Origin of the sequence: Candidatus Hinthialibacter antarcticus (assembly GCA_030765645.1) — a bacterium.
GTDB lineage: Bacteria > Hinthialibacterota > Hinthialibacteria > Hinthialibacterales > Hinthialibacteraceae > Hinthialibacter > Hinthialibacter antarcticus.
In genome coordinates, this window is sequence record JAVCCE010000040.1 from 57,672 (window position 1) to 109,866 (window position 52,195).

41 protein-coding genes (1 of these 41 running past the window's edge) are annotated in these 52,195 nt (G+C 51.7%); 12 read left to right on the forward strand and 29 right to left on the reverse strand.

Going from position 1 to position 52,195, the window contains the following annotated elements:
- The 4 genes from P9L94_10000 to P9L94_10015 form a co-directional block, all read right to left on the reverse strand.
- Nucleotides 1–2,525, reverse strand: partial view of a CotH kinase family protein gene (locus P9L94_10000; GenBank protein MDP8244401.1) — the 5' portion only. It extends 157 nt beyond the left edge of the window; 2,525 of the gene's 2,682 nt are visible here — the first part of the coding sequence; the start codon lies at nucleotides 2,523–2,525; the stop codon falls past the left edge of the window.
- A 651-nt stretch (nucleotides 2,526–3,176) separates the two neighbouring features.
- Complete coding sequence (gene pbpC, locus P9L94_10005; GenBank protein MDP8244402.1) at nucleotides 3,177–5,483, reverse strand: penicillin-binding protein 1C; 2,307 nt, start codon at nucleotides 5,481–5,483, stop codon at nucleotides 3,177–3,179.
- 4 nt (nucleotides 5,484–5,487) lie between these two features.
- On the reverse strand, nucleotides 5,488–11,163 hold the full coding sequence (locus P9L94_10010; protein MDP8244403.1) for an MG2 domain-containing protein: 5,676 nt from the start codon (nucleotides 11,161–11,163) through the stop codon (nucleotides 5,488–5,490).
- Between the two features lie 229 nt (nucleotides 11,164–11,392).
- Nucleotides 11,393–12,358, reverse strand: coding sequence for an NADPH:quinone reductase (locus P9L94_10015; GenBank protein ID MDP8244404.1), 966 nt, complete (start codon nucleotides 12,356–12,358; stop codon nucleotides 11,393–11,395).
- 187 nt (nucleotides 12,359–12,545) lie between these two features.
- On the opposite strand from P9L94_10015, the gene P9L94_10020 reads away from it, so the two are divergent.
- The 4 genes from P9L94_10020 to P9L94_10035 all read left to right on the forward strand — a co-directional run bounded on the left by P9L94_10020 (nucleotide 12,546) and on the right by P9L94_10035 (nucleotide 17,844).
- On the forward strand, nucleotides 12,546–13,658 hold the full coding sequence (locus tag P9L94_10020) for a hypothetical protein (GenBank protein MDP8244405.1): 1,113 nt from the start codon (nucleotides 12,546–12,548) through the stop codon (nucleotides 13,656–13,658).
- 139 nt (nucleotides 13,659–13,797) lie between these two features.
- Nucleotides 13,798–14,913: a tetratricopeptide repeat protein gene (locus tag P9L94_10025; GenBank protein ID MDP8244406.1), complete on the forward strand. Its 1,116-nt coding sequence runs from the start codon at nucleotides 13,798–13,800 to the stop codon at nucleotides 14,911–14,913.
- Nucleotides 14,910–16,577: a CRTAC1 family protein gene (locus P9L94_10030; protein MDP8244407.1), complete on the forward strand. Its 1,668-nt coding sequence runs from the start codon at nucleotides 14,910–14,912 to the stop codon at nucleotides 16,575–16,577. Before P9L94_10025 ends, P9L94_10030 begins: the two co-directional genes overlap by 4 nt.
- Before the next feature lie 202 nt (nucleotides 16,578–16,779).
- On the forward strand, nucleotides 16,780–17,844 hold the full coding sequence (locus P9L94_10035) for a hypothetical protein (GenBank protein MDP8244408.1): 1,065 nt from the start codon (nucleotides 16,780–16,782) through the stop codon (nucleotides 17,842–17,844).
- Here P9L94_10035 and P9L94_10040 read toward each other — a convergent pair.
- A complete protein-coding gene (locus P9L94_10040; GenBank protein ID MDP8244409.1) occupies nucleotides 17,841–19,787 on the reverse strand; it encodes an ABC-F family ATP-binding cassette domain-containing protein in 1,947 nt (648 codons plus the stop codon). The genes P9L94_10035 and P9L94_10040 overlap by 4 nt on opposite strands.
- 95 nt (nucleotides 19,788–19,882) lie before the next feature.
- On the opposite strand from P9L94_10040, the gene P9L94_10045 reads away from it, so the two are divergent.
- Nucleotides 19,883–20,875: a TIGR00341 family protein gene (locus tag P9L94_10045; protein ID MDP8244410.1), complete on the forward strand. Its 993-nt coding sequence runs from the start codon at nucleotides 19,883–19,885 to the stop codon at nucleotides 20,873–20,875.
- Nucleotides 20,876–20,878: 3 nt separating this feature from the next.
- Here the strand turns inward: P9L94_10045 and P9L94_10050 are convergent, their stop codons facing one another.
- The 6 genes from P9L94_10050 to P9L94_10075 all read right to left on the reverse strand — a co-directional run bounded on the left by P9L94_10050 (nucleotide 20,879) and on the right by P9L94_10075 (nucleotide 27,993).
- Nucleotides 20,879–22,027 (reverse strand): ABC transporter permease, encoded by a 1,149-nt coding sequence (locus tag P9L94_10050; GenBank protein MDP8244411.1) that lies wholly within the window; start codon nucleotides 22,025–22,027, stop codon nucleotides 20,879–20,881.
- On the reverse strand, nucleotides 22,027–22,635 hold the full coding sequence (locus tag P9L94_10055; protein ID MDP8244412.1) for an ABC transporter permease: 609 nt from the start codon (nucleotides 22,633–22,635) through the stop codon (nucleotides 22,027–22,029). The genes P9L94_10050 and P9L94_10055 overlap by 1 nt, the downstream gene beginning before the upstream one ends.
- A complete protein-coding gene (locus P9L94_10060; GenBank protein ID MDP8244413.1) occupies nucleotides 22,628–23,305 on the reverse strand; it encodes an ABC transporter permease in 678 nt (225 codons plus the stop codon). The genes P9L94_10055 and P9L94_10060 overlap by 8 nt, the downstream gene beginning before the upstream one ends.
- A gap of 2 nt (nucleotides 23,306–23,307) precedes the next feature.
- Nucleotides 23,308–24,234, reverse strand: a complete 927-nt coding sequence (locus tag P9L94_10065; GenBank protein MDP8244414.1) for an ABC transporter ATP-binding protein — start codon at nucleotides 24,232–24,234, stop codon at nucleotides 23,308–23,310.
- A gap of 458 nt (nucleotides 24,235–24,692) precedes the next feature.
- Complete coding sequence (locus P9L94_10070; protein ID MDP8244415.1) at nucleotides 24,693–26,609, reverse strand: FAD-dependent oxidoreductase; 1,917 nt, start codon at nucleotides 26,607–26,609, stop codon at nucleotides 24,693–24,695.
- 91 nt (nucleotides 26,610–26,700) lie between these two features.
- Nucleotides 26,701–27,993, reverse strand: a complete 1,293-nt coding sequence (locus tag P9L94_10075; protein ID MDP8244416.1) for an iron-containing alcohol dehydrogenase — start codon at nucleotides 27,991–27,993, stop codon at nucleotides 26,701–26,703.
- A gap of 65 nt (nucleotides 27,994–28,058) precedes the next feature.
- Here P9L94_10075 and P9L94_10080 point away from each other — a divergent pair, with 65 nt between their 5' ends.
- On the forward strand, nucleotides 28,059–28,196 hold the full coding sequence (locus P9L94_10080) for a hypothetical protein (GenBank protein ID MDP8244417.1): 138 nt from the start codon (nucleotides 28,059–28,061) through the stop codon (nucleotides 28,194–28,196).
- Nucleotides 28,197–28,319: 123 nt separating this feature from the next.
- Here the strand turns inward: P9L94_10080 and P9L94_10085 are convergent, their stop codons facing one another.
- From P9L94_10085 to P9L94_10120, 8 genes are all read right to left on the reverse strand, one after another.
- The gene (locus tag P9L94_10085; GenBank protein MDP8244418.1) at nucleotides 28,320–29,402 is read right to left on the reverse strand and encodes a succinylglutamate desuccinylase/aspartoacylase family protein; all 1,083 of its coding nucleotides are present in this window, start codon (nucleotides 29,400–29,402) and stop codon (nucleotides 28,320–28,322) included.
- Nucleotides 29,380–30,579: a 30S ribosomal protein S6--L-glutamate ligase gene (rimK, locus tag P9L94_10090; protein ID MDP8244419.1), complete on the reverse strand. Its 1,200-nt coding sequence runs from the start codon at nucleotides 30,577–30,579 to the stop codon at nucleotides 29,380–29,382. The genes P9L94_10085 and rimK overlap by 23 nt, the downstream gene beginning before the upstream one ends.
- Nucleotides 30,579–31,022 (reverse strand): RimK/LysX family protein, encoded by a 444-nt coding sequence (locus P9L94_10095; GenBank protein ID MDP8244420.1) that lies wholly within the window; start codon nucleotides 31,020–31,022, stop codon nucleotides 30,579–30,581. The genes rimK and P9L94_10095 overlap by 1 nt, the downstream gene beginning before the upstream one ends.
- A gap of 135 nt (nucleotides 31,023–31,157) precedes the next feature.
- Nucleotides 31,158–31,796, reverse strand: coding sequence for a cobalamin-dependent protein (locus P9L94_10100; protein MDP8244421.1), 639 nt, complete (start codon nucleotides 31,794–31,796; stop codon nucleotides 31,158–31,160).
- 14 nt (nucleotides 31,797–31,810) lie between these two features.
- Complete coding sequence (locus tag P9L94_10105; GenBank protein ID MDP8244422.1) at nucleotides 31,811–31,981, reverse strand: hypothetical protein; 171 nt, start codon at nucleotides 31,979–31,981, stop codon at nucleotides 31,811–31,813.
- A 14-nt stretch (nucleotides 31,982–31,995) separates the two neighbouring features.
- Nucleotides 31,996–33,195: a uroporphyrinogen decarboxylase family protein gene (locus P9L94_10110; protein MDP8244423.1), complete on the reverse strand. Its 1,200-nt coding sequence runs from the start codon at nucleotides 33,193–33,195 to the stop codon at nucleotides 31,996–31,998.
- Nucleotides 33,196–33,317: 122 nt separating this feature from the next.
- Nucleotides 33,318–33,881, reverse strand: coding sequence for a prepilin-type N-terminal cleavage/methylation domain-containing protein (locus P9L94_10115; GenBank protein MDP8244424.1), 564 nt, complete (start codon nucleotides 33,879–33,881; stop codon nucleotides 33,318–33,320).
- Nucleotides 33,882–34,019: 138 nt separating this feature from the next.
- Nucleotides 34,020–34,664 (reverse strand): polymer-forming cytoskeletal protein, encoded by a 645-nt coding sequence (locus P9L94_10120; protein ID MDP8244425.1) that lies wholly within the window; start codon nucleotides 34,662–34,664, stop codon nucleotides 34,020–34,022.
- A 203-nt stretch (nucleotides 34,665–34,867) separates the two neighbouring features.
- Between P9L94_10120 and P9L94_10125 the strand changes: the two genes are divergently transcribed.
- A complete protein-coding gene (locus P9L94_10125) occupies nucleotides 34,868–35,332 on the forward strand; it encodes a MarR family transcriptional regulator (protein MDP8244426.1) in 465 nt (154 codons plus the stop codon).
- 126 nt (nucleotides 35,333–35,458) lie between these two features.
- Here the strand turns inward: P9L94_10125 and P9L94_10130 are convergent, their stop codons facing one another.
- The 4 genes from P9L94_10130 to P9L94_10145 are packed head-to-tail and all read right to left on the reverse strand — an operon-like array spanning nucleotide 35,459 to nucleotide 39,378.
- The gene (locus P9L94_10130; protein ID MDP8244427.1) at nucleotides 35,459–36,901 is read right to left on the reverse strand and encodes a sulfatase; all 1,443 of its coding nucleotides are present in this window, start codon (nucleotides 36,899–36,901) and stop codon (nucleotides 35,459–35,461) included.
- A 55-nt stretch (nucleotides 36,902–36,956) separates the two neighbouring features.
- On the reverse strand, nucleotides 36,957–38,819 hold the full coding sequence (locus tag P9L94_10135) for a carbamoyltransferase (GenBank protein MDP8244428.1): 1,863 nt from the start codon (nucleotides 38,817–38,819) through the stop codon (nucleotides 36,957–36,959).
- A 1-nt stretch (nucleotide 38,820) separates the two neighbouring features.
- Nucleotides 38,821–38,970 carry a DUF5989 family protein gene (locus tag P9L94_10140; GenBank protein ID MDP8244429.1) on the reverse strand — a complete coding sequence of 50 codons (150 nt, stop codon included), beginning with the start codon at nucleotides 38,968–38,970 and terminating at the stop codon, nucleotides 38,821–38,823.
- Nucleotides 38,971–38,982: 12 nt separating this feature from the next.
- Nucleotides 38,983–39,378 (reverse strand): SxtJ family membrane protein, encoded by a 396-nt coding sequence (locus tag P9L94_10145; GenBank protein ID MDP8244430.1) that lies wholly within the window; start codon nucleotides 39,376–39,378, stop codon nucleotides 38,983–38,985.
- Nucleotides 39,379–39,540: 162 nt separating this feature from the next.
- On the opposite strand from P9L94_10145, the gene P9L94_10150 reads away from it, so the two are divergent.
- Complete coding sequence (locus P9L94_10150; GenBank protein ID MDP8244431.1) at nucleotides 39,541–40,392, forward strand: hypothetical protein; 852 nt, start codon at nucleotides 39,541–39,543, stop codon at nucleotides 40,390–40,392.
- Here P9L94_10150 and P9L94_10155 read toward each other — a convergent pair.
- From P9L94_10155 to P9L94_10175, 5 genes are all read right to left on the reverse strand, one after another.
- The gene (locus P9L94_10155) at nucleotides 40,372–41,739 is read right to left on the reverse strand and encodes an MFS transporter (protein ID MDP8244432.1); all 1,368 of its coding nucleotides are present in this window, start codon (nucleotides 41,737–41,739) and stop codon (nucleotides 40,372–40,374) included. The two genes, P9L94_10150 and P9L94_10155, sit on opposite strands and share 21 nt — an antisense overlap.
- Before the next feature lies 1 nt (nucleotide 41,740).
- Nucleotides 41,741–43,015, reverse strand: coding sequence for an aspartate aminotransferase family protein (locus P9L94_10160; GenBank protein MDP8244433.1), 1,275 nt, complete (start codon nucleotides 43,013–43,015; stop codon nucleotides 41,741–41,743).
- A gap of 47 nt (nucleotides 43,016–43,062) precedes the next feature.
- The gene (locus tag P9L94_10165; GenBank protein ID MDP8244434.1) at nucleotides 43,063–43,260 is read right to left on the reverse strand and encodes a hypothetical protein; all 198 of its coding nucleotides are present in this window, start codon (nucleotides 43,258–43,260) and stop codon (nucleotides 43,063–43,065) included.
- Nucleotides 43,261–43,446: 186 nt separating this feature from the next.
- The gene (locus tag P9L94_10170) at nucleotides 43,447–44,592 is read right to left on the reverse strand and encodes a DUF2961 domain-containing protein (protein MDP8244435.1); all 1,146 of its coding nucleotides are present in this window, start codon (nucleotides 44,590–44,592) and stop codon (nucleotides 43,447–43,449) included.
- Between the two features lie 65 nt (nucleotides 44,593–44,657).
- The gene (locus tag P9L94_10175; protein ID MDP8244436.1) at nucleotides 44,658–46,250 is read right to left on the reverse strand and encodes a hypothetical protein; all 1,593 of its coding nucleotides are present in this window, start codon (nucleotides 46,248–46,250) and stop codon (nucleotides 44,658–44,660) included.
- 435 nt (nucleotides 46,251–46,685) lie between these two features.
- Between P9L94_10175 and P9L94_10180 the strand changes: the two genes are divergently transcribed.
- The 4 genes from P9L94_10180 (at nucleotide 46,686) to P9L94_10195 (ending at nucleotide 50,362) form a co-directional block, all read left to right on the forward strand.
- Nucleotides 46,686–47,261, forward strand: a complete 576-nt coding sequence (locus P9L94_10180; GenBank protein MDP8244437.1) for a prepilin-type N-terminal cleavage/methylation domain-containing protein — start codon at nucleotides 46,686–46,688, stop codon at nucleotides 47,259–47,261.
- 112 nt (nucleotides 47,262–47,373) lie between these two features.
- Nucleotides 47,374–48,045 (forward strand): YkgJ family cysteine cluster protein, encoded by a 672-nt coding sequence (locus P9L94_10185; protein MDP8244438.1) that lies wholly within the window; start codon nucleotides 47,374–47,376, stop codon nucleotides 48,043–48,045.
- A gap of 92 nt (nucleotides 48,046–48,137) precedes the next feature.
- Nucleotides 48,138–48,974, forward strand: a complete 837-nt coding sequence (locus P9L94_10190) for an ATP-binding protein (protein ID MDP8244439.1) — start codon at nucleotides 48,138–48,140, stop codon at nucleotides 48,972–48,974.
- The gene (locus P9L94_10195) at nucleotides 48,974–50,362 is read left to right on the forward strand and encodes a sigma-54 dependent transcriptional regulator (GenBank protein MDP8244440.1); all 1,389 of its coding nucleotides are present in this window, start codon (nucleotides 48,974–48,976) and stop codon (nucleotides 50,360–50,362) included. Before P9L94_10190 ends, P9L94_10195 begins: the two co-directional genes overlap by 1 nt.
- An 84-nt stretch (nucleotides 50,363–50,446) precedes the next feature.
- On the opposite strand, the gene P9L94_10200 is transcribed toward P9L94_10195, so the two are convergent.
- A complete protein-coding gene (locus tag P9L94_10200) occupies nucleotides 50,447–51,898 on the reverse strand; it encodes a sugar-binding protein (protein ID MDP8244441.1) in 1,452 nt (483 codons plus the stop codon).
- Nucleotides 51,899–52,195 lie beyond the last annotated feature (297 nt).

Consider the following 52,195-nt stretch of genomic DNA (forward strand, 5'->3'; position numbering starts at 1 on the left):
ACCCAGTCGGATTGTGCGGTATCAAAATAAAACGATTGAAAGATATCATTTTCACGAACAATGCGAATGCGGCCATCGTGACGGTCGCTAGGAACGCGAGCGGCGCTTGATGTGCTGAACGAAGTTTCGCCCTGCGCAAGGCGCCACTGGGAACTGATTTCCATGATTGATTCACGGATACGCACCGCAAAATTTTCAGCGTCTGAGGCGAGCGACTCCCGCGCCATTAGCATGACTTTGGCCCAGTCGCTTGTCCCATGATTTATAGCGTCGGCTTGAGCGTCGAAAACGAACGGCCCTTCAACCTGTTTGTATACGAAATGGAACTCATCCTCCACGCCCCACACATCAACTCCACTGCCTGAGACGCGATATTCATTTATATCTTGACGATAGTTTGCTTGCCCAGCGGCCTCGACGTTGCCGATGTCGAGATTGCCTTCAAAGATACCAAGTTGAGCAGTCACAGGGATTGTTGGCGTCGGCGTGGGCGTTGGCGGCACAGTCGGAATTCGTGTGGGAGTCGCGGTCGGGGCGCCTCCCGGCGTTGGCGTTGGCAGCGGGACATCCGGCATCGGGGTCGGCGTCGGCGCATTCAAATACCCATAAATATGCTGACGGACCGTATCGGTGCGGCGATCAATAAATCGTTTGCCTGCTGCGATGGCTGAGTCAAACGTCTCGAGTGAACGGGTCGGGTCCCACCGTTCGCTCTCACGCGGCATGAAGGCACGCACCCGTTCGAGCAGTTCATCAAAGCGTTGATTGACATGCGAATTGCTTAATACAGTTGCAATATTATGCTCTAAGCGATCAAGAAAATATTGTTGGTATTCATCGCGGCGAAGCAATTTATCCAGCATCGTTCCTAACGTGCCGTTGTTGCTGCGCGCATTTTGAAATGCATTGGCGTTGATGGTCCCCATCAGTCCTCCGGCGCCAAACGACCATTCAATATCCCAAATGATAAAACGCCAGCGTCCATTTTCGCTGCTTTCACGCGCTGCATAGAAATTTTTTGTTGGCCAGTCGGTGTTGCTGACCCAGATATTAAGAATGTAATAGTCGGTCAATTGTTGGAGATCAACCATTTGTTGAATGGCCTGATAGTCGTCGTCATTGGTGAAGTTTGCGCGTTGAAGAAATGAACGCAACGATGACCATTCGCGAGGATCGCCCTCGGCGGTTTGTTCGTCTTTCACAACAATCCATTCGTCCGTCCCGTAGAAGGGTTCCAGCATGTCGCCTTCGACCCGCTCGCTAATGTTATAAAAGCCCCAGTATTCGCCATTGAGATAGAGGTCGGCAAAATCGCCGCGCGAATACGGCGCCCCCATATCGCCGGAAAGATTGCGACACAACTGGTCGTATACGTAGGTTGTCAGGTCGCGCTCGACCGGGCTCCAGTGTATCCAACTGTCGTTATAACCCGCCCGCAATACCAATTTGTCGAAGGGCTTGGCGTCGAGCGCATCAGAAATCACCGGCGCATCCAGACGAGCGGGGCCATAGTCTGACCGGAAATATAATCGAAACGATTTCTTCTCCGCCCGGTTTCGCGATGCGCCGCCGTGCATACGAATGCCTGCGTCTTCCGACGACAATAGCGTCCCCATTGGCGCGAAATATTCCATGTGAACGGGACGTTCCCATGCGTCGCCGCTGGCGGTCGCGTTAGCATAGATGCCGATGTTTCTGTCCCACAAATTTTCTGGATTGGTTGAGAGAGAGAGAATGGGGCGGTCAATATTGTCACGGATTATATAGGTTTGGGTTGAAGTATGGCTCGGCAAAAATCCATCCAAATAGGTACGCGATCGCAAGACGATTGTCTGGTTGATTGCAATCGGAGCGCTATAGAGTTGGCTTGTCTGCGTCGGCTCAGAGCCATCAACCGTGTAGCGAATTTCAGCATCGGGTTGAGGCGAGAGAAATTGTATCGTAACGGGAGCGTCATAGCGTCCTGCGGGAAGCGTTGCATCAGCAGGTTCTACGAACCCCATCGCCCCATTGTTCGAATTTCCTTGCCCGGGCGATGGGGGACTGAAATATCGCCATTGGGCCGGAACAGCGGGGTCGCGTCCATAGGAGACGTCGCGTTCTTGCAGTGGAAACGAAACGCGGTCGAGTAACACGCCGTTAGGCGCTGTCAGGCTGATGGTTTCACCGTCACGGTTTAAGCGAAAATTGGCGTGGAATTCATCTGCGCTATATGTGTTCAACCCTGTCGTATAGATCAATAAATAATCATCCGGCTGTAGAGTGAGAGAAGGCAACAGCCATTGAAACGGGATCAGCAAATCGTCCGACAGCGCATACCCAGTCAGATCAAGCGCCGCATCGCCTGCATTATGCAGTTCGAGCCATTCCAACGGCGCGCCGTCTTGCGTTGTTGCGCTGGTTGACGCCAGCAGTTCGTTGATTTGTATCTGCGAATACGACGCAGGAACGCTCGAGAATAATACTAAAAAAGCAATAACAAACACCCATCGACTGGAAGCCAGCCGTAATACGTTAAAATTCATACCAAAACTCCCCTTATACTTAAACAGAAGTATAACAAAAAATCAGAGAACCATCATATAGACAGACTTATTATTTACATGATTGTAATGCAGAACTGAATATCCGACAAAGCGAGCGCTTTTTATAGTGGTTGCCAGAATTATGCGCATAATATTTTATCAAGCGCTCTAACCACCGACAATCATGGCTGCGTTGCTGCGCTCGCGAAGGCAATGTCATTAACTTAAGGGGTGGCGAGCCAAGGCTGAATAAAATGAAGTCAGCCCTTGAAATATTGTTTGAATGTATCGCTTTATTTGTGCTGTTTTGAAATCCCCCCTGGCGCTTTCAGCGCCGTCCCCCCTTTTTAAGGGGGGCTAAAAGTCTAAAGTCAATAACATTGCTTGCGAAGACGCGTATGTAAATTCATTTGTAAATGATGAGCCAAACAAAGCGTGGATTTGACTCTCTTCGCTTCAGTGCGGGCTTTCAGGCTCTTACGCACAGGCGCTCCCAGAGTTGCACCCATGCCTCATTTGGGTTGTCATTTTTTGATATGCCGAAATACGTTTTCGTAATCAAAATCATGGCATCCATCAATGTAGTCAATTACCGGATGAATCATTTTTATTGTAATTACGCTAACAAAACGGTTGCTGGATCGCGTCGGATTATCGCGGCGCGGGCGTTGGGACGGAGACAGTAAAGATGACGGATTGCACGATGCCGTCGGCTGACATGCAGGCAAGGCGGTGTTCGCCGTCGGTCAATGAAAGTAACATCGGGCGCTGCGGCGCCGAGCGCCCAAGATAGCGGTCGTTGAGATACCAATCCAAATTGGTTTGCGCGTCTACTGAGGTTCGCAAGCGAATACGGTCGCCATTGTCTTCGCCGGTGAATACATATTCCGCGCCAGCCGCAGGCTCCAAAATACGCAGGTCTTCCCGGCGGTCGCTTCGAGTCGCCGCAAGTTCAGGAACCACAGGCGAACTGATTGACGCCAAGTCCCAGCCATGCGGCGATCCAGGCCAATGTTCGACGATTTGGCCCGGCTCTCCTGGATAGTGCATGTCGCACAAGCGGTTCAAATACTGTTCTCGCGGGAAGGTTTCGCTGCGCGTGTGCGGACACCAGCGCGTCATCGGCAACCCACTTAAGGCGCAGACTTCCACCGTACGCACATCGCCCGCCGCATCCGGCCAGGCGGGTTTTGATTGAATCGGCAATGAGCGAAACAATTGCGCCGCCAACGGCAAAGCGCTTTCGGCGCCCACCAGTTTTTTTGAAGGACGCGAATCGTTATTGCCCATCCATACGCCAACCAAATATTGCTGATTGAAAACAAAACACCAGGCGTCGCGGCGTCCGGGCGAGGTGCCCGTCTTGAAACACACTCGCGGCGCCGCATGGACGGTTTTCGCCATCAGACCGAACAACTCGCGGGGCAAGGGCTGCTCGAGCATTTCATATAATTTTACGCACACGCCGCGCGGCAGTAGGCGCTGCGCAGGCTCCGTCGGGCTGTCAACCCGCACCTTCAACGGGCGCGACGCGCCCAGCGACGCCAACATACAATACGCAGACGCCAGTTCATCCAGCCGCGCTTCACAGCCGCCCAACACCAAACTTAAACCATAATGCTCTGGCGACCGCGTAAACGTGGTCACTCCAGCGGTGCGCATAAACTCATACGCAGGCGCAACGCCGATGCGCTGCAACAGCGTAACTGCGGGGATGTTGAGTGAATCCCTCAAGGCGTCGCTGGCGGAAATTAATCCCCGGTGTTCGAAATCAAAATTCTCGGGATGATAGCGCCCTTGGTCCCAAACGCCGTCGAACAAGGTTTCATTGGGATAGAGCAGATGTTCGCGCATGGCTAGCGCATACACGAACGGCTTCAAGGTCGAGCCGGGCGAACGCGCTGCGCGGGCGGCGTCGTACTGACCGTCGTAGCGCTTGTCCCAAAAATCGGCGGACCCTGCGCGGGCGAGAATTTCAGCGCTGGATACATCAATCACAATCGCCGCCGCGTTGGTAATTTCTCCCTGCGTTGAACGCACCACGCTTTGTAATGTACGCTCGACCTCACGTTGAATGTCACCGTCAAGCGTCGTTTGAATTGTCTCGCCCTGCGACAACTCGTTCTCCATACGCATGGCAAGATGAGGCGCGCGTTTGGGGAACGAATGGTTGCGCGCACCCAACGGTTCCGCAGCGTACCATTGGTATTCCGCCTCGGACAGATAGCCTTCTTCTTTCATGCGGTGCAAGACGAAATTGCGTCGCTGCCTGGCTTTTTTAACATTGCCAAAGGGCGAATACACCGCGGGCGATTTTGGAATCGCCGCCAACAACGCCGCTTCGGAAACAGTCAGTTCTAAAGCGGGTTTACCAAAATAGCGCCGGGATGCGGCTTCGCATCCAACCAAATTTCCACCGTACGGCGCCCAGTTCAAATAGGCAGCAAGAATGTCATCGCGTTTGGAATGCGCCTGCAGCCGAAGCGCCAGCAAGGCTTGCGAGATTTTTCCATTCGGTCGTCCCTGACGGCGATTGCCGAGTTTGACAACCTGCATCGCCAAGGTGGATGCACCGGAAACCACCCGCCTCTGGGTCATGTTTTGCCAAGCGGCGCGCAATACGGAGATTGGATCAACGCCGGGATGATAGCCAAAACGCTGGTCTTCCACTGCGATGGTAGCCTGCGCCAAGTAAGGGCTGATTTGATCGAGAGAGCGTTCGATGCGCCATTCATCTTGCGGCGTCAAAAACGCATAGAGCAAGGCGCCGTTGCGATCAAGCATCTCACCGGAGGCGTCGCCCGCGATGAAGCGTTCGACGTTCATCGGCCAGAGAAACACCCACATCAAACATGAAATCGCGAACAGGCAGAGGCCTTGTACGGCGCGGCGGCGGCGCGACTCAAAAGCGGCGGCGCGATAAAATGTCCGGGCGATTTCTTGACCGAGTCTCGCCATGATGTTATTTCACCTCGACCCGGGACCCCTTGGAGCGACCATTCACCGCAGGGTCGTACATACACTCCGCCTGCGCGGGCGGTAGTTGATATACGCCCGGCGTGACGGCGCGAACGGCGTAATAAAAATGGTGCGTCCCTTTCGGCAATTGATTGAACGCCATCACGACGCGGTCGTCGCGAATGTCGAGATAGGACGGCGAGACGGCGCTCTCAAATTGCGCATTGCTAACGGTATTGGGGTCTAAGCGGGGGTTCTCTACTTCAAACCCGGCGGGCAGACGGTCGACCGCGATCACATTCTTCGCCTCTTGTTCGCACTCAATCGTAAAGGCGATGACGTAACTCCCACCGTGGTTGAATAACACCGCATCAAAGGGGTCGCCTTCGCTGGTATAAAATTGGCGGCTTACGGTCAAGCCTTCGCTAACGGGTTCATTCGAGATTTGTTGGGGAACGCCGCGCGTCGTACTATTCAAAAACAATTCGCTCTGCCCCGTATTGATAATGGTGTATGAAGCGCCAGCGCCTTCGAGTTTTCCCTGATAGACTGCGTCGCCGCGAATCTCAGCAAACGCTCCGTTGGATGGTTCGATGCGCGCGGAGGCTCGATCCAAATCGCCCGAGCGTTCGCCGATGTATTCAGCCAATGCGGTAACGATAAACGCGGTTTCCTGGGTGGTGCCGTAGCGGTTGTTTTTTAAAAATTGGGTCAATCGTTGCGCGAGTTGAGCGCAGCGTTCGGGTTCGGCGCCGATTTGCTGCAACGCCATCAATTCGATGGCGCGATTGCGAATATCAGAATTAAGGTTGCCGTCTTGTTCAGAAACCAGGTACGGCTCAGCGGGCGCTTCAGATAGATATAACGCAACCCGTTCGCGATCCTGCGTGTTCTTCGCCAGGGCCGCCGCCAATAAATAACGCGCCGCCGTCGGCAACTTCACATCGTCAAAACGCGGAATCTGTCGTAACGCCCACGCGTCGCCGCCCAGCGCGAGAGTAAAGAGCGCGTATGCGCGACGGTATAAATCCTGTTGCGAATTTTGCGCCCAATCCGCTGCGAGTTCGCGCACATATTGTTTGAGTGAATCCAGATTGCCTTTGGGCAGTTGCAGCTCGCGGTCATTCTCAACCAGCGTCAAAAAATGCAGCGCATAAATCGAACCATAGGGATACGGCTGGTTGTCGCCGGGCCAATAGCTCAAGCCGCCGGACGGCGTCTGCATCGAGAATAAACGGTCGATCCCCGCCTGAATGTAATGTTTCACCATCATCTGTTGTTGGTTGGCGGTTTTCATCAATGCCGAATTTTTTCGCAATAAATACATGGGCATCAAACGCGAGGTAGTTTGCTCTACGCAGCCGTAGGGATATTGAATAACATAAGACAGCGCATCGTATAATTGCAGCGCGGGGTTCGCGCCGACGGACAGTTCAATCTCCGTTCGCGCATCGTCTATAAAAAACTGATTGCGCACGTCGATGCGTTCGCCTGCGGGGAGGATGCGCAACTCGTGACGCGATTGAAACGACGCAGACGGGCGGACGGGCAATAAAGCAGAATCTTCCAAGCGCTCAATCTCGACGCCCTGTTCGTCTTCAACGATGGCAACCCAGCGCAGTTCTCCCTGACCAACGGCGGCGCCCGCCTGCACGGGCGCTTGAAATGATTTCTCGTTGTGCGCATTCAACATAAATTCATATTCATTTTTCACATGTTGCAATGCGCCGAGCGTTTGCCATTGCAGACGAATGCGGCGTGTTTCGTCACTGTGATTAAAGACAACCATGCGAGCTTGAGCAGCGTCATCCGGCAGCAAAAAACGCGGCAGGCTTGCGCGCAACATGTACGGTTGGCGCACAAGGATATTTTTCGCCGCTGCGCCGGTCGCCGTCTCGTTGCAGGCGATGACGACTAAACGCAAACTTCCGTTAAACTGCGGCACGTCGAATTCGACCGAGGCTCGTCCGTCCGCATCCGTGGTTACGGTCCCCGACCATAAGGCAAGCGGCTTGATCCAATTGTCTAAATCCGATGAAACGCGTTTTGCTAATGCAGAGCGCATACTGCCGCCGCCCGGGTCAATGCGGTCAGGATTAAAGGTGATGCGGTCGTAATAATGGGCGCGATTAAATTCCGGTTTTCGCGGACGCCCCAGCCAAGACAACGGGTCTGGCGTTTGATAATTGGTGATTGTATGAATGCCCTCATCAACCAACGCAACCGTTACTTCGGCTTGCGCTGGCTCGGCGTCTGCGCTGCGCGTTTCGAGGTCGAGACTGATCGTCGTATTCGGGCGAATTTCATCAGGCGCATTTAGGATATCGACGCGTAATTTTCGTTGGGGGTCATCCACGCGCAACGAGGCCATCGCAAAACTGGAATACGGATGCGATAAGGGCGCGTCGTTCTCGACGTGATGAATCACGGTCGCTTCGACCCATAGGTTGGGATATTCATTCTTACCCAATGGAACGTCGAGCGTCCCAACGCCGTTTTCAATTGGAACGGGAAGCATCTTGTGGATCGAATCACTTTGCAGCGTGACTAACGCCAAGCCGTCAAACGGCGCTTCAATGCGGACCGAGGCAACGTCGCCGGTCTGATAGCGCTCTTTGTCGGGAAGCAAGCGCACCAAACTTGGTTGCGACGAATCGACAACATTCACGCCGCGCCAAGAACGATACACTGAGGTCGAACTATACATTGGCGTGGAAGCGGAATGGACACGCACCCGGTAGTATCCATGTTGGTCTAAATTGAATGCGGTTTGTCCACGGCCTTCGTTCAAGTCGATTTCGATGGATTGGATTTCAGTAAACGAGCGCGTCCAGTTGGGTTCGTTGCGGCCATAGTAGCGCCGCACGTAGTAACTCCACATTTCACGCTCAAGCGTAACGGTTACGCGCTCAAGCGACGCAGGCGTCTCGTCGGATTGAATCGCAGCGGCGTGGACAACAATCTCTGAATCGCCCCTGTCTTGAATGCTCATCCCCAACATCGTTTCGCTGGGAAGCAGCAACGCAGACTTGCGGTCTTGCACCGCGCGCCCGCCGAGTTCAAACACGCGCCCGACTACATCAACTGTTAACGGGAAGGTGACCTCCGCGTCGGGTTCATACGAAAAGACGAATTTGGCGAAGCCGTCCGGGTCGGTCTTGATCCGGCCCAATGATTTGGATTCAGGCGTGTAGTTCGAGTCATTGTCAAAGCGATAATCCGTCCAGCGCTCGCTCTGAAAACCGCCCTTGCGAAAGTATAATGCGGCTTCACTGTCGCGGCCCGCTGCAGGAGCGCCAAACAGGTGCATGGCCTTGACGGTCACTTCGTTCTCTTCCCCGCCGCGCCAATGAGTTTTCGACAACTGCACTTCCGCTTTCATACGGTTCGGGACAAATTCTTCGAGACTGAATGAATAAGCGCCCGCCAAGCGATTGCCGCCGGGGATGCGGAGTTCGGCGCGATAGTTCCCCGTTGGATAGGACGGTTGCGTTTCGAGATCAATCTCACCGCCGCCGAAATCAGACAAGGTCACCGCCTGTGTGAGCAACTCTTTGCCATTCGGTTTTAGAATGACCAATTGCAGCGGCACTTTGGCCAGCGCATCGCCGTAGTTGGCGCGGGCGATCCAACGCAGATGGACGGTTTCGCCGGGGCGATACAATTCGCGGTCCGCATAGAGAAACGCATCATAAGCCTCGCGATCAAACAGCGGGGCGGATTGGTCGATAGCGCGAGTTCCTTCTTGTTGTTGATCGAGTTTTAAAAAGGTGAAGTCGCGATTATTTTCGGCGACAATCATTGCGGGCTGCCCGTAGGCTTGGTTCCAATCCGACAAACGAACAATGCCCTGGCGGTCGGTGCGGCCTTCAGCCAGCACTTGATGTTTGTTGGAATAAAGCGTCACGCGGGTTGAGGCCAGCGGCGCCAGCGACTCGAGGTCATGTACAAATGCAATCAACTCATTCTGCGTCCAATGGGCCAAGACGCCTAAATTTGAATACAAAATGATTTTGGTTTGTGAGCCGTAATCTTTGGCGGAGACCTGAAAACCAAATACGCCGCGCCTGTCGTCGGGCATGAGTTCATCTAGGCCAACCAACGTCTTCGCAACGCCTTCCGTTTGTGAGACGGCGACATGTTTTGTCGTGATAAATTCCGATAATTGATTGTTGAATTGATAGCTGCCCTGCCCGTTGTTAATTTCAGACATGGCCATGGGCAAGTTCGTCGGGAACAAGCGAAACAACGAAACCTCAAGTGACTCAACATTGCGCGTTTCAATGGGCAAGGCCGCATTGTCACGACGCAACAAATAATATTCATTGTCATAGCCAATACCCAACCACTTCGACAGGTCTTGAACGATGGCGTACACGCTGACGGGCTGCGTCAAAGTCACGCCTTCGTCATGGGGCAGGCCTTCGAGAAAGCGGATTTCGTAACTCTCGTTTAATTTCCACTCACCGAGAACCCGAATTTCGTTGGTATCCCAAGTATCGTAACTGATCCGCAAATTGGGCAGTTCGGGCGTCACGTTGATCCATTGCATCAGTTCTTCCGGCTTGCTGTATTGCATGAGCGGTTTGTTAAAGCGAATGCCAAACGCCTGCCCGTCCTTGCCCATATTGCGCCAGTCATTTGATTGGATGCGAAGCGGGTCTGTACTGCGTCGCAGCCGTGACTGGTAGTCTTCATGCAGCGTGACGCCGCGCTCAGTATGAAGTTCTTTCGCAATGCGGACGTTCAAGGTTACGTCCGCCAAAAACGGCATTGAGACATCGACCCAACGGTCGCGGCCAGAGCCAGAATATTTCACCTCGGCCTCATATTGCTCGTTCGTTTGCTCATTATTAATTTGCAGATTCTCTTGAAGAACCGTCGAATCAATTGGCTGGCTGAATCGAAGATGAATGCGCTGTTTCTCGCCAACATAATCCGCCCACTCTAACGCCGTCACCCGCAACGTATGCTGTTGTGGATAGACAAACTCGAACGGCGTAGCGGTTTCAACCTGATGATCAACGTCTTGCAACCCCTTGTCGATCCGAAGGGTAATGGGCCATTCGGGGCCCTGGGGCGCAGTCAATATAAATGTTTGTTTATCTTGCCCCTGGCGAAAACGGACGGGGAGCGATTGACCCGAAGGTGTAAGAACTTTGAGTTTCTCGCGCAAACTGTCCTGGTCAGGCGCCAAGGTCAACGAAAGGCCGAAACGGTTTTGTTTTTGTGATTCAGACAAATGCCAAACCCGTTTGACGCGGAAGTCGGTATTACGGAGCCAAAATTCGCGATGACTGGGGTTGAGTATTTTTCCATCGCTGGAGCGCAGCGTTTCCGGCAAGACGACGCGCAACGCCGTTTCCGCATCCACCCGATGGGCGTAGAACGCAATATAGTTTGGGCCGATACGATAATCGCCGCTCAACTCTGGATAAAACGAAATGGGAGACGCATCTTGAATTTCAGGAATAGACGCTGGATCAAGCGCCCGGTCAAAAAACACGACAACCGTATCGAGTAATGACTCTGCTTGCAGCGGGACCCGCCCGACAACGTTTAGATAGTCATCCGAACGGGTTTCAATGAATGATTGCGTATCGGCGTTGGTAAACGGCGCAAACACGCCAAAGACGATCAAGACCCAAGACAGCCATTGAATTGACTTTAGACATTGCATGAGGTTCTCCTACATCGCTTGGCATGTAAATACAAAAAAAACGTAAACTATGCGTGACGGGCGTCATTAGTAAAAACGGTCAGTCGATCAAAAAACAACGCTTGTTTTTGATTCGATGAGAAAAATGAGATTCCGCTTTATCCGACAAAAGAAAGCTCAGCCCGGACAGGATCAGAGTTTGGCCTTCCTGTCCGGGACGCTGGTATTGCGGCATTTCAAAGGGGCAAAATCAATCCGTCTGTAAAACAATTTTTCCATAAGCGCCGGGTTTTAATACAGCCTCATGCGCTTGGGCGGCGTCGGCGAGCGGAAAGGTTTGACCGACGACGGGACGCAAGACGCCGCTCTCCAATCCGGCTACCAAGGCGCAATGGGCCACGCTGAGTTCTTGTTCGGTGGATAGCATCAACACCATACCATTGATTTGCGCTTCTTTGCCCATAATCAGGCGGGGATTGATTTGCACATCGCCCCGGCAACCGATCACGACGATACGACCGCGCTGCGCGAGAATCTCTAAATCGTTTTGTAAGTTCACATTCGATAGCATTTCAAGAATGATGTTCGGCCCCTTGCCGTCCGTCAGCGCTCGAATTTCATCCAGGTAGCCGTCTTGATTGTGGTCGACAACATGGTCAGCGCCTTGTTCGGCAGCCAGTTGCTTGCCTTTTTCCGTCCCCGCCGTGCCAATCACGCGGACGCCAGACGACTTGGCGAATTGGATGGCGGCAATGCCCACGCCGCCGCTGGCGCCGTGAACCAGCAAGGTTTCGCCGGGGCGCATGCGGGCCAACATCCATAAGGCGCGATAAGCAGTCGCGTAAGGAACATAGACGCCCGCGCCCTGCTCAAACGAAACACCGTCCGCCAATGGGTGAACTTGAGACTCCGTGCAGAGCGCTTGTTCGGCATAAGTCCCGCTTAATGATCCCGCAACATACACCCGGTCGCCGGGCTTCAGGCGAGAGACGCCCTCTCCAACCGAGGCGACTATTCCGGCGGCGTCCATTCCAGGCGTGTAAGGAAGTTCCGGTTTGCTTGGGTACACGCCTGATCGAATATATGTATCAACGGGGTTGATTCCAGCAGCTTTGACTTGGACGACGACTTGGCCCGCAGAAGGCGTTAAGTCAGAAACGTCCTCCATTTTCATTACGTTAGCGTCGCCGAATTCCCGAACACGAATGGCTTTCATGGGTTATCTCCAACATCGTGATTTTGATAAGACCTCTAATTCCAGGCTTATTGTAGGCCAGACAGCCCCCAGAACAAACTCATAACCATCTGGGCCAAATCCCGCTTGCAACTATCGAGAACATACTTTATCATTTTACTTAGGGAGTGAGTTCTATTTTTTGTTACTGATTCGAAAGGGGAAAGATATGAAACGATTCACTTTTATTATTGCCTTAGTTCTTTGCTTCACGCCCATCAGTTTTGCTCAAGATGAGATCGTACCCATTACCAGTTTTGAAAACCTGGATGAAGATTGGACCTTCAGCGGCGGCAGCATTCTTCTCTCACTTGTTGAAGAACAACCCGGAGACATAGCCGCCTCAGACGGCAACGCCGCCTTGGTTGTTAACTATGACAACGCGGGAAGCGCCTGGCAATATGCCGGCATGTCGTTTCCAGTCGGCGAGATTGACCTGACCGGAATGCGCGAAATTCGCATGGACGTCTACTTCACGCCAGACACGGTCGGCGACTTGAGCGTACGCCTCGATCTGGCAAGCGGGAACATTCTGGGATTCGCCTACGCATCAGCAGTGGGTGAATGGCAAACGGTTTCGTTCCCAATCGACCGAAAGTTATCGGCAAGCGATTTCATGCAAACCGTTAATTGGATCGGCGGCTTCTTTGGCCCTGAAGACGGCGCCAATGTTGGTGAAATGTATATTGATAACATTCGCGGCGTTCGCCCCGAAGGCACGGTCGATGTAGAAGAAGTGGTCTTATATAGTTTTGACGAAGCGACGGCAAGCGGCGAACCGACCGGCTGGGCCGCTGATGAAGGCATCGTACCCGAACTGGGAGACGGTGAATTCACGCCCAAAGAAGGCAACAACTATATGTTGATGTTCACCGGCGAAGGTTATATCTGGAGCGTTATGACCGCCGATGCGATCAACGATTTCAACCGGTGGGGCGAAGTGCAAGAAGTATTGTTCGACGTGATTGCGGGCGATAGCTACAGTTGGTTGCAAACTCGCATCTCAATCGTCTCGGGTATAGGCGACGACGTAGATACTGAAGTCGCAACAGAGACAAAAGAACTCGGTTACAGCGACAATACGACCGATTGGAGAGAGTTGCTCTTCGGCGTCGACATGACCGACCATCAGGGCAACATCAATGATCCAAACGGGTGGGTGCGCGTTCGCATCAGCACAAACAACGACGCCGCCGACGCAGGGAAATTTGTCTTCGTTGATAACTTCCGCGTGGCAGTGCCTGTGGGCGGTTCTGATGTATCCGAATGGAACCTGTACTAAACTCTGAGCCACTCACTTCCTGAAAGACGATCAACGCCCATGGTTAACATGGGCGTTTTCTTTTCACTCTATCGCTCTTTCGCTTATTTCGTTCCCCGTTGTTTTTTGATAGAATGGCTCCAATGGAGAGCCTAACAAGATGCGCCTAACTTACTTGTTCTGTACAGCCGTACTGTTTCTGGTGATGGCCTGCGCGCTACATTCTCACGCGCAAAGCGGGCCGTCTCTCGATGAAATAGTCGCGCGCGGCCGTCAGGCGGCGTCGCAGTATCATTATGAAGAAGCCGCCAAATGGTATGCGCTCGCTCTCCAACAATCACCCGGTGACGCCGACCTGCATTTTGCGCTTGCCATGCAGTACATCGGGCTGGAGCGCATCGCAGACGCCGAGCAGTCGTTGTTGCGCTCGGTTGAATTAGACCCGCAATTCGCGCTGGCCCATACCAATTTAGGAATTCTGTATCAACAATTTCAAAACGACTTCACGCTCGCAGAAACCTACTACCGCCATGCCATTCACGCCGGCCCCAAGGCGCCAGCAGCCCGGCGACTGCTAGGCGAAATGTATCTTTCAATGGGAAAGCACAACCAGGCATTAGAAGAATTCCAAGCGCTCATCCAAGCGGCGCCCAATTCTCACTTTGGCTATTTAGGGGCGGCTCAGTCGCAGCTGCGCAACGGAGAGACCGACGCCGCCATTCGCAATCTCCTGCAAGCGGCGAAACTTGCGCCCAAAGAACCGGACCCATTTCGGTTTCTCGCTCAAGCGCTCGCGAAGAAAGGCGACCGGGAAAAAGCGAAGGAAATACGTGCGCGATTCCAGGCGTTGCATGAAGCAAAAATACGGCTGGATGACTTACAGCGGCTGGTGCGGCGCGAACCCGACAACGCGCAACGCTGGTTCGCCTACGGCAAAGAGTACGTCATACAAAAAGACGCGGACGAAGCCATTCATGCGTTTGAAATTGGGCTAAAACTTGATCCCGGGTCGGACTCCGTCCACGCCCTGCTCGGCGCCTTATATTTGATGAAACAAAAACCGCTCGAAGCGCTAGACCATCTTGAACCCGCAGCCAAGGCGCTGCCCAACGACGTCAATGCGCAAAACCATCTGGGCGTTTGTTATTTGATGTTAAATGATTACGCCCGCGCAGTAACACAGTTTGAAAAAGCGATCACATTAGGCGGCGCAAACCCCGGCATTCAAAAAAACCTCGACATCGCGATACGAAAAGCAAAACAGGTTAAGCCATGAACGCCGTCACAAGAAACCGCCGCGCGATCCTCTGTTTCATATTGCTGGTATGTGCGAGCGCCGCTTCGGAAGCGAACGAAATCCGTTTCATCGAAAATGCGCAACAACGCGGCATCGACTTTGTTCAAACCAATGGAAGCCCCCAAAAAGATTACATCGTCGAAGCCAAAGGCGCAGGCGTCGCAATCGCTGACGTCAACCACGACGGATGGGACGACATCTATTTCGTCAACGGCGCACTGCTTCAACCAACCAGCAACCAACGTCCCAAAAATACGTTGTATCTGAATAACGGCGACGGAACATTTCGCGACGCGACCGCAAGCAGCGGGTTAGGCGATGCGGGATTTGGCTGCGGCGCATACTTCGCCGATGTGGACAACGACGGCGACCTTGATTGCTATTTAACAAATTTTGGCCCCAACCAGTTGTATCTCAACAACGGCGACGGAACCTTCGTTCGACAAGATAACGCAGGCGGCGCCCAAAATAACGGGTGGAGCACAGGGGCGGCTTTCGCTGACCTGAACCACGACGGCTATCTTGATTTGTTTGTGGGACAGTATGCCGAATTCAGCGTTACACTCGCCGACAAAAAAGGCAAACTCGCGCCCTATCGAGGCGAAATGATGTTCATCGGCCCCAGCGGTTACGTCCCCGCGAATGACAATTTGTTTTTCAATAACGGCGACGGTACCTTCAGAGACGTCACCCGGCAATGGGGCGTCAACGAGTTTGGCGCGGGCCGCGCCTTCACCTCCATCTTTAGCGACCTCGACGATGACGGCGACCTCGACCTCTACGTCTCGAATGACACCACCACCAATTTGCTCTATGAAAATACCGGTGCGCGTTTTGAAGAAATTTCGATCCTCGCCGGAGCGGGACTCAGCGAAAGCGGCGATGAACAAGGCGGGATGGGCCTCGCCATCCGTGACGTCAATGGAAACGGACGCTTTGATCTCGCCATCGCCAATTATCAAGACGAATATAATATCCTGTATGAAAATCAGGGCGGATTGCAATTCGCCGACGCGGCGTTTTCGTCAGGCATCGGAACCGGCACCCGCGACTTGGTCTCGTTTGGCATGTTGCTCGAAGATTTTGACAACGACGGTTGGCCTGATATGCACATTTCATGCGGACATGTTTATCCAAAGGCAGATACCATCAAACACTTGTTTGGCTATGCGCAAGCGAATCTATTTTTTCACAATCAAGGCGGCGGGCGTTTTTCTGAAATCACGCAACAAACGGGGCCGGCATCAACGCTCACTGGCGTATCGCGCGGCAGCGCCGCCGCCGATTTTGACCACGACGGCGATTTGGATATCGTCATCAATAACCTCGACGGTCGCCCCTTCTTTTTTGAGAACCAAAGTGAATGCGGCAATTGGATTCAAGTCGCGCTTCAAGACAAGCGCGGGATGCCTGCGTACGGCGCAAAAATCCTGATTGAAACAGAAGGGCGCGAGCAAGTTGCCGAGTTGTATTCCAGCGCCAGTTTTCTTTCGCAAAGCAGCGCCACGCTGCACATAGGACTCGGCGAATCCCTAATCATTGACCGCATGACTGTCCGCTGGCCGGATGGGACGCAAGAGAAAAAAGAACACATCTCAACGAATCAAATTTTGATCTGGAAGCAATCAGACGACAAGCCATAGTTTTATTTCAGAATCGACACTCTTTTTATTTCGTTTCTTCATTGTATTTTTCTCCAGATGAGCAACAATATAGCGGCGCAATAATGTATTTCATTTATTTTGATTGCTGATTCGCTGGTTTGCCCGTTCCCAATACAACTTGTTTTTATTTACCGAATAGTGATTTGTCGTCTAACGGAGTTGAGTGGAAAAGGATGGAGCCATGCGTCTGCGTTGTTTGATTATTGATACCGATTTAGATTTCATTGCCCGCATACGGACGCTGTTAGATGCAGTCCCCTCTCTTGGCATTGAAACCGTCAACAATGTGCATGACACAGCGCAAAGCATCAATTCACAAAGCCCAAATTTGGTGATTGCCCGCCGCGACCTGCTAGGCGAGGAGTTTGGCAGAGTGATCCATGCGCTGAGTCGGATCAACATCCGCTGTTATGTCATCATTGTCGTTCAAAGCGCAACAGCCGAGCAACTAAAAGCCGCCGCACAAAGCAAAGTCATCCAAGACATCATCACCCACGATGTTGATGACAAACGGCTCAGCAGTGCGCTGAATAAAGGCGTCGATGTAATTCTTGGCCAAAACCGCCCGGGCAAACACTATCGCGGCTTTATGGGCTTTGTTGGAATTACGCCCTCCTTACGTGAGCGCAAAATTTTAACCGAAGTCAACATGGGGATTTTACATAACCGCTCCGCCCGCCTTGCGATTGACTATTGGCGCAACCATCCCAGTTCACAAATGATCTCGGTCGCGTTGAATGTAAACGAATCGCTTTCTTCCCGCTCAGAAGAACAGATTGAAAACTGGGAAAACCATGATCTCAAACCGTGGGAAATCGCCCTGTATGAAGCGCAGAACCATTACGTGGAATATTGGCAGGAACCTATTCGAGGAGGGTTGTTGCCCAGTATCATCCCATCCGTATTACAATATGACAATGGCAGTATTGCTCCGATGGATTCGCAAAAACAAGCAAACATTCTCGTTAAAATTAACCGCATGACGCAACGAGGAGAGTTGCACGAAATTTTAAAGTCGATGGGGATCGCGTTCCACGTTGAATCAACGGAGGCGGAGAAAAAAGATTTTGAACAATATATTTCCCGATTGAAAGACCGCATTGACGTCGTTGATAAAAAACATCCAAACCTGATGCGGCCGCCGGAAGAATTAGAGCGAGAAAAATTCACACCCGATAAAGCGGCGCCGATCAGCGACGATTCGCGGCGCATGGCGTTTGTTCAAAAAACAGGCGGACGACGCTAACCCCGGTCTAACTGTTCGATCAAGTCTTCCCATTGGGCGTACAGAATATCTTTACGTTCCAGCAAGTGGTCATAGCGAAGTTTGGCGGAACGCATTTCGTCCGCTTTGCGAACGATTTCGCCTGACGCCATTTTTTCTTCCAGCGTTTGCATTTCATTTTCGACTTCGTGAATTTCCGTCTCGACGGCTTCGTACTGTTTTCGCTGTTCACGACGGACGGCGGACAATTTGTTTCGTTCTTGGGCCTCGCGGCGCTTTTGCTCTTTGCGTTGCTGACGCTGCCCTTGTTCATCTTTGCTCGCAGCGTTTGCGGTTTTTGTTTGCGGTTCATTATCTTGTTGAAGCCGCTTGGCGTATTGATAGTCGCTGAAGTCGCCGCGATAAACAACCAGGCGTCCAGCTTCCATCTCCCAAATTTGTTGGGCGAGGCGGTCGGCGAAAAAGCGATCATGCGAAACGAACACAATCGCGCCAGGAAAATTCTTCAGCGTTGCTTCCAAGGTTTCGACCGTACGAATATCGAGGTGATTGAGCGGTTCGTCTAGCAGCAATACGTTGCAAGGATGCACCAGCAATTTCGCCAGCGCCAAGCGGCTTTTCTCGCCGCCGCTTAACACCGACACCGGTTTAAAGACGTCTTCGCCGCGAAACAGAAACGGCGCCAGTACGTCGCGCAAACTTGCCTGCATCTCAGGCGGCGCGGCGGCGGACAGCTCATCCAAGACGCTGCGAGTCGATTCTTGCAATTCCGCCTGTTGCTGTGAAAAATACGCGATGCGCGAGTTCGCCCCCCACTCGACCTTCCCATCAGTGGGCGCAAGCGTCTTGGCAAGCAAACCCACCAGCGTACTCTTGCCCGCGCCGTTCGGCCCCCATAGGCAAATACGGTCTTCGCGAAAAACGACTGCGTCGACCGGATGCAATGCGCGAAAATCGCCGTAACAATGCCCCACGCCCTCTAACCGGATCGCATCTTTGCTGCCGCGCGGCGTTTGCGGCATGGGGATCGACACCACCGGCGTATCTTCTGCAATTTCGATTCGCTCAATTTTTTCTAATTGCTTAATGCGCGACTGCGCTTGGGCCGCTTTGGTATTTTTTGCGCGGAAGCGGCGCACAAAATCTTCCATGTGGGCGATTTCTTTGTCTTGCTGCTTTTTTTGGGCAATCAGTTGTTCGCGCATAAACGCTTTCTGTTCACGATATTTTGTATAATTGCCCGTGTACAGATAAAAACGTCCCCGTTCGATTTCCGCGATTTCGTTGGTCATGCGGTCGAGAAAAAAGCGGTCGTGACTGACAATCGCTAAACCGCATTCCATTGATTGCAAATATTGTTCGAGCCATTCAAGCGTTGCAGGGTCTAAGTGATTGGTGGGTTCATCCAGCAGCATGATGTCATGCTGTTCGAGCAGTATTTTTCCTAACAAGACGCGCATCCGCCAACCGCCGCTAAACTCTGCAACCTGGCGGTCCCAATCCGCATGTTGAAACCCAAGGCCCAGCAAGATTTTTTTTGCGTCGGACTCGCGTTGGTAGCCGCCGCGATGTTGAAAGTCTTCTTGCAATTCACCGTAGCGTTTTACGGCGCGGGCGTGCGCAGGCGTTGAATCGTCCAAATGTTCAATCTCATCCAAGAGCGATTTGATGTCTCGCTCCATTTGGTTCAATGGTTCGAACGCTTGCCATAGGGCTTCGCCCACCGTCATGCGCGGCAGTTCGGTGCTGTCTTGAGGTAGATAGCCCAGCCGCAAATTTTTTGACGTCTCGATATTGCCGGCTTCGAGAGTGTACTCACCCGTCAATACGCGCAGCAGCGACGATTTGCCGGAACCATTATCACCGACCAACCCTACCCGCTTGGTCGAATCAATGCGCCACGACAAATTGGAAAATATGATGTTTCCGCCTAACCGGAGTTGGGCGTCTGTAATCGAGATCATGTCAAATACACTTTAAGCCTAAAGAATTCGTCGAACCCACAGTATCCTAATCGGAGTTTCGTATTCAGCCAATCCAACGAGCCGAGTTAAACACGATGTCGCTTCGATTAATTGAACTCTATGTTTCGATGAACGCCGCAAAATGGGTGCAACAAAGCCTGGACGAACACCCCGCATTCGTCGTTGAAACGCGCAATATGGAAGATGAGCGCTGTTGCCTGCACATCATTTCGCATTCGCAAAAACTCGAACCCTTACTCGATGCGCTCGAGCAAAAATTAAGCGGGACGGAATTTCGCATCGTGCTGTACCCGCTGGTAGCGTCGCTGCCCCGTTTGGAAGAACCCGACAATGGAGATGATGAGGCGGAAGAACAGAAATCACCGGAACGAATCCACCGCGAAGAATTGTATAACGGCTTATTCGAGTCAGCGCAGGTTAACCGGGCATATATTTGGATGGTTATTCTGTCTGCGATCGTCGCTTCGGGCGGGCTGATACGCGATAACGCCGCCGTGATTATTGGCGCGATGGTCATTGCGCCGTTGCTAGGGCCGAATATGGCGCTGGCGTTGTCATTCACCTTGGCGGATTTCAAACTGGCAAAAAAAGCGCTGCACACCATCAGCGTCGGCTTTTTTATCTCGCTCGGGCTGGCCCTGTTGCTTGGTTTGCTCTACCACCCCATTACCCCCGAGACGCATGAATTTGCGGCCCGTACGGACATCGCGCTATGGGACATCATGTTGGCGTTGTGCTCTGGCGCAGCGGCGGCTCTTTCGCTCACCACCGGTACCGCCAGCGCTATGGTCGGCGTCATGGTCGCAGTCGCGTTGATGCCCCCATTGGTCGCCTTTGGCATGTTGTTAGGCGCGGGGCATTTCGAATTGGCTCTACGCGCGTTCATCCTGGTGTTTTCCAATGTGATTTGCGTCAACCTGGCGGGCGTTGCCATGTTTCGATTTCAGGGGATTCGCCCACGGACGTGGTGGGATGAAGACCGCGCCCGGCGACACTCCAGACAAGCGCTGATGATTTGGACGCTTCTTTTGTTCTGTTTGATTTTTATTATCGTTAATTATCTTTAATGGCTAAGCCGTCTTTCTCTTTAAAAAGAACAATGCAATACCAAGAAACGAGAGCGCAAACAACCACAAAATCGCACATTCAAGCATGACCGCATCCCATGATTTGCCAAACGACATGACGTCATGCAGCCCCTGAACGCCCCAATAGGTTGGGAAAAATTTCGCAACGGTTTTCATCGCATCCGGCATAACTTCAATCGGCCACCAACAGCCGCCCAAAGCAGAAGCGATCATCGTAACTGCCATACCGAAACCAGTCACCTGTTGTTCGTGAGTACAAACCGAACCGAAAAAGACCCCAATGGCCCCGCAGCATACCGCCAAACTAACAACGACAGGAACCAGTGCGATAGGATGGTCGCCGATGCTCACGCCGAATATGAAGTTGCCCAAAATGATCAGTGAAGTCGCTTGAAGGATGGGGATGAGCGAACGTCCCGCCATTTTTCCGAGAAAAATCTCACCGTTCGAGGTTGGCGTTGATGAAAGACGAACGTCACTACGTTGGTTTTTCTCTTGCAATAGCGAGATGCCGCCAAACATAATGGTGTTCATCAATACGAACATAACAATGTAACCGGGCAACAATAACGCCTGACCAAACGGAGGCGGCTTGAGGTTGTTAATCATCTTTTTCTCAACGATGAATTGAGGCGTCTTGTTAAGTTCGGCGTCGAGTTTTTCTTGCGTCTTTTGGGTCCAACGATTGTTGACCACATCCACCGCCGCCAATGCCCCCGTGAATTTCACAATCGCGTTCGCAAGGCGCACCTGCGCGTTTAAAGTGTGTTCTTGATTGCCTTTGCCCTTGGCGAAGATGACATCAACATGTTCGCCTTCGAGAATACTCGCTGAAAACGTCGCCGGCAGAATAATCGTTCTCGCCCAATATTGCACATATTGCTCATCAGTCGCCGAACGCACGTCAACACTCACTTTGTCTGCTTTCAGTTGATCAATGAATTTTGTAGAGAGTTCGTGCTGGTCTAAATTGATGACAGGCAGCCAAGTGGTTTGATCTGACGGGTCGCCCATCATTCCGCCAAATAAATAGACGAATCCCAATGGCATGATGACCATCCAAAAGATCGCCAGGCGGTCTTTCATCATGCGTTTTAAGTCGCAGAGCGCAATACGCAGCCAATTAGGCATTACAGTTCTCCCGACTCGATGCGGCGCTTGAATCTCCAAGCCCCCAAGCCCAGCGTTACAATTCCAATGGTGAACAAAATGGTCATCGGTTGAATCAGGGCCGTCATGCTTTGCCCTTCAACAACAGCGTCGATACCGATGACGCCCCAACGAATAAACGAATAGACAGACAACTGTTTCATCAATTGCGGCATGGCTTCATAGGGCATCATCCCTCCGCCGATAGCAGCCATCGCCAAAATCAAAATCACCGACAACGCGCCCGCGCTTTCAATTGTTTTAGATATAGAATAGACCAACGTCATCACGCCAACGTAGGCGATGTTGCAAACAGAGAGATGAATGAGCAACAAAAACACATTGCCCCAGTTCATGCCAAACAATAACCAAGCGCCGATTATCATAAGAATTTCGGCGATCAGGCAAAGCATGAAGCAATAGATCATCTTTGAAATGAGAATTTGAGTGATCGTTAATGTAGAAGAATACATACGCCGCAAAGTGGTTTTTTGCTGTTCGGCAAAAATATCATTCATGCCGTTTTGCGCGATAAACACCACCCACATCAACATCATGCCGGGAAGTATAATACTGACCATCTCACTCATCAGACGCCTCCCTGGCTGCGTTGGCGCGGGACGCGCTGACGATGTATTCGCTGGCATTAACCTGGTCGATCTGAATGATAGGCGGGAAAACATACGTCCGTATTTGTTCGACTTTCTGAAATGCCTGATAAAACAACATCGCGGCGGCCCAGCTGCCGGGAAACTCATCCTGATCGATCATTTCGGTAAATTGTTCTAATTCGTCCCCGATTAGATTCAGCGTCTCTGAAACTCCAATCGCCAGAATGTCCGTGCCGTGTTCAATCACGCGAGGCAGCATGACTTCGGCGGGATTGGGATAGAACTCCATTATTGCCTCATTGCCTTCTAACAAATCACGGCTGAGATTTTCAGGAAGCACCAATAAAGCAGACGCCTTGCGGTCTTCTAACATACGGACGCCGTCTTCAAATGTTTCGACAATGTGCATTTGCAGGCGAGAGTCCATATCACGCTGGTTTTCTAATGACCGGATAAAGTTTCCTATCATCTCTTCATCATGGTCTAACACGGCGATATGAAGCGTAATGTCGATGCTGTCATCATTTTGCCCGCCGAATGACATTGAGACCAAAAATGTGACCAGCAATGGAATCAACACCATCACCAACAGGCCGATGGGGTTTTTCCATGCGCGAATTAAATCTTTTTTAACAAGATGTAGAATCACGTTCAATCTCTCAGCTCGCGTCCCGTTAGTTTTAAAAACACGCTCTCTAAACTGGGTTTCTGAATCGACATATCAGCGATTGACAAGCCCGCGCCAGTCATGGTTTGAACCAATTGCCCGATGCCGAATCCATTCTCTTTCAATGACAAGGTCACCGAATTTTCCGCCGCTGTGAGAATTTTAATTTGCTCTACGTTCAAGGTTTCTTGAATCTTGGCAGCGGAAAACTCACCGCGAATGCTGACCACTTCCCCATCGCCGACGACTTGAGCGAGTTCATCAATGGTTCCCATTTCGAGAATTTTTCCGTGGTCGATAATGGCGATGCGCTGGCAGAGCGCTTCGGCTTCTTCGAGGTGATGAGTGGTGAATAATATGGTTGCCCCTTCACTGGCGATCTCGCGAATGATATCAAGAATGGCGTTACGCGCTTGGGGGTCGATGCCCACCGTCGGTTCATCCAACAACACAAATTTTGGTTTATGAACCAGGCCGATGGCAAGATTCAGGCGGCGTTTCATGCCGCCGGAGAATTGCTTAACGGGCTCTTTAGCGCGGTCGCTGAGGCCAACGCGTTCCAACACCTCTTGAATATTCTTCTTCAACTCACTGCCGGGGAGATGATACAATCCGCCCCAAAATTTTAGATTTTCAATTGCAGTCAGTTCTTCATAAATGGCTAGGTCTTGTGGAACCAGACCGATATTTCGTTTGGCTCGTTTGGGCGATTGCCAAACATCAACACCGTCAATGATCGACGTCCCGCCGTCCGGCTTCAGCAAACCGCACAGCATATTCAACGTGGTTGTTTTCCCTGCGCCGTTTGGTCCTAAAAAACCAAACAATTCACCGTCCGCAACCTCGAACGAGATGCGGTCAACCGCTTTCAGACTGCCGAAACTTTTTTCGATTTCATGTACGGATATCATCTTCCCCGCCCTAGCCAGAATGCTTTTATAGTGTTGCCAAATCAACGCACGGATTAAATTTACTTATCACTTTCTATCGCTGAACCCTTCGAGCGCGCTTAACAAGCATCTATGTAAATCGTCTTAGGTTCTCATGCACAACATTCCCACACAAGGATTACGAGATGAGTATAAAAAACATTTAATGGAAATTGAAAAAAAATGGAGCATGACTGAAACCAGGCGTAGGGCGAGTTCTTACCCCACCGTTGAAGACTGTTAAAATATTGCTTGGTGGGCTGCTAGCGCGAGCCCACCCTACTGGGTCACAGTGACTACGTTTGGTTCGTGTCATCGCGAGCGCAGCGAAGCGATCTCGCTTTTCGATTTGTGAGATTGCCGCGTCGGCCTTCGGCCTCCTCGCAATGACACTGGCCTTGAATTTCAAGACAGTCCCTACCTCGGCTAAATGTAAAGATTCAGTTATTTTCATTCGATTTCAGCGCGTCGCCTACAATGCGGTCGCGCTCGTAGGGCGGCAACGTCTGGACGAAAGTATACAGGCCTGTCAACAGTTCGCCCTGCGTCGTCACGCCGGGTAAATAGAATAATGACTTTGGGGCTTTGGCCCACATCATCCATTGATTGGCGCGGACGCCCGAAACGGGTTGATCGAGTTTGGCCTCCCAGGCGTCAATCGGATAAAACCCGCGCAAAGAAAAATACTGCAACGCATCATAATGATCGTCGCCCGGTTTGGCGTCGCGAAAATACACCAACACCGCGCCTTGTGCAACTAAGGCGTCTTGCAAGCGTTCGATATTGATACCGCGAACCGGCTCGCCCAGTTTGATGCTGAGCGCCGCCGCTGCGCCCGCCGCCTGCCCCATCGCCATCCAACAAGGTTCCATCCGAAGCGTACTGAACCCAATGTGCGTACCGGAAACGGGGACGGGCGTCAGCAAATTATCGACCCTCAGAGGAACCATCACGCCGTAGGGCACGGTATATGGCGCCGTTGGATAACTGAATAAGCCGTCGAGATGAACGCGGCCTTCTTCTCGTTTTAACACTGCATGTGAATCAAGCGAATAATGGCTCGCGGTAATGCTGTTTTTGTGAATGGGCGGTCGCGAGCCTGATTTGACGGGCAAGGCGTCATGCGCTATGAATAGATACTCTCCGGCGATGCGGCGCCCTTCCCGTACATAAACCTGACGTGGAAAGAGAGCATTGTCTTTGTATTCATCTTTCGCCAATCCCCACTCACGGCAATTCTGGCGGAAATCCTCTGGCACAGCGGGGTCATTCTGCGCAAACCACAACAAGCCAAGCGTGTATTCCCGCAAGCGTTTTGCATAGCGGTCGCGCCAATCCCAACCAGCCGTCGGCCAAGGCCAATTTTCTTCGGGCAGGTCGGTTGAAAGAAAAGCAACATGTTGATTGTTTGAATCTAACTTATGATTTGGCAGCGTGACGCTGTTGACCAGGCGGTCAATGCTATTGTAATTTTTGCCTGGATCGGTTTTTCCCGTCAAACGGTTTTGACGAATATCATCAACCAGAGAGAGAAACTCATCCCGGTTATAATCTTCCGGTTTTGGTATTGGCGCCCGAACATTGGGATCGTTTGTTAAACAAAGCCGATAGTTATAGGCTTGCACGGCGTTATCGCCCAATCCCGTCGAACCGTCTCCAACCGCGCCGCCCCACGTTTTGTATAATTTGCCCGCCATTGGCTCGTTAAACGCATAACTTGGTTCGCGCCCCAAACGATAGGGTGCGCCTGCCGCCGCAGCGAGATCGCCTTCATAGGTTCCATCCATAAAAATGGTAGCCCGCACAATTTCGGTCGCGCCGCTGATGCGGTCCGTAATCAGTACCCGTTTTAGGGCGCCGTTTTCAAGAACAACATTGTTAGGATCACAATCAAACTGGCGTTGTTTCAAGACGGTAATATTCTCTTTATGCTCAGCCAACATCTCTTCGAATATTTGCTCAGCAACATGCGGTTCAAAGTGATAGCCGTCGCTGCAATCTTTGACTTGCTGTGAATCACTGCCGTATTCATCTACATAATGCTGTTTGACTCGATTCACAAATTCTAAAAACAAACCGCCTGTGGCGCCGCGCGTTTGTATATCGGTCGCGCCCAATCCGTTCGCGGGCAATCCGCCAATATGCTCTGTGCGCTCTAATAGAACCACTTTGCAACCGCCGCGCGCCGCGGTCAGCGCCGCCATGACGGCGCCGGGCGTTCCGCCCACAATCGCAACTTGATAATTATGTAATTTTGGGGATTTCGGTTTCGCGGATTCTTCTGCGTCAGGCTGCGTCCATGCCGTCAATACGCATAGCGCCACGACCACTGGAAAGGTTCTCATTCGCCAATTCATGTCCCACTCCCGCCGTCAATATCAATGTATATTCAGTAACGATAGGGGGAAAATGACTACGCCGTCAAGCAAATCCCCTTAAAGGCCCTGTCTAGACGCCCGATGCGGTCAAAATATCGGGGATCGCCTCAGGAAACAGCCCCAATTCAAACGCTAAATCCAATACGGTGTAACGCGAGCGAATATCCCGTGAGATTCTCAGCCCGCGAAGCGCGTCGTCGGTTGAAAGCGACAGAGCGTTCAATGTATCAGGCGCATGCGCTTTGCGTAATACGTCGTGCGTTTCTTGCGGCGTGGGGATATTCATGTCGATTAATTCCTGGCGCAGTTGCGACCAAAGTTTGATGAGTTGTTCACGACGAGCCGAAGCGCCGTCATGCTTGAGTTTGGTTTGGGGCAGGACGCTATCCGCCAATATGCCATGATCGCCTGGAATACGCACGGCTTCATGCTCCCAACCCGGCGGTTCAGGAAACGCAGGCGAACCATATTGCATCAGCGCATGGTAAATCGCGGTGGAGAGGCACACGGTCAAGCCGACTTGGGCGCCGTGAAGGTTCATCGGGAGGTTTTGTTGAAGGCGTTCCATATCCCACAGATGGCTGATGAGATGTTCGCCGCCGCTCGCGGGGGAACTGTTGCCTGCGACCGCCATCGAAACGCCGCTTAAGACGCAGGCTTCCGCTAAGGCTTGCAAGGAGCCAAGATCGCCCGACGGAATTCCTTCCGCGTTTGCAACCGCTTGTTGGACTGCGTGGTCAACGATACGCCCCGGCAGCGGATTGAATTCCGACTCGCCCAATCGACTCGCGACCCACCAATCGGCGCCGCTCACAGGCTTGCTTAATAAATCCGCCAAGCCCGCTTGGGCCATGGCTAGCGGCGCATCTTTGAGAATATCAAGGTCAAGTATAATTGCGCGAGGCGGCGTCGCCGGGACGGTCACCTTCAAGCCTTTGTCCATCAGCGCGGCGATACTGCTGGCATAACCGTTCATGCTGGCGGCGGTCCCTAAAACGACGCTGGGTTTTTCAAACCGCTCCGATAAACTCTTGACCAGATCATTGATCGTCCCGCTGCCGATGGCTAGTAAGCCGTCTACATCATGGATCTGCTCAGCCAGTTCATCCAGCAGTTCCATTTTCCCTTTTGGATGCGGCGGCAGCGTATGAACGCAAAACTGGTCGCCGAATAAAGCGCGCAAGTCAATCACTTTGTTGGCGGCGTTCCAGGTGTCAGGATCAGCGACGGCGAATATGCGTTGACCGAGATGAGTTTGTACGGCGTAAGGGACGGACTGAGCAGCGCCCGCTTCGATAAAAACCTCTATCGGCAGATCAACCGCTTGCGGCAAGGGTACGGGACATAAATCTTGAAGTTTCATTCTGCGTCTTTTCCTATTCAATAACATTCAATACAGTATAGGTCTAAACACGGGGGAGGTTTCACATGAGTAACCCGCGCACTCCGTTTCATTGTAAATTATTATTCATCAATTTAATTCTCATTATCATTTTATATCCATTTTTATTAGATGGACTCAAGCGGGAAATTCTGCACTTTGCATTTCTAGCGATGACATTTTAAGTTCTTCCGTAAATTGGATACTCTTTCATAAATTGAATTGAGATTTATATAGAAGTTGCCAGAATTATGTGCGGATTGAGTTACGGCTATGATTGGTTTCGTTGTTTTTGCGCGCGGAATTGCTCAAGACACATCATTATCCTGCCGCTCTTCGGTGGCGACTTTGACGGTAAAGTGATCCCGCATGGTTTGAAATGGATCATCCACGAGGACCGATTCGCTGCGGATACGCTTGATGCGCTTGTAGGTGCGTTCAGATAAAATCGCAATATGGTAAACTGGCTCGCCCGGCTGCACGGCGGGCATAGTGCTCATACCAAGAACTACGCCGAAAGTTGGCGAAGTTAATACATTTTTTTCGCGGCCAAAAATGCTGTAATTGGTTGCGAGTTCTTCGCCCTCATGCACCAAGTCGCCCGGCCGGGCGTAAAACGTCAGAAACCCGCCGCGTTGGGCGCGCACCCACATCGTTTTATCAATGGTAAGATGATACGGCGGAGGCTCAGGTTCGCCTTCAAGCATGTTCAACTCTTTTAGCACATTCAAACAACCGCGTACGCCAATATCAACTACGCCTTGTTCGATGCGCCACACTTCGCCTGCTTCTAAAATAATCGTTGAAATTCCATTTTGCACAGTTATGCGGCGTAATGAATTTTCAGGGCCTTTTGAATTTACAATCAATTCGCAGCCGAATGCGCGCGCCAGACGCCGCACTTCAGGTTTACGCATGTCGGCGCGAACATTTGGGTAGTTTGTCCGTCTCACCGCCGCGCTATGAAAATCGACTCCATAGTCGCATTGCGAAATAATGTCGGTATACACCCGATGGGCCAATCGGCTGGTCAGGCTGCCTGTCGGCGAACCAGGAAAGGAGCGGTTCAAATCGCGTCGGTCAGGCAAGTAGCGGGAGTGGTTTTCTAAGCCATAAATATTAACCACAGGCGCACAGATCAGCGTCCCGCGTAGAAGCGAAGGCGGTTGATTAAACAATAACTCACGGATAATCCCGATCCCAGTCAGTTCGTCGCCATGCACCGCGCCTGTAAAATAAACGCGCGGTCCGGTTTTGGCTGCGCGAAACACGCTGACGGGAATCGAAACGGGAATCCCCAAATAGGATTCGCTGAATTCAATGTGGAGATCGACGGCTTCTCCAGAACGAATGGTGCGACCGTTGATTTTAAGAGGTTTTCGTTTTGTCATCTAATTTCTTAACTGTGCTCCGTTTTTTTTTGGCGCGGCTCTTCTTCTCAGGAACTAAGGCGCGCAAGGCCTGAAGTTCTCCGTAGCACAACAACTCATCGCCCGGCTCGATCACTTCATCGCCTTTGGGGTTAGTAATAATCGATTTGTTGCGCGTAATATGGATGACATGGATATTCTGTTCTGTTAGCGGCGTGTCGCGTAACGCCACGTTTTCTAACTCGGGCATGTTATGAACGTCTAACTCTGCAATGCCATACCCAGCCGCCAAACGAAGCCGTTGGCGGAGGTCTACATCCGGGAACAAAACTTGATTTTCGGTATCTTCGATTATGGCGTCGGCTATATCAATTCCGGTTGCGGTTTCGATGCCTTCCAACCCGGGCGATGAATTCACTTCCATCACCTGCGGGCCGTCTTCTGATTCAAGCATATCAACGCCCGCCACCCGCAAACCAATGATCTGCGAGGCGCGAATCGCCGTCCGTTCGTATTCTTCGTCCAGTTGGACGATTTCCGTACTCCCACCGCGATGAACATTACTACGAAACTCATCTCCGACCGCCATGCGGCGCATTGCCGTCACCACGCGGTCGCCGACCACGATGGCGCGTATGTCTTTGCCCTTGCTTTCTTTCACAAATTTTTGGATCAGCACATTCTGCTTGGCGCCATGCAGCGTTTCGATAATCGCTTCTGCGATTTTATTCGTATCCGCCAGAATCACGCCGACGCCCTGGGTCCCCTCAAGAACTTTGATAATGACCGGCGCCCCGCCGACTCTCTCAATCGCGGAGAGCACATCCTTTTTATCGCGCACAAACGCCGTTGGAGGAATTCCGATATCATGGCGGCTGAGAATTTGCATAGCGCGTAATTTGTCGCGTGAACGCGCGATAGCGATTGACTCGTTCGCGCAATATAGCCCCATCTGTTCAAACTGGCGAACCACCGCCAAGCCGTAAAATGTGATCGACGCGCCAATCCGCGGAATCACAGCGTTGTAAGTAGAAAGAGGTTTTGAACGGTAATACAGTTCAGGATTTTCGGCTTCAAGCCCAATTGAAAAGCGCAGCGTATCTAACACAATGGCGCGGTGCCCGCGCCGGACAGCAGCTTCGCGGAGCCGCCGGGTGCTATATGAGTGGCGGTTTCGCGACAAGATAGCAATTTTCACTAGGAGGTTCTCTCTCGTTTTCTTTTACGCAGCGTGTCCCGGCGGGAAACATCAACGACAAAATCGTGCGCCAAAGCGCGGCGGCCCAACAACATACGGAAGATCATTTTCTTTCGGCAAACAAGAGATATCTCTATATCTTTCTCAATATGTCCGATTCGGACGCGCGTGTTCACAAAATAGCGTGTGGTATACTTTCCTGTGCTGGAACGAACCTGCCCTGTTTTTAATAGGGGAGCTACGACCTGGACGCGCTTCTCTTGGTTTTTTCTGCTTAACACTACATAAAACTGAATGCGGCCATCGCCAAGGTCAACCAATTCATCGACATGCAGCGCGCTGCTTCGGGCGCCTGTATCGACTTTGGCGCGGATTCTTCCGATGCCCCAATCGACCAACTCGACAGGCTCCACCCATCCAATTACTGTCTTTTCTTGTTCCAAAGAAGGTTCCTGCTCATCATTTGATATGGAGTTTTTTACGAATGCCGTAAACACCATATTATAGCGGGATAATTAATTTAGATCGAATAAAGATTAATACAGGCTCGAATTAAAAAAAGAAGCGCCGCAATTCAATCAATTAATGGAAGCAGCCAAGCAGGCTTGGCGCACGGCGTCGATCGCCGTTTTACCAAACACGTCGCATCCTGTTTTTTCAGCGAGCATCTCAGACGCAGCGGCTCCACCGAGAATAACATTCACTTTGTCGCGCAACCCCGCCTCGCGCAACGCGGTGATCGTATTCGTAACCGATTGATACCCCGTCGTCAACAAGACGCTAAGCGCCACGATGGTCGCGTCGTTGTTTTTTACCGCCTCCACAAAACGCTGCGGCGACACATTAACGCCCAGGTCGACAACGTCAAATCCACCGCCGCGCAACATCATGGCGACGATGTCTTTGCCGATATTGTGAATGTCATGCTGTACCGTACCAATCACGACGCATCCTTTTGTTTCCACCGGCTGTTCTTTGACTAGCATTGGCTTAAGTTCCGCCATGGCGTCTTCCATGATTTTTCCTGCGATGACCAATTCAGGAATAAAGCAATCGCCCGACTCAAACCGCGCGCCAATCTCGACCATGCCGGAATTGAAATAGGCAACGATATCCGCCGCAGAAACGCCGTCGTCGATCAATTGTTTGACAATAGATTTCACGTCGTCTTGCTTCAAGTCGATCATGGCTTGCGCCAATGGATGCAATTCAATCATCTGATGAGGTCTCCTTAAAACGAGATCAGGCAGTTCCATATATAGATGTAACCAAGCGTATCGACATTTTCCCATACGCCTTTGACGATTTCTTCATCGCCTTGAATTTGCGGATATTCGCTCTTCTTTTGGTCCCAGGGAATACAGACGCCCGGCGCTTGGGCTGCTTTCGGTTCGTTGTTCATAGTCGGTTCCTTTCTCAATAGACGCCGTATTCGCGGGTAAATTCGGTCATGGCTTTGACGTTTTCAATTTGCGGATCGTTCTGCATAATCGCGCCCGCATCCATGATGTAGCCGCCGTCGCGCCCGACGCCGTCGATAAGTTTCTTACAATAATCGCGCACTTCTTGCGGCGTTCCAAACGTCAGCAGTTCATTGGGCAGGCCGCCGCTGATGCAGAACTTGTCGCCCAACACGCGATGGGCTTCAAAGATGTCGCCGCGATCCACGTGATAGATGATGCTGCCCGCAGGCAGTTCAGCGAAATATTTGAGATGATGGTCCCAGTTGCCTTCGGCGTAATAGATGGTCTGCCATCCCTGTTTGTGAATTTCGATGGTGATTTCTTTGAGCGTCGGCCAGTAGTATTTCTCAAACTGCTCCGGCGACAAAAACGGCGTACAGCCCCGGTGCATCCATAACGAAATGGGGACGTTCTTCTCGGGATCGGCGCCAGCGAGTGCATTAAACATCATGTGCGGCGCCATGGCTTCGCAAGCGGCGGCGACTTTCTCAGGGCGCTGGAAGAGGTCCATACACATCGGGTTATAGCCGCGCAGTTTGTCAACGATGATATCGAACGGCGCTTTCAAACACCCCATCAAGGCCGGGACAACGCCGACTTCATTCTTCATGCGCTCATGTTGGGCGCCAAACGCCTGGAAATATTGCAGCGTCGCCATGCCGCCCTTGAGCCATGACAGGTTGTTTCGCGCCGTGTTGGGTTCGCCGGGCGCAACCACATCGCGGGAGACGCGGGGCAGCCAGACGTTGGCGAGAAACTCAGTCGGGTTTGCGATCAGCAGGTCATACTCGTCCGCATGCATGTGCGCTTTTGATTCGTCAGCGGGTTCAATGTATTGAAAGCATCCATCGGCGGGCGCATCAATACCGGGGATCATGTAATACTTCAATCCAGCAGCGTCAACGAGTCCTGTCCAGACATAGACCATGTTGCCGACCACGGCGTCCCAATCAAAATCGGTCGCGCATTTGATCGCGGCTTCGAATGCTAAATTGAAATCGTGAGTGACCTGCTGGCAGGTATAACCCGCATATTTCGCGGTAAATTCCGCGACAAAGGGCCGGATAGGAACACAATCCGGCTTTTCGTTTCGCATTGCGGTGGTGTATCGTTTCAGGCGCTGTTGGTAGAGTTGCTCAGCATGATCTGACATCGCCGCTCCCCCCATTCACAAGATGTCTAAGCAAACCCAAGGTATCATAATTTCAATGTGTTTTGGAGCCGTACAAAACAAAAGCCTGGGGGTAGGGTTACGCTTGTCTCCGCTTCGGACACTCACGGGCCAAAGACGATGATGTCGCCCTGGCTGATGAGCCCGTTGGTGGCGTCAAACATGGGAGAAACTCTCTGGTCTTGAATCTCCGAGAGGTTATCAGGCCCCTGGCTGGCTAATACATAAACCGCCCGCGAAGGCCCGCCGACAGAGTTTTCAACTGTCCAGTCAACGATGGTTCCCGGCCATGTGCAGTCGGTGCGCGACAGGTTTTTGTCGACATAAAAATATTCGTTGCGGGCGAATGAACTGGTGCGGCTGCCTTCTTCCGTATTGAATGGATCAATAGGGATGACCGTAGTGTATTCAATCGGCTCCATGATTTCACCCGCGCGAAACTGATGACCAGTACCTTGAAATTCAAGCGTACAAGCGTTCGGATAGCCATTGTTATCAAGAGCGTACATTTCGATAGCGGTTTTCATGGCGCGAAGGTCGCCCTGGACGCGGGCGATTTTGGCCCTCATTTGGGCGTTGAGAAAATTAGGAACGGCAATCGCAGCGAGGATGCCAATAATGGCGACGACAATCAGCAATTCGATCAGGGTAAAACCACGCGTATTCATGATGATGAATCCCCTTAGTATTACATGGGGAGAGCGAGGCTCCAGCCGAGCCGCGCCTATTCGAAAACGATGGCTTTCATGTGGCTCACCAGGAGCCAGCCTGCGGCAGGCAGGGTTCGCCACCCCTTATTGACTATTTCATGACACATGCATGACGGAATTTTCGCCGCCGTATTCGTTCTTCTTTTTTTCAGAATTATTGGGGTCGGGACAATGCTCTCCATCAACTAAGAACAGGTATTCATAGCGGCCCGGCGGTAATTCAAGATCAAGCGTCCAGGCGCCGTTCGACGCGCTAAGCGGGAGAGGCTTCTTTTCATCCCACTGATTGAAGTCGCCGAACAGCCCGACCACTTTCGCGTCTTTGCCGACGAATTTAAACGAAACTTTTTGAGGTTTGGGGTTTTGCTTGACGGTCATCTGTCCGCCCAGCGCGCGCTCGCGCTCCGCCACGTCCGGCGTCACACAGAATGTGCCAAGCAGACGCGCGCCTGGTTCGACCTTTAACGAAGGAGACACCACCAGGGATTCTATATCACAGGTCTGGCTCAACACCACCCGCTTTGACGCAACGATGGGGCCTTTAATGGTCCCATCGACATGGATGCTCTGAATTTCCAAGTCGCCATTCACCCGTCCGCTTTTGGAAACGATCACGTCTCCCTGGGCAATCAGGTGACCGTTCATGGTTCCGTCTACGGTGACATCGCCTTTAGACCGTAGCGTCCCCTCGGTCTCAACGCCTGGCCCGATTACGCTTCGGTTTGCGTCGCGTTCAGCCATATTACATTCCGCTCCTACTTATCTCAAATCAATACAGTATGAACCATTTTGAACCTAATGAATCAAGAATGCTAGCTAAAATCCAACAAAATTTGTTTTTATTGGATTTAAAGCCACCTGAAGTGTTAACATGTATACATATCCAATTATACTAGATATAGATCAAAACCGATTTGATGATTCCATTTTGGAGGTCGCCCAACATGTCGCTCAAAGAAGAACTACGCTTTAGTCACCCGATTAAAGGCCGCGCCCATGAGGCCGTTCTCAACATCATATATACGGGAAAATTGCTCGATAAAGAAGCCTACCGAATCTTACGGCCTCATGGTCTCACCGATTCTCAGTTCAATGTAATGATGTTATTGAAATATCAAACCGAATATGGAGAGAGCGATCAGACCCGCCTGGGCGACATGCTGTTGGTGAACCGCTCGAATATGACCGGCCTGGTTGACCGCATGGAACAAGCCGGGTGGGTGGAACGCGTCGCCGACGCCAACGACCGCCGCGTCAATCGGGTGCGTCTCACCAAAGCGGGCAACGCTCTGCTCGAAACCGCTGAAGTGGTCTACAACGAAAGCATTGAAAAGATCATGCAGCAGATCAGTGATGAAGACGCCAAACGAATCTGCCGTCTGTTAGAGCGCGTGAGAAAAGGGCTGTAGCGATTTTACGAAACCGCATGGATTTGATAATTCTTTCATTTCATTGATTCGGGAATCCCCCCGGCGTCTTCGACGCCACCCCTCTTTTTTAAGGGGGGGGCTTAAATATCATCGCGCCTCTGATGATTACCAGAGCGGTTCGCCCATGCCCTCTTCGGCGTAGAGTTTGTTGAGGCGTTTATCGTAATTCTTTTTCATTTGCTCTTCATATTTTTTCGTAATCGCCGGGTCTTCGGCAATCTCTCCCTGGTCGTTTGTCTCGACAATCCATTGATCTAATTGCGCCCTCATCTTGAGCAACGTGGTTTGGTGCGCGGGTGAATCCGCCAGGTTATGAACTTCATGCGGATCGTTGCGTAGATCGTAGAGTTCTTCTTTCGGACGTTTCTGCGCCATGAAATGTTCTTGCGCCGGGGTGAGTTTGCCTTCTTTGTACAAACGCCGCATGAGCCGCAGCACCGGGTAGGAGGCTTCCTTATAACGATTGATCTGCAAGTATGGGCGCTCCGGCATGAAGTTGCGAATGTACTTAAACTCTTTCGTCCGAATGCAGCGGATTCTATCCATGGTTTCATCGCATCGGTCGCGGGCGGCAACAATAGAATGACGCGGCTTCGCGTTCTCGCCTAAAAATAATTGCCCTTGCAACACTTCAGGAACTGGCGCTCCCGCGAGATGCAACGCCGTCGGCGCCAGATCAATCGCGCTCACCATCTGGTCGCGCACTTCACCTTCTGGCAACTTCCCCGGCCAACGCACGATCAATGGAACATGGATGCCGCCGTCATAAAGCCACTGCTTTCCACGAACATGACAACGACCGTGATCGCCGAAGAAGAACACGATGGTGTTGTCCGACAAGCCTTCGTCATCCAAGCGTTTTAATACCGCCCCGACTTTGCGGTCGAGATGATTAACTGTTTCCAGATAGAGCGCCCAGTCTTTTCGCGTGATGGGGTGATCGGGGTAATAAGGCGGAACAGTAACCTCATCAGGATTGATTGGATGTTCGGGGTCAGCCTTAAATTTTCGATGTGTTTCAGGAAAGTTGATGTGGGCAAAAAAGGGCTGTCCCTCGTCGCGTTGGCTCCAGTCGTTGCCGTCAAATGGATTTTCGACATTGAAATCAAAATCCGTCTTGCCCGTGCCTTTCACCCCGGGCGCTACTTGCGTCACGTTGCAGGTATAGTAGCCCGCGTCGCGAAACCAGTCGGTAATCAAGCGAGCGCCGCCGGGCAATTGATAGCCGTCGTCGCGATGGCTGCGGTGATGGTGCGCGCCGATGGTCGTCTGGTACATGCCCGTCATAAAGGCGCTGCGCGAGGCGGAGCAAACGGGAGAGGTCGTAAACGCATTCGTATAGCGTATTCCCTGCTTGGCGAGGCGATCAATGTTGGGCGTGTGGACAAGTGGGTTGCCGTAACAGCCGATGTCAGGACACACGTCTTCGCCCGTGATCCAAACCACATTGACTTTTTGGCCTTGTGCAGCGTGAAGTGAAATAGGAAGCGCAGAGGCAACGGCGGCGGTCCCTGCGTATTGAATAAATGAACGGCGCGTTTGGTTCACAACATCCCTCCCAAAGTGGCATCATAGGAAGGGTATAAAACCTACAAGGCGGATTCTAGTCTAAGACGTATTCTTCGCGCCAATCATCGGCGCCTTCCCATTCGGGCTGGTCGGCTTTGCTCAATACAAAATCGCCTAAAACAAGGTAGTCCATTTCGGTGCGCATAAAGCAGCGGTAGGCGTCTTCGGGCGTGCAGACAATCGGCTCGCCGCGCACATTGAAACTGGTGTTTACGATGAGACCGCATCCCGTTTTTTGTTTGAATGCGTCGATCAATTTCCAATAGCGGGTATTGGTTTCTTTATTGACGCTTTGAATGCGGGCCGAAAAGTCGATGTGAGTAATCGCCGGGATATCCGAACGCTCATAATACAATCGCTCGCGCAACGGCAACGAGTCGTAATCGTCGGGAACGGGCTTACGCCGCGCCTCCTGAACAGGCGCAACTAACAACATATACGGCGAGGGATGAGCGAGGTCAAAATAATCCTGAATATCTTCTTCTAACACCGAGGGAGCGAAGGGACGAAAACTCTCGCGGTATTTAATTTTCAGGTTTAAGCGCTTTTGCATTTCCGGGTTGCGCGGGTCACCAAGGATGCTGCGTCCACCCAAAGCGCGCGGGCCGTATTCCATGCGCCCTTGCAGCCAGCCAACCACCGCGCCCTGGTCGAGCAGTTCAGCGACGGACTGACTCAACGCATCGACGGTTTCATGTTTCGTATAGGGAGCGTCGTATTTGCGCAGCGTCCGTTCAATTTCTTTCTCGCTGTAATCAGGCCCCAGGTAGGCGCCTTGCATGGAATCAGGCGTGATTGGTTTACGGTCTTTTTCTTTCCAAATATGCCAGCCGCAATACGCCGCGCCGAGTGCGCCGCCCGCGTCGCCGGCTGCGGGTTGAATCCAGATATCGTCAAAAATGCCGCGTTGCAACAGTTTTCCATTGGCGACGCAGTTCAATGCAACTCCGCCCGCCATGACAAGGTTCTTCGCGCCGGTTAATTGTTTGGCTGTTTCCGCCAGCCTAAACACGGTCTCTTCGGTCACTTGTTGAATTGCAAGCGCGAGGTCCATGTGTTCCTGCGACAGCTCGGCTTCGGCCTCGCGGCGCGGGACGCCAAACAAGGCTTCCCACTTGTGGTCGACCGTCATGGTCAATCCGGTGGCGTAATTGAAGTAATCCATATTAAGGACAAAGGAGCCGTCTTCGCGCAGATCAAACACTTCGTCGTAGATGCGCTGTTTCCAGGTTTCGACCCGCTCGGCGGCGGGATGCCCATAAGGCGCAAGCCCCATCAACTTATACTCGCCGCTGTTGACGCGAAATCCGCAATAGTAAGTAAACGCCGAATACAACAACCCCAACGAGTGAGGGAAATCAATTTCACGAAGCAGCGTAATCTCCCGCCCTTTGCCATGGCCGATGGTGGTGGTCGCCCATTCGCCCACGCCGTCAACCGTTAAGATGGCGGCGTCCTCAAATGGCGATGGATAAAACGCGCTGGCGGCGTGAGAAAGGTGGTGTTCGGGGAACAACAACCGGGGGTTCGTTAAACCGGCTTTTTGCAGTTCATCACGCAGCATTTTGCGCATGAACACTTTCTCTTTGATCCAAACCGGGATCGCCTGCAAAAAACTGGTCAGCCCTTTGGGCGCAAAGCCGTGGTAAGTTTCAAGCAAGCGCTCAAACTTCAAGTAGGGCTTATCATAAAACGCAACGGCTGAGATATCGTCCGTCGATAGCCCCGCTTCGTCTAACACATACCGCACCGCTTGAGCGGGAAACGCAGGGTCGTGTTTTTTGCGGGTAAAGCGTTCTTCCTGCGCGGCAGCCAAAATTTGACCGTCAACCAGCAACGCGGCGGCGCTGTCGTGATAGAACGCTGAGATTCCAAGAATGGCGTCGTGTTTTGTCATCTTAGAACATTGCGTATATGAACGGCGCAATCGCCGAACCGCTGGTGAACACAATCAAGGCGCCAAAAAGAAAGAGCGTAAGAATAATTGGAATCAACCAGAACTTTTTGCGTTCTTTCATAAATCCAATAAAATCGCGAAACAAATCCATGCTGCGCTCCAATTAGAAGGGACGCTCGACGTCCCGTTTTGAAAACGTGATGTTGCGTTCTTTAAAGGCCGACTCTTTGCCCTGTTTCCAGAGTTTCAAATGCAGGGGGTCCTCGCCCAGACGCGCGCGAATAAACGCGATAGGGACGACTAGGACAAAGAATAAAACCGACAAGATAATTTTTGAAACCACCGTACCCAGAACGAACGATAAACTAAACCAGAACCAAGCAAAGGGCTTAAACGCCCCCGCCCAAGTCATATTGATTAACAACACAATAATCGACGCGGCATAGAGCCCATTGATTTGCCCAAACCAGCCAATCAACAGACAAATCAGACACAAGGCCATGCCCGCGTCTTTGCATTGGCCCAGACTGAGGTCGCTATATCGAATCCAAATGTGCATCGTTAATAATTGCCGCCTTATACGTTTACAAAGTGAAGATATGCCTGCATATTTAATCCATAAAGGCTGTATTTTCCAATGCTTCTAATTTCTCATCATCCAGCGGGCAATATTCTCCCTTTGTAATTAAGATTGCTTTTTGAAACATGGAGTGAATCACACATGAAGTCAGCAATTGTACAAACCCTGTTCGTCGTATCAATTTTATTATTGATTTTCACCATTTTGGGCGATACGACCTCTTTGGGCCGAACCGGGAGAGTCCCAATTCGCAACTGGGAACAATATGACGTTGAGTTGATCCAACAAACGCCGAACCTGGCTGCGCTGGAGCGATATGCCGCCGCCCAGCTCAACGGGACGGACGCGCAAAAAATTCGCCAACTATACGATATCGTCTGCGCCCGGTTCGGCCATAGCGAAGGCGCCCGCTATAACCTGTTCAGCAATTGGATTTTATGGGGACTGGGCTGGTTGGCGGAACCCGCAGGCGCCCGCGGCGACATCCAAGCCATACGCAATGTTGATTCATTGCTGCGTTTGAGCGATCACGGTTTGTGCAGCCAAGTCAATTACATGCTGGTTGCACTAACGCAACGCTTTGGCTACCCAAGCCGCCATGTGGGGTTGAATGGACACGTCACCATGGAGATATTTCACGACGGCGCGTGGCGAATGTACGATCCTGATTTTGAAGTGATGATTGAGGATGAAAACGGAAACGTCCTTGGCGTACACGAATTAGAAACACGCCCCGACCTGGTTGATGAATACTTTACGCCGCACGGCGGCGGCGGCGCGGCGGTTGCGTGTTTCACCACTGCTGTTGATAACACCTTCGTCAGTTACCCGCCGGGCGCGTGGTTTAGTTGGAAAGCGCAAGTGATGACTTTTTTTGAAGCCGCTTGCCAGTGGTTAAAATATTTGGTCCCCTTAGTTGGTATCTTGATATTCACCTTGAGTTGGCGCAGGCCAAACAGGCGCGGACGAAAACTATCCGTTCAACTTCCGTAAATGGTCTTGAGGATTGTTGGCTTTCATCGCAGCCACCGACACCAACACAGGAATAACTAAACTAACATATATAGCGTTGTTATACGAACCGTACCAATCCATCGACAGGCTGAACAAAAACGGGCCGATAGCGCTAGAGAACACCATCGCCGACAAATTAAAACTGCTGATCGCGCCGATATGCTCCCGTCCATAAAATTCAGGCCAAACAACGGTAATCAATGGAGCGAACACGCCGCCGGAAGCGCCCAATCCAACAAACACCAAACACCAACCCGCCCAAGATGAAATGATCGGAATCGCTAGGATTCCCATCCCCATGGTCGCCATCATAAATATCAACGTAACTTTTAATGGAACGTAATCGCAAATCCAGCCGAAAATAAAATTGCAAATAATACTGACGACCGCCATGGGCATGAAGATTGAAAACGCTTGTTCCTCTGCCAGTCCGGCTTCGCGGGCGATAGAGACAATATGAAAGGTGATCGCGGTAATGATGAGCGTGAACGACGCAAGCCCGAGCGTAAACACCCAAAATGAATAGTCGCGCAACGCTTCCATCCGCGTGAATTCTTTAATGACGTTGTGGGATTTGGCTTGGTGATCTTCGTCGCCATCCACGACGGCGCCGTCCATCACCAAACCGCATTCTTCGGGCGTATCGCGAAAAAACAACCAGCCGAACAGCGCCATACCCAACGACATCCCCATCAGAAAAACCCATGCGCCGCGCCATTCAAACGCGATGACAAAATGATTCAGCGCCAATGGCGCGATCGAGAACATAAAGGTGACAACCGTTCCGTGTACGCCGGAGACAAACCCTCGCTTGCGATTGAACCATTTGCCCAACATGGCCCGCGAGGTCATGGTCAACAACCCCTGACCGGAAAAACGCAGCATCGTAAAGCCAATAAAAATTACGGTGAAAGTAGTAACCAGACGTACGGTATCAGAATTCCCGACCGTCAGAAAACCTGCAATGCGGTCGCATTGGCTCAGCAATAACAACGTCAGGCTCAACACCAACGCAGAAGGAACCACCAGGTTGCGCGCGCCCCAATGGTCAAACCAATTGCCGCCCAATGGCAATAGGCAGCTGCTGAGAATGGTCCCGCACATGTACGCAGCGGACAATTGGACGCTGGTCAAATTCAATGCAACCATCAGGTGCTCGGTGAACACGCTGACGCCCATCGTCTGGCCGGGGATGCTCATAACCACGCCGACTGTGCTGGCGGCGACGATCACCCATCCGTAATAAAATGGAAAGCGCTTTGGTGAAAAGGGAAAATCCGGCGCGGCCAATCCACGCGGGGCTTTCGCTTGAGAGGTCGAGTTCATATTAAACAATTGTTTCCTTCAGTGCATCAACAAAGCGAGATAAAAAATCATCGCAAACTGATTCATCATGCGCAATCGAGAGATAGAGTTTGGTTCCCATCGGGTTGAGAAAAACGCCCCGCTTGAACAAATTCAACATGAGGCAACGCCCTTTGGCGGAATCGCCTTTCTTGGTAGAGCGATAATCAAAGACAGGCTCGCCGGAAAAGACGACCTGCGCCAGCGGCCCGTCGCCGATAATTTGGCTGGTCACACCCTGTTCATCCAGAATTTTGCGCATTCCATCCCGCAGATAGTTACCGAGCTGATGCAGGCGCGGGTAGACCCCCTCTTGCGAGAATTGCCCCAAGGTCGCCCGCGCCGCTGCGCAAGAAATGGGGTTGCCGCCGAGAGTTGACGCTGACCACACGTAAGGCATTTGGTTCATGCGCGACTCGCACACCAAGTCCATCACGTCAGCCCGTCCGCCGTACGCGCCGATGGGGTAACTGCCGCCCAGCGCTTTTCCATAGGCGACGAGGTCAGGGACCACGCCGTAATATTCCTGTGCGCCGCCGTACGCCAAACGGAACCCCGTCACAACTTCGTCAAATATCAGAATAATCCCGTGTTCCAGGGTTACGCGCCGCAGTTCTTCGAGAAAGCCCGGCTTGGGCGGCGTACAGCGTTGCAACGGCTCGACGATCACGCCGGCAAGGTCGTCGGCGTTTTCTTCGATGATACGCCGCATGGTTTCGGTATCGTTATACGGCGCAACCAAAATATCTTTCAAGGCCGAGCGCGACGCTCCTGTGCCGGTCGGTTCGGGTTCGGGCCAGTCGGGCGGGTTGTCAGGAAACAAACTGACCACGCCGATTTCCGTCGCGCCGTGGTAGGCGCCTTCAAACTTCAAAATTTTTGAGCGTCCGGTAAATTCACGCGCCAAGCGGCGGCAATACAAGGTCGCTTCGGTCCCAGAAGCCGCAAAGCGAATGCGGTCGCACGCCGGGCTGAGGCGCAACAACTCTTCGGCGAGCAGCAACGCATTCTCGTTCACATACGAAAAATTCGATCCAAGCGGCGCCTGTTTAACCACCGCCTCGACCACCGCCGGGTTGGCGTGTCCAACCAGCGCAGACCCCCACCCCATCGAAAAGTCGATATACTCGCGTCCGTCGGCGTCCCACAGATGACAACCTTGTCCACGCTGGACAACCATCGTCAGTTCAGGCGTCAGGTTAAATTCTCCGTTTGAACCGGCGGGAAAAGCAGCCAATGAGCGTTCAGACCAAGTCATAAAATCCTCACTTGTATGCGTGTTTGATTAAGGCGCGATCTACCGGGTTACCACAGGGTATCTTGAGCGGGTTTTCGTTTCACGGGCAGGCCTGCGTTTGGGTCGGGAAAGTTTCGCTGTTTGCATTTGAGGCAGATCACCATCGCCGTCTCGGGCGCCTCGGCCAAAAACCGCCCGCACTTGCTGCAATAGACCGGCCACAAGGCCAATCCGATGGGTGTTGGTTCAATGATCGGTGCTGACACGGCGCCCTCACAACTCAAACATTCACTCTTACACGAATTATAGCAACGATAACTTATATTGCGAGATGGTTTGTATGGAAGCCCCAAAAACCCATGAGGCTTAATACGCGGCGCGAACAGAGTTATGTCCGCGCCGCTTTTTGAATGACAGATTGGAGCGCCTTTCTAATTGCAGGCGCCCATTTCCTAATTCACTTCTAACTCGTCTTTGCTTGGTAATTTGGGGAACTTGCCATGCGGTTCGGATTGATACCAAAACGCGACCGAGGCGATGTCATCCTGCAGCGGCAAATACCGCCCGCCCGAACGCCACCCCAGCGCCTGCATCGTCACTCGCAGATCATCTTCAAAGCGGACCGGGTCCATCACATGCCAGCGATACAACCCCACCCGCTGTTGAGCGCGATTGAAGCCGTCGGGTTTAATCAATTGGTGAAAGCCAACATAAGGCGTGGTGTAGGTTTCGTACTCGCGCTTGGCTTTATTCTCAAATCCATAGGAACCGAGAAAATAATCTTCCGTCCCGGTGCCGCAGATGGTGGGCCAATCCTTGTCGCCGTCCATGAAGAATTTGATCTCGCCCTCGCCCCACCAACCATTGCTATTGAGGCCCCACGCCATGTACGTACCGACGTATTGCCCCTTGCCTTTGATGTCATCCACGATGGTATACACATCTTTATAGGGCAGCGGATTCACCCGGCGAAACTGCGCATGAAAATAGGCGGCGTCCTCAGGAACCTCCGTCAACGTATAGTCGATTTGGTAATAAACGACCATGGCATTTTCGTCGATGTTTTCGAGTGTGATTTTACATTTTTTACGGAACGGCATCGTCCAATAGCAATTAAACGCGCTGCCGGGATTCACAACAACAGGCAGCGAATTAAGAGGCGCATACTCGCCCCAGCCCATGCCGAAGAAATCTCCCACCGGACATTCAACCGACGGCGTTTCTTCGTCATCCCAATACATACGCAGAATCGAATACCGCCAGTTGCCGGTCGGCGTCAACCATATATGCTGAATGGCGCCGGGGCCTTCGATTTCCGCTATGGTGAAAGTGCTTCCCGATTCGACCCGCACCGAGGGAGAGACCTTCCATCCTTGTCCTAATTCCCGCGAGGCGTGTTTGCCCGTCCCGTCGACGGCGCGTCCACCCATGCCCTTGGCGCCGGTGAAGTTCTCAGGGCTTATCGAACGGGTTTTGGCGTCTGACATGCGGTAGAGGTTGCCCAGGTTCATATCAAGCCCGTTGAAGTCTTGCGCCCAGCCAGCGCCCGCAAACACGACGACAGCCAGTACAATTGTTCCCCAATGTTGAATCTTCATAAGTGTTCCTCCCGTTTCTAAAGTGAATGATGAATGTATATTTTGAAACGAAGCGCCTCTCTCGATTAGTCCTGCGCTTTATGAATCTGTTTGTATCCAATCATTGTACAGACAGTCGTCAATAAAATTAACAACAAAATATGAGAGGCAAACATCAACCAGAAAAGAGAAATTGTCTCGAAATTTGCTGACCCTTTTGTTGAAACGCTGGGCCAAAGGTTAAACACATAGGGCCCGTTCCAGATTGTTAAAATGGTTGCGAAGAAGTCCATATCTCCACTGCCGCCAAGAGACGCGCTGGGGGCGGGATGCAGCAATTTGAAATACCACGGCCCGAATAAAAAGAACGCTGACAATCCATACGATTGCATCAACGCGGGCATGGTGCGCTTATGCAAGGTTGAAATCATCACCGACAGCGCAGAAAGAAACAACACCGTAAATCCCACGGTGATAAATACCAGAACATGCCCCGTCCACACCCGAAAGAGGTTTTCGCTTTTGATGTAGCCGATCCCGTTGGGATACATCATATAAGAGGTAAACCAGATGATGGCCAAAATCATTAATGCAGGCGCGTAAAATGAATAGGCATGGATGAGGCCATGCCCGACCGCCAGTCGCATTTTTCCCCAAAAAATGGAAGATGTTTTGAGTAACGTCGAGCGTAGGTTCTCCCAATTGGCGCGTTCATGCTCTGAAGAAAAGAGCGTCGCGCCCACAATCGGCGTGAACACCAAAATGATTCCATACTCGATACACAACATATATTGTGGAAACAATGCGCTGATTGAAAGCAGTACCGACGACAAAAATAATAAACTGGGCACGTCCCAATCGCGCCGCACCACGGCGTTAAAAAAGCGGTCGCGCTCCGCCACGTAAATGGGGTTGGAATGGTCAGCAATCGGGTCGCCATACTCCCGCGCGCCGAGAAACGTCCACAACTGGGCGTCGAAGCCTTTGAGTGAAATCGGGCGCCACCACTTGGGTTTGGTCTTGTTGATTTCACGCGTCAGGAACTGAGGCGCTTGCGATAGAAACAACAATGCGCCAATCATCGCAACAATAGAAAATATAAGTGGAAGCGCCATGTTTTCCCGCGCCGTACCAAACTGCCCTGCGCTATAGAAAAACAGGCTAAACATGCCCACGATACCATACGAAACAACTAATGCGACGTCAAACCGCCAGAAAAATGAGCCAAATGTAATGCTGACCGCGAGTGCGAATACGGTGAGAATCATTTGAAAGAGCAACACGCTAAATACATCATAAGGGCTGACCCCGCCCATACAAAACGTCACGCTCATCACCGGCGCCATGCCAATGAGAATGACCAGAACGACGATAAACGCGGAACTGATTTTAGATAGGATGTAATCCATCGGATGCGTAGCGGAAGTCAATACTAAATCCAGCGTCCCTGCTTCGCGTTCCTGTGAAATCGCGGACACGCCAATCACGGGCACGAACAACACCAGGCCGATCATGCTCACAAAGCGGTAAATATTAATTAGCTGCGGCGTTAACACCGAGATCGTGTCGAGGTTATATTTGACGCCCGCCATGCTGTTATAGGCAGCAGCGAACGACGCGGAAATTACGATCAATGACAGCCCGAAAATCCAATACGTCTGCGGTTTTCTCAAAGACACTTGCAGCTGATGGTGCAGTAGAGCGCGCGTTCGCCCTCCCCAAAACAAATACCATAAAACATGTTGGTATGGCGCACCCCCGCTTTGCATTAAAAGCCCTCCCTCGCGAGAGGCAAAGACGCCAATCAGAACCAATGCGGGGATCATCAGAAACGGCAAAGAGACGGCAAGATAAATAGTCACGTTATATTGGCCCAATTCTCTAAAAACAAACTCACCTATTCAAACCAAAGCGCAAATGTTGCTGAATAATCCCCTGATGAAATTGTTTGAATCCCTTATCTCATGCGGCGCCCCAAAAATCAAGACAAGTATCAATTTGTAAATATAATACAAAAAACATTCGATTGACTCTATTCAAACCCGAAAATTTATGTTTACCTTTTAGCGTATCTATTATTTGTATTATCAATGCTCTGAATCGGGAGGAATTAAATGAAACGCAAAGGGTTCACACTGATCGAGTTGCTGATTGTAGTCGCCATTATCGGTATACTCGCCGCGATTGCCGTACCCAATTTTCTCAACGCACAAATTCGGGCCAAAGTCGCCAAATGCGAGTCAGAAATGCGCACGTGGTTAGACATCTACCAGATGTACCGGCTGGATACAGGCCAGTTCCCGCCACACGCGCCCGGACACCCATTGTGGCAGAACAAATATATGACCACGCCAGTATCGTATATCGGAACGCCGCCGCTCGACCCATTTCAAGCGACCGATACAAAAGAGGCGAATTTGTTTCAATGGAGCCACGGTTCATACCATGCTGATTATTTCGGCAACGGCGGCGTGTCTCCCAACCGTTTGATCCAGTCTGAATCGTTATTCGCTCATGCAAAACAAGGAAAAATTATCGACCAGACATCCGACAATTTTCATATCGGCACCGTCTACTATATTTGGAGCATGGGGCCGGACTATGAACATGCGCCCAAGTCATTGTTTGACATCTATGAAGCCACAAATGGCTTGACCAGTTACGGCGACATCGTAAAAGTGGGTAGTTAACGAAAATCCCTCCCGTTGAAATCAGCGAGAGGGATTTTTTATTCTTTACTGCGCTGTATTTTACCGCAGGGCGTGTGGTATAACGTCAGTATTGAATTGGGGAGAAGGAGACATGCTTACTGAGATTACGGAACGAGAGTTGTATAATCGTATCCGTCAGCCGTTTCAATCTTTGCGAAGCGACCCCTCCCCTGCGCTTTTTGTTGACGTGTTAAAACGCTGTTATGAAGTCGTCGATTCATTTATCGCCTCTCTCACCAAAATCAGCGTCATTCAAAACATCGCCTGCTGCAAAGGCTGTTCCTACTGCTGCAGCCTCCCTGTTCACGCGCATAGTTACGAGATCATCGCCATTGCAGAGCACATCAAACAAACTTGGAGCAAAGGCGAAATTTCCGCGCTGAAACGGCGCATCAAACATTACATCGAACACTCGGAGTTTGGTCGTCCGTTTAATGAAAACACCGAGCTGGTTTTCTGCCCGCTATTACGTAAAGGCTCATGTTCAATCCATCCCTTGCGTCCAATCAATTGCCAGGCCCATCACTCCTCGGATGTGTCTGACTGTATCAAAGCCATGAACGGCTTGCCTTCGATTATTGATTTTAATTCGCTTGTCAGTGATTTATACAAAATCGAATATGACGCGATCCATTCGCTTTTCACGGAATGGGATTGGGACGTCAGCCAGCAAAATCTCACGTTAGGATTAAAACGCGCGCTTGAGCAAAAGAATTCGACCGAGCGCTACTTGAGCGGCGAGCGCCTGTTTATCGGAAAATAACCGACAACCGATCTCATGTCTTCCGAACCAACGCCCCCTTTTATACGACAAAATTGTGTATAATTCTTGAAACAACTATTTTTAGGGCAACAATGTCAGATACCCAAACACCCAACACAAAGCATTCTGCGCTCAAAGAACAGCTCGAACAAATGAGCGTTGAAGAATTCGAACGCTTGCAACAACTCGCCAACCTGGGAGAACTGGTCGGCGGCTTCGCGCATGAGTTGCGCAATCCGGTTGCGGGAATCCGCGCCGCGCTGCAAACGCTATCGCGGGGCGTAGGGGAAGATAACCCCCAATATGAAATTTATCAGGAAGTTTGCTCGGCGGCGAACCGCCTGGACGGTTTAGTCAGCAGCCTGCTTTCATTCGCGCGCATGGGCAAATCGTCTACTCACCCCATCAACGTCAATGACGCTGTGCGCGAAGCGGTCCGTCTCTTTGAACAAGACCAGAGCAACGCCGGAAAAACCCACATTGAACTCGCAGAGAATTTGCCTTTATTGAACGCTGACATTCGCTTGCTTCAACAGGTTGTTCTCAATTTACTCAATAACGCACAGCAGGCGACAAAAGGGAAATTAGAACTGGCCGTCTCGACCCAATATCAGCCGCCGAACTCGATCTCAGACGTTGGCCCCAACCACGCAATGGCCCTACACCGCTGTCAACACGGCGTCATCCAAGTTCGCATCAGCGACAATGGGCCTGGCGTAAACGAGCCGGATATCGAAGCCGTTTTTAAACCCTTCTTCACCACCAAAGAAAACGGCGCCGGGCTGGGGCTCTCAATTTCACACCGCATCATACAAGAGCACCACGGTTGTTTGTTCTACCGCAATAACCCTGACCAGGGAACAACATTCGTCGCATGTTTGCCGCTGACAGACCCGAGTCTGAAAAACTGCACGGGGAGTTGCGCCTGATGTCTGCCGCTGCAAACGCCAACCTTCTCATTGTCGATGATGAACAATTAATCCGCTGGTCTCTGCAAAACGACCTCTCTCTTGCTGGATACGCCGTGAGAGCGGTCGGCTCCGGCGAAGAGGCGCTGCGCGAAATCGAAACGCAAGAACCGGACTTGATGATTCTGGACAATAAGATGCCCGGCATGAGCGGTCAGGAAGTGTTAGAGATTCTCCAACGCCGGGGCGCGGGCTGCGTCGTCATTATGCTGTCGGCTTTGGATGATCTTGAACACGCAGTCGCCGCCGTACGAGCGGGCGCCATTGATTATGTCGCCAAACCGTTCGACCTGGATGATATTCTGGTGCGCATCGAAAAAGCGCTGCAGCACCGTTCCCTGCAATCCGAAGTTACAAGCCACCGTACGGTGCAAGCACAGCGCGACGGGCTTGAGGACGTGGTCGCGGTTGGGCCAGCCATGCAAGAAGTCATCAACACCCTTTCGCAGATCGCCAGCCACGGCTCCAGCACGGTTTTACTGCGCGGCGAAACCGGCGTTGGAAAAGACCTCATGGCGAAAGCGATTCATCGCTTAAGCCCGCGCAAAGGCAAACCCTTTGTTGAAATTAACTGTCCGTCGTTTCCCAGCCCGTTATTAGAAAGCGAACTGTTTGGCCATGAACGCGGCGCGTATACCGACGCGCGAACCACAAAAAGAGGGTTGTTAGAATTGGCCAACCAAGGCACATTGTTTCTCAATGAAATTGCCGAAATCAATCCAGTCGTGCAAACCAAACTCTTGCAATTTTTAGAGCACAAAGTGTTTCGGCGCATAGGCGGTACGCAGGAACGGACCGTGGACGCGCGCATCGTCACCGCGACCAACCAGCCATTAGAACAAGCGGTAGAAGATGGAACATTTCGCCGGGACTTATACTATCGTCTGAATGTTATCCCGATTCATATTCCTCCCCTGCGAAAACGCCCGGAAGACATCTCGGCGCTCATTGAACATTTTTTAGAACTCTTTCGTAATGAGTTTTCAAAATCCCGGCTGGAGATTGAACCCATTGCTCTGCAACGGCTGCAAAACTATAACTGGCCGGGCAATGTGCGCGAACTCAAAAATGCGCTCGAACGCATGGTGCTCTTGACCAAAGACTCTATCATTCGCGAGAAACATTTGCCCGAAGCGCTCTTGCATCAATCCGCCATCGAAAACGCTAACGCATCCGGGAACTCGCCATTGGTCGAGCAGGAAAAACGGATGATTCTTGAAGCGCTGCATGAAGCGGAATGGAACCAAAGCCTGGCAGCCCGTCAACTGAGAATTTCACGCGACACCCTACGCTATCGGATCAAAAAATACGGCATTAAAACTTCGCTGCCGCCTTCCATTCATCAATAGTATTTGTGAAAGAAACTCACGGACAAAAAAAAGGCGGTCTCAACGAGACCGCCTTTCAATAATGTCATGCGATAATTCTAAGATTTAATACAGTTCCCAAACGTCAACGTCTGAACCTGACAAGAACAACTCGCCATACGATAATTCCGTGTGCGGACGACCGTTCCAAGCCAATTGGGTTTTGCGCCCGCCGTCGTCATCATCATTGACGGCGATGTCAAAGCCCATTGGGTTTTGCATTTCAAACATGGTATCTTTGGGGATGGAATATTCAACGACATAGCCAGTCGCGGTGGTTGTTGTGGCGGCAAACCATTCGCCGTCTTCACCAAAGACCGCGCCGCTGGCTTCTGCGGAACGCACCGCGCCATTGGGAGTCATAACAAATTGGCCTTCCCAAAGGTTGCCAGTTTTTCCTCCGCTGCCATTGTCATCGCTGGCGTCGGTATCCAAAAACATTTCGACGCTATCGTCCGTCCAGGTTTCACCGTCAACGGAACCTGCTGCGGCGGCATCGGTAGAAATCACATCGTCGGTAACATCAACCGCGATATAAAGTTTATCGTTGGTATGAACCACCCAGGCCGACCAATCGTGGTCGCCGGGAAGCCATTCATCAATACCACTATAATTGCCCGTATACGGATTGATCTGAATTTCGGGCGCATCGCCGTATTCACCAGCGCCAATCACGCCGTCAACCGTCGGAGCGGATGTGACGAGCGGAGCGGTATAAGAACGCGGCCCCAGGATCAAGTTTCCATAAGTCGCTTCATGATGTGTAGCGCCAGCCCAGACGTACTGGTTATCCAATGCGTCGCCATCGTCATCATCATTAACGGACAGATCAAAACCGATCACGTCGCCTGGTTGAGGGTTCCCCAACAGGTCTAGTGAAATGCGATACTCATAATTCAACCGACCGCTTCCATCAACTTCACACACGCCATACCAAGGCGCAGAAGGACCAAAACCAGGGTCGCCCGCCTCGGCTTCGCGATAGGCGTTATTGGCGGTTACGACATACTGGCCGCCCGTGCTCCACCCTTCGGGTTTGTCGCCAGCGGTGTCACGAGCATCAAAATTGCTGTTGTCGCCGTCAACAAATACTTCTGTGCTGTCGTCAAGCCAAGTCTCTCCATTTTGCGAACCGGCTGTTGCACTATCATTGAAAATCGAGTCATCGACAACAATGAAACCTACATACAGATAGTCGCTGTCATAGCCAACAAACACCTGCACGTCGATATCAGTATTATCGAGAGGGCCGAACCCACCATTACCGATATTCGCGCCTTCAATGTAATCTTCTAACGTATCATTGAAACGCATAACCCAGTACGAACTGGTGTTTTCAGCGCCTCCAGCATACAGCCACGATTCACTACCAGCCAAATCAATCAGCCCATCAATCACGGGTGGTTCTGGCAACGGCATCGCGACCCGGGTTTTCGTGTCATCCAACGTCGAACGGTCTGCAAATACGACTCCGACGAACAGAAAACAGCACATCAAACTCACAAACAATTTTTTCATTAGCAATCCTCCCAAGTTAAATAGATGCTTCAATCTAGTAGAGTGACCGTCAAGTTTTGTCGGGTAAGTAATCTGCGAGATATTATTCCATGTTTCATCTGTGTCATTGCGAGCGAAGCGAAGCAATCTCGCTTTTCGATGAATGAGATTGCCGCGTCGGCCTGCGGCCTCCTCGCAATTGTCTGTTGAAAATAGGCTATAACTATACTGTTGGAAATGAAGATTTCTGAAGAGCGGGTGGTGGAGCGCAAAGTGCTCCAACCGCCGCTCTTCAGAAGGGCGTCCAGGCGACCGTCT

Excerpts from the sequence above, each read along its gene's own strand:
- P9L94_10105 (MDP8244422.1), bottom strand. The coding sequence starts at position 31,981 with ATGAACAACGAACCGAAAGCAGCCCAAGCGCCGGGCGTCTGTATTCCC.
- P9L94_10045 (MDP8244410.1), top strand. The coding sequence starts at position 19,883 with ATGTCGCTTCGATTAATTGAACTCTATGTTTCGATGAACGCCGCAAAA.
- P9L94_10110 (MDP8244423.1), bottom strand. The coding sequence starts at position 33,195 with ATGTCAGATCATGCTGAGCAACTCTACCAACAGCGCCTGAAACGATAC.
- P9L94_10160 (MDP8244433.1), bottom strand. The coding sequence starts at position 43,015 with ATGACTTGGTCTGAACGCTCATTGGCTGCTTTTCCCGCCGGTTCAAAC.
- P9L94_10020 (MDP8244405.1), top strand. The coding sequence starts at position 12,546 with ATGAAACGATTCACTTTTATTATTGCCTTAGTTCTTTGCTTCACGCCC.
- P9L94_10125 (MDP8244426.1), top strand. The coding sequence starts at position 34,868 with ATGTCGCTCAAAGAAGAACTACGCTTTAGTCACCCGATTAAAGGCCGC.
- P9L94_10155 (MDP8244432.1), bottom strand. The coding sequence starts at position 41,739 with ATGAACTCGACCTCTCAAGCGAAAGCCCCGCGTGGATTGGCCGCGCCG.
- P9L94_10180 (MDP8244437.1), top strand. The coding sequence starts at position 46,686 with ATGAAACGCAAAGGGTTCACACTGATCGAGTTGCTGATTGTAGTCGCC.
- P9L94_10055 (MDP8244412.1), bottom strand. The coding sequence starts at position 22,635 with ATGAGTGAGATGGTCAGTATTATACTTCCCGGCATGATGTTGATGTGG.
- P9L94_10075 (MDP8244416.1), bottom strand. The coding sequence starts at position 27,993 with ATGAAACTTCAAGATTTATGTCCCGTACCCTTGCCGCAAGCGGTTGAT.
- P9L94_10100 (MDP8244421.1), bottom strand. The coding sequence starts at position 31,796 with ATGATTGAATTGCATCCATTGGCGCAAGCCATGATCGACTTGAAGCAA.
- P9L94_10200 (MDP8244441.1), bottom strand. The coding sequence starts at position 51,898 with ATGAAAAAATTGTTTGTGAGTTTGATGTGCTGTTTTCTGTTCGTCGGA.
- P9L94_10015 (MDP8244404.1), bottom strand. The coding sequence starts at position 12,358 with ATGAAAGCCATTCGTGTTCGGGAATTCGGCGACGCTAACGTAATGAAA.
- P9L94_10195 (MDP8244440.1), top strand. The coding sequence starts at position 48,974 with ATGTCTGCCGCTGCAAACGCCAACCTTCTCATTGTCGATGATGAACAA.
- P9L94_10085 (MDP8244418.1), bottom strand. The coding sequence starts at position 29,402 with ATGACAAAACGAAAACCTCTTAAAATCAACGGTCGCACCATTCGTTCT.
- P9L94_10185 (MDP8244438.1), top strand. The coding sequence starts at position 47,374 with ATGCTTACTGAGATTACGGAACGAGAGTTGTATAATCGTATCCGTCAG.
- P9L94_10065 (MDP8244414.1), bottom strand. The coding sequence starts at position 24,234 with ATGATATCCGTACATGAAATCGAAAAAAGTTTCGGCAGTCTGAAAGCG.
- P9L94_10010 (MDP8244403.1), bottom strand. The coding sequence starts at position 11,163 with ATGCAATGTCTAAAGTCAATTCAATGGCTGTCTTGGGTCTTGATCGTC.
- pbpC (MDP8244402.1), bottom strand. The coding sequence starts at position 5,483 with ATGGCGAGACTCGGTCAAGAAATCGCCCGGACATTTTATCGCGCCGCC.
- P9L94_10115 (MDP8244424.1), bottom strand. The coding sequence starts at position 33,881 with ATGAATACGCGTGGTTTTACCCTGATCGAATTGCTGATTGTCGTCGCC.
- P9L94_10145 (MDP8244430.1), bottom strand. The coding sequence starts at position 39,378 with ATGCACATTTGGATTCGATATAGCGACCTCAGTCTGGGCCAATGCAAA.
- P9L94_10190 (MDP8244439.1), top strand. The coding sequence starts at position 48,138 with ATGTCAGATACCCAAACACCCAACACAAAGCATTCTGCGCTCAAAGAA.
- P9L94_10070 (MDP8244415.1), bottom strand. The coding sequence starts at position 26,609 with ATGAATTGGCGAATGAGAACCTTTCCAGTGGTCGTGGCGCTATGCGTA.
- P9L94_10035 (MDP8244408.1), top strand. The coding sequence starts at position 16,780 with ATGCGTCTGCGTTGTTTGATTATTGATACCGATTTAGATTTCATTGCC.
- P9L94_10025 (MDP8244406.1), top strand. The coding sequence starts at position 13,798 with ATGCGCCTAACTTACTTGTTCTGTACAGCCGTACTGTTTCTGGTGATG.
- P9L94_10135 (MDP8244428.1), bottom strand. The coding sequence starts at position 38,819 with ATGACAAAACACGACGCCATTCTTGGAATCTCAGCGTTCTATCACGAC.
- P9L94_10170 (MDP8244435.1), bottom strand. The coding sequence starts at position 44,592 with ATGAAGATTCAACATTGGGGAACAATTGTACTGGCTGTCGTCGTGTTT.
- P9L94_10120 (MDP8244425.1), bottom strand. The coding sequence starts at position 34,664 with ATGGCTGAACGCGACGCAAACCGAAGCGTAATCGGGCCAGGCGTTGAG.
- P9L94_10080 (MDP8244417.1), top strand. The coding sequence starts at position 28,059 with ATGAGTAACCCGCGCACTCCGTTTCATTGTAAATTATTATTCATCAAT.
- P9L94_10140 (MDP8244429.1), bottom strand. The coding sequence starts at position 38,970 with ATGGATTTGTTTCGCGATTTTATTGGATTTATGAAAGAACGCAAAAAG.
- P9L94_10150 (MDP8244431.1), top strand. The coding sequence starts at position 39,541 with ATGAAGTCAGCAATTGTACAAACCCTGTTCGTCGTATCAATTTTATTA.
- P9L94_10030 (MDP8244407.1), top strand. The coding sequence starts at position 14,910 with ATGAACGCCGTCACAAGAAACCGCCGCGCGATCCTCTGTTTCATATTG.
- P9L94_10050 (MDP8244411.1), bottom strand. The coding sequence starts at position 22,027 with ATGCCTAATTGGCTGCGTATTGCGCTCTGCGACTTAAAACGCATGATG.
- P9L94_10040 (MDP8244409.1), bottom strand. The coding sequence starts at position 19,787 with ATGATCTCGATTACAGACGCCCAACTCCGGTTAGGCGGAAACATCATA.